Consider the following 57291-nt stretch of genomic DNA (forward strand, 5'->3'; position numbering starts at 1 on the left):
TCGCGGCGCAACTGAGCCAGTGCATCAGGATTGGTGCAGCGTTCGCGTTGCGGCAGCAGCGCGCGGATACGGCGGTTGAAGCTCAAGACGGTTTGGCGTTGCACTTCGGTCGGGTGCGCAGTCAAAACGGCGGTAACGACTGTATTGTCCAGTTGTTGTTGCAACGCTTTGCCGTTGACTTTTCCGGCCTTGAGTTTACGCACGGTTTCCGTCAGGCTGCCTTCGGCACTGTTGTGTCCGGCCTCTTCGTGGATTTGGCGGCGGCGTTCGTGGTGCACGTCTTCGGCGATGTTCAAAATCTGTGCGAACAGGCCGCAGGCCAGGGTTAAATCGTGGGTTTGTTGTTCATCTAATTGCGGCAACACCTTTTCAATCAAGGCAGCGCTGTCGTCTGAAGTCGATAATAACTTAACGGTTTCGACCACCAAAGGCGACGCTTCCTCATGCAGCAGATTGAAAAGAGACTGTTTTAAAAATTCCGCATCCGCCGCCAGAGCGGCATCTTTAGGATTGTTTAAGATATGCAGTTGCATGATTTTTCTCTTATTTAAATGTTAATTTGGGTTTGTCCCGAATCCATTGTATAGCAAATTTTTGTAAACTGCCAATGCTGCCGTCCGATACATTTCAAACCGGAAAACAGCCGTCCGTATCCGCCGCGTGGCCGGTGTCTGTAAAATGCCGTAAAATATTGGCTGTCAAAACAGAGGCGAGAAAACCATGATTGAATTTCCCAACCAGCCCGATTTTCCTGAACAACACACCGCCGTCGCCGTCGGCACCGTTAACATGAGCCAGCAGGCGATACGGGTGTTGATAGAGAATGCCACCGAAAAGGCAAGTATCCTGACCATCGCCCGCGTTGCCGCCATTCAAAACATCAAACAAAGCGGCAACCTGATTCCGCTGCACCTGCCCGGCCGCATCATCGGCGTGCAGGTTGATTTCGATATTAACGTCGAGCTGGCCTGCCTGAAAGCCACATTGACCGTCCAAGCGCACAGCAACGGCAGCATTGCCACCGAAGCCCTGACCGGCCTCAATTTGGCGCTCTTGAGCGTTTACGACATGATGAAAGACGTTGACCGCAATATGATGCTCAGCGGCATCCGCCTTGAATCCGAAACCAGCAGCGAAGGCCGTCCTTTCCTGTTTGACAACGCCTACGAAAATATTAATTTCTAAACCACTCAGGCCGTCTGAACGTTGGGTTTCAGACGGCCTTATTGTTATGATGAACGATCAACAACTCCTGCGGTTCAGCCGCCATATCCTGCTTGACGAAATCGGTATCGAAGGCCAAGAAAAACTTTTAGCCGCCCATGTGCTCGTTGTCGGTTGCGGCGGGTTGGGTGCGGCGGCCTTGCCGTATCTTGCCGCCGCCGGTATCGGCCGCCTGACGATTGCCGATGCCGATACCATCGACGAGACCAACCTTCAACGCCAAATCACGTTTACCGAAGCCGACATCGGCAAAAACAAGGCTTTGGTCATGCAAGGCCGTCTGAAACAGATCAACAGCCAAACACACATTACAGCCATTGCCGAATTTCTCGATGAAACCAGGCTTGTCGAATTGGCAAACGCCGCGGACATCATCCTCGATTGTTCCGACAATTATCCCACGCGCCAAGCGGTCAACCGCGCCGCCGTTGCCACGCGCACGCCTTTGGTTTCAGCTGCAGCCGTCGGCTTTGATGGACAAATTGCCGTGTACCGTCCCGATCTTCCCGATACGCCCTGCTATGCCTGCCTGTTTGACGGAGAACAAGCCAGCGACGGCACTTGTGCATTGTTTGGCGTTTTTTCGCCATTGGTCGGCATTATCGGAACGACCCAAGCCGCCGAAGCGCTCAAAGTGCTGACCGGTATCGGTACGCCGTCGCACGGCAAACTTTCTACCTATAACGCGTTGAGCGGAAAGTGGCAGCAATACGGGGTAAGACACAATCCCGAATGCCCGGTTTGCAGTGGCCGTTAAAGACAAAAAGCAGGGTAGGGGTTTCAACATTGCCTAAGCCAATCCGTTAGAGTAATCATGCTTATCTTTCATTAAACTTGAAGGAAGGCGTTTCTTCCCTTTTCAGACGGCCTGTGGCACGATATGATTCAATGATTAATAAATTTTTTGAGGCCGTCTGAAAAAGGATAAGGAGAAACCGGCTTAATGAATATTATTCGTGCCTTATTGGTGGTATTGGGTTGCTTGGCTTTGGGCGAGGCAACCGTTTGGATTTTGGGGTTGAAGCTGCCGGGCAGTATTGTCGGCATGGCTTTGCTGTTTGCCGCGCTTCAGGCAGGCTGGGTCAAATTGTCTTGGGTGGGGGAACTGGCGGACATTTTGATGGCAAACCTGACTTTGTTTTTGGTGCCGCCTTGCGTGGCCGTCATCAGCTATTTGGATGTGATTGCAAACGACTGGTTTTCGATTCTGACGGCCACAATCGGCAGTACGATCTGCGTATTGTTGGTGACCGGCAAAGTGCATGAGTGGGTCAGGAGGTGGATGTGATGAACATAGACGGGCTGTTGCGCATGCCCTCGGTCATGCTGTTCCTGACTTTGGCCGTATATGCTTTGGCAGTGCAGATTCGGGCGCGCACGGGGAATGTGCTGTGTAATCCGGTATTGATCAGTACGCTGGTGTTGATGGGGTATTTGAAGGTATTTGCCATCGATTACGAGCTGTATCACGACGCGGCGCAGTTTATCGATTTTTGGTTGAAACCGGCAGTCGTGTTGCTGGCCGTGCCGCTTTATCGAAATTGGGACCGTATCCGCAGCCAGTGGTTGCCGGTGGTGTTGTCGCAGTTGGCGGGCAGCGTGACGGGCATTGTTACAGGCGTGTATTTTGCCAAATGGCTGGGCGCTTCGCGCGAAGTGATTTTGTCGCTGGCTTCCAAATCCGTGACCAACCCGATTGCGATTGAAATCACGGCATCGGTCGGCGGTATTCCGGCGATTACGGCGGCAACGGTGATTATTGCCGGACTTTTTGGCCAGATGGCCGGATATAAAGTGTTGAAAGGGGCGTTGTATATGCCTTCTTCAGTGGGAATGTCTTTGGGTACGGCCTCGCATGCGATGGGTATTGCGGCGTCTTTGGAATACGGCCGCCGTATGGCCGCCTATGCCGGCTTGGGCTTGACGCTCAACGGCGTGTTGACGGCGGTATTGGTGCCTATCTTGATTCCCTTATTGGGCGTATAGCGTTTAGGCCGTCTGAAAATAGTGTAAACAGGAGAAAATGATATGGCTGTAAATTTGACTGAAAAACGTGCAGACGAATTGTTGGAAATCGACGGTATCCGTCTGTTTACAGGTCGTGCCGGCATCAAGCAACAAGACCGCGACGATTTGACGCTGATGGTGTTGGGCGGCGGACATACGGTGGGCGCGGTGTTTACGCAAAACCGGTTCTGCGCCGCACCGGTGCATATCGCCAAGTCGCATCTGTTTGACCAAGACGGCGTGTGTGCCTTAGTCATCAATACGGGCAATGCCAATGCGGGTACCGGCGCACAAGGCCGTCTGGACGCGATTAAAGTGTGCGCGGCGGTGGCAGAGCAGGTCGGCTGCCAATCCAATCAGATTATGCCGTTTTCGACCGGCGTGATTTTGGAGCCGCTGCCTGTGGATAAAATCGTGGCCGCTTTGCCGCAAGTGCGCCCTGCATTCTGGTCGGACGCGGCGCGTGCCATCATGACGACGGATACTGTGCCGAAAGCCGCTTCACGCACAGGCTTGGTCGGCGAAAAACACACAGTCCGCGCCACCGGCATCTCCAAAGGCTCGGGCATGATTCATCCGAATATGGCGACCATGTTGTCGTTTATCGCCACTGATGCCAAAGTGTCCCAACCGATTTTGCAGCTGATGACCCAAGAAATCGCAGACGAAAGTTTCAATACGATTACCGTGGACGGCGACACCAGCACCAACGACAGCTTCGTGATTATGGCGACAGGCCGTTGCGGTCAGAGCGAAATCGACAATACCGCCGATCCGCGCTATGCGCAGCTCAAAGCATTGCTCGGTTCGCTGGCTTTGGAATTGGCGCAGGCGATTGTCCGTGATGGCGAGGGCGCGACCAAGTTCATCACGGTTGAAGTACAAAACGCGAAAACCCGCGAAGAGGCGCGCAAAGTGGCTTATGCCGTCGCCCATTCGCCTTTGGTAAAAACTGCTTTCTTTGCCTCCGACCCGAATTTGGGCCGTCTGTTGGCAGCCGTCGGCTATGCCGGTATTGAAGACTTGGACGTCGATGCTTTGAAAATGTGGCTGGATGACGTGTTGGTGGCTGAAAACGGCGGCCGTGCGGAAAGCTATACCGAAGAAGCAGGACAAGCCGTGATGAATCGTCCGGAAATTACCGTCCGCATCGATTTGCAACGCGGCGATACGACGGCGGCCGTCTATACCTGCGATTTGTCGCACGAGTATGTGTCGATTAACGCGGATTACCGTTCTTAAAAACCTTTATCCTTGTTTTCAGACGGCCTTTGAGAAAAGTATCAAGGCCGTCTGAACACATTGACTGCGTGCCTATTATGAAATTTCCACAGACTTGGGCGGCGCGCCTCGCCCACAAAATCCGCCAAACCAAACGCCTGTCGAAAAAGAGCATTGCCTTTCTGTTTTTGCTGGCAGGATCGGCACTGGTTGCCCTGACGGCTTTGATGTTTGCGTACTTGGCGGATTTGGCTTTGGAATGGAACGCTTTGTTGGTGGGAAAATATCCATGGTTTGCGTGGGTGGCCTTGCCGCTGGGTTTGCCGCTTTTGGCGTGGTTTACGCGCAAATTTGCGCCGTACACTTCCGGCAGCGGTATTCCGCAAGTCATCGCTTCGTTGTCTTTGCCGTATGGCGCGCAGAAAACCCGTCTGATTCGTCTGGGCGAAACCTTTTTTAAAATTCCGCTGACGTTTTTGGGCATGATTTTGGGGGCATCGATCGGCAGGGAAGGGCCGTCTGTACAAGTGGGTGCGGCGGTCATGAACGCTTGGGGCGCCTGGTGTAAAAAGCACGGGCTGGCGTTTAGGGGCATGCAGGAAAACGATTTGATTGCCGCAGGTGCGGCCGGCGGTTTGGCAGCGGCGTTTAACGCACCTTTGGCCGGCGTGGTGTTTGCCATCGAAGAATTGGGGCGCGGCGTGATTTTGCGTTGGGAACGCCAAATCCTGATGGGCGTGTTGGCAGCCGGTTTCATTCAAGTGGCGATACAGGGCAACAACCCGTATTTTTCAGGGTTTCAAGGGCATGAGCTGCCAAACATGCTGATGTGGGCCGCGGTGTCGGGCATCGTCTGCGGCGTGGCTGGCGGATTGTTCGGCAGCTTTTTGTATCGCGGCGCGGCGGCATTCGCACCGGTACGCTGGCGCAGTTTCATCCGCCGTCATTTGTTGGTGGTCGCTTTTGTAATGGGTATCTTGTTGGCGTTGCTCGGTACGTTTTATCAAGGTAAAACCTATGGTACGGGTTATCACGAAGCCGCAGCCGCTCTTAAAGGCGCATATGAAGCGCCGTTCGGCTTGGCTGCCGCAAAATGGGCGGCGACCGTGTTCAGCTACTGGGCAGGCATTCCCGGCGGTATCTTCACGCCGTCTTTAACCATTGGTGCGATGATAGGCGAACACATGGCTTCTTTCGCGCAACTGGGCGACGCGTCCAATGTCGCGGTTTTGCTCTGCATGGCCGCGTTCCTTGCCGCCGCAACCCAATCGCCGTTGACCGCTGCCGTAGTGGTAATGGAAATGACGGGCGGACAGAATTTGTTGTTTTGGATGTTGCTGACTTGCATCTTCGCTTCGCAAGTCTCGCGCCAATTCTCGCCGCATCCGTTTTATCACGCCGCAGGTCTGCGCTTCAGACGGCATATCGAAGCCGAAAGCGGACATGTTCCGCATGAGAAAAAAGAATAGATAGGCATATAAAAGGCCGTCTGAAAACTAAATTTCAGACGGCCTTTTATATGCCGTTTAAAGCTGTATTACGGTTTACTTAAACAGCAAAATCAGTAGCAAAACAACCGCAATCACAGCCAACCACAGGCTTTGGCGTTGCTGTACTTTGACCAGATGCACATAGGCATCGCGCATTTCCTGTTGGCGGTTTTCATCAACCAACGCACTGATTTTGCGCGGCAGGGAAGGGATGATTTGCGCCCAGTCGGGAGCTTCGTTTTTGAGGTTGCGCCAAAGGGCTTTGGGGCCGACCTGTTCGTTCATCCAACGCACCAAAAACGGTTTGGCGGTTTTCCACAAGTCCAAATCGGGATCGAGTTGGCGGCCTAAGCCTTCGATGTTGAGCAGCGTTTTTTGCAGCAATACCAGCTGCGGTTGGATTTCGACATTGAAGCGACGGCTGACTTCAAACAGGCGCATCAGTACCAAGCCGAAGGAAATTTGCGAAATCGGTTTGTTGAACACCGGTTCGCACACGGCGCGGACAGCCGCTTCCAATTCTTCCGCGCGCGTGTCGGCAGGCACCCAGCCCGATTCGATGTGGGCGGTAGCGACGCGGTGGTAATCGCGGTTGAAGAATGCGAGGAAGTTGATGGCGAGATAGCGTTTGTCGTAGTCGGTCAGCGTGCCGACGATGCCGAAATCGAGGGCAATGTAGCGGTTGTCGGCGGCGACCAAAATATTGCCGGGGTGCATATCCGCATGGAAAAAGCCGTCGCGGAAAACTTGCGTGAAGAAGATTTCCACGCCGTAATCGGCAAGTTTGTGCAAATCAATGCCGTCGGCTTTGAGTTTGGCAATATCGGATACCGGAGTGCCGTCCATCCATTCGATGGTCAGCACGTCGCTGGTGCAGTAGTCGTAAAACACCTTCGGCACAATCAGCATATCGCTGTTTTGGAAATTGCGACCGAGCTGGCTGGCATTGGCGGCTTCGCGCATCAAGTCCAATTCGTCGTGCAGGTATTTGTCAAATTCGGCCACTACTTCGCGCGGCTTCAAACGCTTGCCGTCTGAAAACAAACGCTCCACCCAGCCTGCACCAAAGCGCATCAGCGACAAATCCTGTTCGATAACGGGCAAAAGGTTGGGGCGCAAGACTTTCACGGCGACCTGTTCGCCCGAATGCAGGTGGGCTTTGTGTACTTGGGCGATGGACGCGCTGGCGACAGGCTCTGTTTCAAATTCCGCGTATAAAGTGTCGATGGATTGTCCCAGTGATTTTTCGATTTGCGAGCGTGAAAGTTGCGCGTCAAACGGCGGCACTTTGTCTTGCAGCCTTGCCAGTTCGACCGCGTAATCGTGCGGAATCAAATCGGGACGCGTGGACAATACCTGCCCGAATTTGATGAAAATCGGCCCCAGGCTTTCCAACGCCAAACGCAGGCGCACGGCAGGCATTTCGTGTTTGAACTTGGACGACTGCGGCAGCATATTGAGGAAAGTCCGCGCCCAACCCGGACGGACCAGCGAGGCAATCAGCTCGGCAAGGCGGTAGCGGTAGAGCGTGCAGAGGATGGTTTTAATGCGTTTGAGGCGGTTCATGATGGACGCGGATAAATCGAAAAAACAGAATTATATAGGAAAAACGGGTAAGGGCTTCAGACGGCCTGAGACTTTTGCAAAAACATTTGCCGCATAGCTAACAATTTTATAAGGGCTCAGGTTTTGCCGCCCCAATAAAAAGACGGATATTCACATCATAAATATTCGTCGGCTACTTGCCCAAACTGCCGATTCAAGACATAATCGGGAAATGTGCAGGAGAGTGTTACACCCAACTACAATGTAACCACCGAAGGCGCAGACACCCTTAAATCGCTCAGGTATCAGGGACTGCACATTGAAACAAACAATCTGGAGAGCGGCGTTGGAATAACGTCCACCGAAGGGGAGAAGGCCGTCTGAACCACCATTCAGACAACCGCGCAAAGCAGTGAGCAGACTGGTTTGCCATCATGCGGATACAGCCGAAAATCTCAGGTTCAAGGACAGATAGGGTCATCCGCGCACAGGTGCGCGGGCGGCATCTGAACAAAAAATCCGGAGAAACTTGAGAATGACTGCTCTGAAAACCACCCCATTTCATCAAGCCCATCAAGATGCAGGCGCGAAGCTGGTAGATTTTGCCGGCTGGGAGCTGCCCATCCATTATGGTTCACAAATCGCCGAACACGAAGCCGTGCGCACCGACGCCGGTATGTTTGACGTATCCCATATGCTCGTTACCGACGTAGCAGGCGCAAATGCCAAAGCCTTTTTCCGCAAATTGATTGCCAACGATGTCGCCAAACTCGCTTTTGTCGGCAAAGCCCTTTATTCCGCTTTGCTCAACGACAACGGCGGCGTGATTGACGACTTGATCGTTTACCGCACCAACGAAGCCGAAACACAATACCGCATCGTGTCCAACGGCGCGACCCGTGAAAAAGACACGGCGCAATTCCACAAAGTCGGACAAGAGTTCGGCGTTGCCTTCAATCCTCGCTACGACCTCGGCATGCTCGCCGTACAAGGCCCGAAAGCCATCGAAAAACTCCTGACCGTCAAACCTGAATGGGCAGACGTTATTCACGGCCTCAAACCGTTCCAAGGTGCAGACTTGGGCAATGACTGGTTTGTCGCCCGCACCGGCTATACCGGCGAAGACGGCGTCGAAGTCATCCTGCCCGGCACTGAAGCCGTCGCATTCTTCAAAGCCCTGCAAGCAGCAGGCGTACAGCCTTGCGGCCTCGGCGCACGCGACACCCTGCGCATGGAAGCCGGTATGAACCTCTACGGCAACGATATGGACGACAATACCAGCCCGCTCGAAGCAGGCATGGGTTGGACCGTTGACTTAAAAGACGAAAGCCGCGACTTCGTCGGTAAAGCCGCCTTGCTGGCATTGAAAGAAAAAGGCGTTACCGTGAAACAGGTCGGCCTGTTGCTCGAAAAAGGCGGCATCCTGCGCGCGCATATGGAAGTGTTGACCGACAAAGGCAAAGGCGAAACCACCAGCGGCGTATTCTCGCCAAGCCTGAAGCAATCCATCGCCATCGCGCGCGTACCGAAAGACTTTGACGGCGATACTGCCAAAGTACTGATGCGCGGCAAAGAAGTGGATGTACGCGTATTGAAGCTGCCGTTTGTGCGTAATGGTCAAAAACAGTTTGATTAATATCGGTTCAGACGGCCTTATTTGTTAAGGGCCGTCTGAAAGCAGGTTTTAATTGTCGTCTAATACGGACGTTTGTAGAAAGCATTGAACAAGGCATCTGTGGATATTGATTCATGAAGATGCCGTCTGAAAATAACCCCCTATCAATGGAGTATCAAACCATGAGCAACATCCCAGCAGAACTGAAATACGTTGCCAGCCACGAATGGCTGCGCCTTGAAGAAGACGGTACCATCACTGTCGGCATTACCCATCACGCGCAAGAGCTGTTGGGCGACATCGTGTTTGTCGAGCTGCCTGAAGTCGGCGCAAACCTGGCTGCCGAAGAGCAAGCCGGTGTGGTTGAGTCTGTAAAAGCCGCGTCCGACGTGTACGCGCCGATTGCAGGCGAAGTCGTTGCCGTCAACGAAGATTTGCCAAGCGCTCCGGAAACTGCCAACAGCGATCCTTACGGCGCAGGCTGGTTCTTCAAAATCAAACCTGCCAACCCTGCCGATTACGACGGTCTGTTGACTGCCGAACAATACGCAGGCGAAGTAGCTTGATTTTTGCAAACATCCAAACAGGTTTTGTGCCTGTTTGATATTGCAGGTCTTAGGTCGTCTGAAAAATGCTTTCAGACGGCCTTTGTTTCAATTTTCCCTCAACAAACATGAATTACTGCGAATTTGTCGCCACTCTTCCCGACGATACGGACAACCCCAACCAACATTATCACGACACGCAATACGGTTTTCCGATTGAGGATGACAATGAATTGTTTGAGCGGCTGGTGTTGGAAATCAATCAGGCAGGATTGAGCTGGACGCTGATGCTGAAGAAGCAACGGGCATTTCAGACGGCATTTAAAGGTTTCGACATCGATACGGTCGCCGCATTTGACGAAGCCGAAATTGAGCGGCTGCTTGCCGATGCAGGCATCGTCCGCAACCGCCTGAAAATCAACGCAGCCATTTATAACGCGCGACAAATCAAGCAAATACGGCAAGAATACGGCTCATTCAAAAACTGGTTGGATACACACCATCCGCTCGACAAGGCTGAATGGGTGAAGCTGTTTAAAAAACATTTCAAATTTGTCGGCGGCGAAATCGTCGGCGAATTTCTGATGAGTACCGGCTACCTGCCCGGCGCGCATGTGGAAACCTGTCCGGTTTATAGGGAAATATTGGCATGTCGTCCAAAGTGGGCGGAGGCCGTCTGAAACAACATCTGCAAGAAAAAACAGTGTTGATATCGATAACACCGAAGGAGTAGAAATGAAACTATCTGAATTGTTCAACCCGAACGAATTTGCCGTGCGCCATTTGAGCTTTGGCGACGAGGCTGCGCTTTTGGAAGCGCTCGGCGAGAAGAGCATGGACGATTTTGTCGGCAATACCGTGCCGCAAAGCATCCGTATGCCGTCCGAACTCGATTTGCCCGAAGCTTTGACCGAGGCGGACGCGTTGGCGAAATTGAAAGGCATCGCGTCGAAAAACGTGATCAACAAATCCTATATCGGTTTGGGCTATTACCCGACCCGCGTGCCGAACGTGATTTTGCGCAACGTATTGGAAAATCCGGGTTGGTACACTGCCTACACCCCGTATCAAGCGGAAATTGCCCAAGGTCGTTTGGAAGCTTTGTTGAACTTCCAACAAGTGTGTATCGATTTGACCGGTTTCCCTGTGGCAGGCGCGTCTTTGCTGGACGAGGCAACTGCCGCTGCTGAAGCGATGGCGATGGCGCACCGCGTGGGCAAAGTGAAATCCGAGCGTTTCTTTGTGGATGCGCGCGTGTATCCGCAAACTTTGGACGTGATGAAAACCCGCGCCAAATATTTCGGTTTTGAACTGGTGGTTGGAGATTTTGCCCAAGCTGATGACGGCGAATACTTCGGCGCGCTGTTCCAATACGTCGGTAAAGACGGCGACGTACAAGATTTGCAGGATGTTATCGGTCGTCTGAAAGCAAAAGGCACAATCGTGGCCGTTGCCGCCGACATCATGAGCTTGGTTTTGCTGAAGTCTCCGGCTGAACTGGGCGCAGATATTGCTTTGGGCAACACCCAACGCTTCGGCGTGCCAATGGGCTTCGGTGGTCCGCACGCTGCTTATTTCGCGTTTAAAGACGAGTTCAAACGTTCCGCCCCAGGCCGCATCATCGGCGTATCCAAAGACGCATCAGGCAAACCCGCGCTGCGCATGGCGTTGTCCACCCGCGAGCAACATATCCGCCGCGAAAAAGCGACATCCAATATTTGTACCGCACAGGCATTGCTGGCGAACTTGGCCGGTATGTATGCCGTTTACCACGGCCCGGAAGGCGTGAAACGCATTGCCAACCGCATTCATGCGCTGGCTTCTGCCTTTGCCGATGCGCTGGTTTCAGACGGCCTGAATGTGGTTCACAAAGTCTTCTTCGATACCGTTACCGTTGATTTCGGCAGCAAAGAGAAAGCAGACCAAGTGTTTGCCGCTGCTTTGGAGTCGGGTTACAACCTGCGCCGCGTCAACGATACTCAAGTTGCGGCTGCATTCCATGAAACATCGGCATACGAAGATTTGGTTGATTTGTACCGCGCGTTTACCGGCAAGGATACGTTCGCATTTGCCGATGACGTCAAAGGCCGTCTGAATGCCGAATTGCTGCGTCAAGACGACATTCTGCAACATCCCGTATTCAACCGTTACCACACCGAACACGAAATGCTGCGCTATCTGAAGAAACTCGAAGACCGCGACTTGGCGATGAACCGCAGCATGATTTCGCTCGGTAGCTGCACCATGAAGCTCAATGCGACTGCGGAAATGTTGCCGATTACTTGGGCAGAGTTCACCGACATCCACCCCTATGCCCCCAAAGACCAAGCCACAGGCTACTACGCGCTTTTGACCGACATGGAAAACAGCCTGAAAGCCATCACCGGCTTTGACGCGATTTCCTTCCAGCCCAACTCCGGCGCGCAGGGCGAATACAGTGGCATGCTCTCCATCCGCCGCTATCAAGAAGCCAACGGCGAGGGACACCGCAACATCTGCCTGATTCCCAAATCCGCCCACGGCACCAACCCTGCGACTGCCGCTATGCTGGGTTTGAAAGTCGTCGTTGTCGATACCGACGAACACGGAAACGTCAACATCGACGATTTGAAAGCCAAAGCCGAGCAATACCGCGACGCTTTGTCCGCCATCATGATTACTTACCCGTCCACCCACGGCGTGTATGAAGAAGGCATCCGCGACATCTGCCGCATCATCCATGAAAACGGCGGACAGGTTTACATGGACGGCGCCAACCTCAACGCCCAAATCGGCATCATGCAGCCTGCCGAAGTCGGCGCGGACGTGTTGCACATGAACCTGCACAAAACCTTCTGTATCCCTCACGGCGGCGGCGGTCCGGGCGTCGGCCCTATCGGTTTGAAAGCCCACCTTGCCCCGTTTGCACCGGGACATGCTTTGACCGACATCCACAGCGCCAGTGCCGACCAAACCGCCGTTGCTGCTGCGGCCTTCGGTTCTGCGTCCATCCTGCCGATTACTTGGATGTACCTGACCATGATGGGCAAACAAGGCATGGAGCAGGCAACACGCTGGGCATTGCTCAACGCCAACTACGTTGCCAAACGTCTGAGCGAAGACTATCCGATTCTGTATACAGGCAAAAATGGCCGCGTCGCGCACGAATGTATCGTCGACTTGCGTCCGCTCAAAGCCGAAAGCGGCATCACCGAAACCGACATCGCCAAACGCCTGATGGACTACGGCTTCCACGCACCGACGGTTTCCTTCCCTGTTGCCGGTACGCTGATGATCGAGCCGACCGAGAGCGAAAGCAAAGCCGAACTCGACCGCTTCATCGCCGCCCTGAAACAAATCAAACAGGAAGTGCTGAAAGTCGAGCGCGGCGAATGGCCGAAAGAGGACAACCCGCTGGTCAACGCTCCGCATACCGCCGCAGATGTAACCGGCGAATGGGCGCATCCGTACTCCCGCGAAGAAGCCGTCTTCCCGCTGCCTTTCGTGCGCGAAAACAAATTCTGGCCGAGCGTCAAACGGGTAGATGAAGTGTATGGCGACCGCAATCTGGTTTGCTCCTGCTTGCCGATTGATGCATACGAAGATTAAGCCTGAATAGGTTTAAAATTGAACAGGCCGTCTGAAAATGAAAATAGTTTTCAGATGGCCTTTTGTTTGTTAAGATATTTCGCCCGAGAACATACATTTGTTTTTGGTAAAACAACAGATAAGGCATTCGGAAAAATAGACGGCGAATGCCTTTGTTTGCGGATAAAACCAAACTGCTCTCAACAACGATAAACACAAGGCCGTCTGAAAAACAGGAGGACACGATGGACGAACTTTTTATTCAAACGCTGACGATTGCCGGCTCAGATTCCGGAGGCGGCGCGGGCATACAGGCGGATTTGAAGACATTTCAGATGCGCGGCGTGTTCGGTACCAGTGTACTGACCGCGGTTACCGCACAAAATACTTTGGGCGTATCGGCAGTGCATTCGATACCGACCGACATGATTGCCGCGCAAATTGCTGCGATTCAGGAGGATTTCCAAATCCGCGCCTATAAAATCGGCATGCTGGGTACGGCGGAAATCATCGAATGCGTGGCGGAACAAACTGCCGAATGCGATTTCGGCAAACGCGTGTTGGATCCGGTTATGATTGCCAAAGGCGGTGCGCCGTTGTTGGAAAATTCAGCCGTCGAAGCCATGAAACGCCTGCTGCTGCCGCATACGGACGTATTGACCCCCAATCTGCCTGAAGCGCAGGCATTGACGGGTATTAATATTGAAAACCGTCAAGATGCGGAACGCGCCGCCAAAATTCTTCAGGATTGGGGTGTGAAAAATGTGGTGATTAAAGGCGGCCATCTTGCCGACAGCCAAAGCGAATATTGCACCGACTGGCTGTTTACGCCATACGAAACCATTGAGCTGAACAGCAAACGTTTCCCAACGCCGCATACGCATGGCACGGGCTGCACGTTTTCGGCCTGCATTACTGCCGAGTTGGCAAAAGGGTTTAGCGTGCCCGAGGCGGTTCAAACGGCAAAAAACTATATTGCCGCCGCCATTTCCCATCCTTTGGGCATCGGGGCAGGGCACGGGCCGGTCAATCATTGGGCGTATCGGGACGAATAATGCGTTTAGGCCAATTGTAATTGATTGTATTTTTCAGACGGCCTGACTAGGTTTATCACTTGAAATTGTTTACAATGTCAGATTAATGCTTTTACGGATAAAAAAGACACCATGCAAGTTACCTCAAAATGGATAGACGGAATGTGTTTCGTCGGTACAACGGCAAACGGACACAGCGTTGTGATGGAAGGCGCGGCGGCTGAAGGCGAAGTCAAACGCGGCCCCAGCCCGATGGAAATGCTGTTGTTGGGTGTAGCAGGCTGCTCCAGCATCGATGTCGTGATGATTGCCGAGAAACAACGTCAAAAAATTACCGACTGCCGTGCCGAAGTGACTGCCAAACGCGCCGACACCGCGCCGCGCGTGTTTACCGAAATCCATATCCACTTCAAAGTGTATGGTCGGGATTTGCAAGAAAGCGCGATTGAACGCGCCGTACAGATGTCTGCCGAAAAATATTGCTCCGCATCGATTATGCTGGGTAAAGCGGCAAAAATGAGCCACAGCTTCGAGATCGTCGAAACAGAATAGGGCGGTTTCAGGATGGGAGTGCCGGAGCGTGAACCGGCTACGCACAAAAAAAGCAGATATATTCACGCATTAACATGAATATATCTGCTTGCTTTTTATTCCTTTTTCTCTCTCTCTATCAGCCTTTATAACTTGGCTTGTTGATCTCATTGTGCAAGTTTCGTTTAACATTGTCAACAATTTTTAATTATATTTTAAACACCCCCGAAAGCTGCAGGTTTGTAAACGCTTGCGCCTTAATACGGATATTGGGGAAACATTATGGATTACGAAAATAATACCAACGTTGCGCCTGCAACTTCATCGCTTATTTTGGAAGAACGTCACGATTCGGAACTCTTCCGCGTGTACGCATTGATTTTGGACGGTATTACCGACCATCTGCTGCTGCCGGGCAAAAAACTGACCGAGTCCGAGCTTTGCCGACAAATGGTTTGCTCCCGCAATACCGTGCGTGGCGCATTATCGCTTTTGGCGCACGATAAAATCGTCGATTTGCAGCCCAACCGCGGCGCATTTGTCCATGTGCCGGACTTGAAAGAAATGAAAGACGTGTTCAACACGCGTATCGAAATGGAAAGCATGATTTTGAGCGTCCTTATCGATATGCCTGATTTGGAAACGCGTCTGCAACCGCTTTATGCCATGATTGAGCAAGAGGGCGCAGCCTCCGAAAGCGGCGACCGCGTGGGTTGGAACCGCCTGTCCAATGCCTTCCATGTCGAATTGGCGCGGCTGCTGGACAACGATGTCCTGTTTGAAATCATGAATACCTTGTGTGCACGTTCTTCATTGATTGTGGCTGTTTCCGATCCGCTTCGCAAAGAAAAGCGCAACATCGATTCCAATTCGCACCATGAACACCGTGAAATTCTCGATTTATTGGTGGCCGGCAAGCGCAACCGTGTGACCAAAGTCATACGCCGCCACTTGAGCGTGTGTATGGAACGCTTGGAACAAAAACTCGAGATGTAATCGGGTTGACAACAACAAGGCCGTCTGAAATATTCAGACGGCCATTGGTTTATCCCTACAAAACGAAACGCCATGAAACCCAAAATCCAAAGACACGAACATATCCTCAGCCTTGTCCGCGAACATAACTTTATGACGGTGGAAGAATTGGCGGCGAATTTGGATGTTACGCCGCAAACCATACGCCGCGATGTGCAGGAGTTGAGTGAAACCGGACAGCTCAAACGCTATCACGGCGGCGCATCTTTGGGCGACGTTTCAGTTGTAACGGCAGGGCAGGAGCGGCGCAACCATCAGCAGCAGGAAAAAAACGCCATTGCCCGATTGATCGCTTCCACCATTCCCGATAATGCCTCGCTATTTATCAGCATCGGCACCACCATGGAAGCCGTCGCCGCCGAGTTGGTCAGACAGCGTAAAAACCTGCGGATTATCACCAACAATATCTACGCCGCCTCCATCACTGCGGCGCGTACCGACTACACGGTCATCATCGCTTCCGGCGTGGTCCGCCCATTGGACGGCGGTATTACCGGCGTGGCGACTGTCGATTTCATCAACCAATTCAAAGTCGACTATGCCATCATGAGTACTCACGGCATAGAAAACGACGGCTCGCTTTTGGATGACGATTACAAGGAAGTCAGCGTCATGCAGGCGATGGTGAACAATGCCCGCGTGCGCTATCTTGGCGTCGACCACAGCAAGTTCAACAGCAATGCCTTGGTCAGACTGGGCGATATCGGCGCATTCGATAAGCTGTTTACCGACCGCACACCATCCGCCGCCATGCAGAAAACCCTAAACGAACGCGGCGTGGCGTGGCAGGTTGCCGACCCTGTATCAAAGTAGCCAAGTCGGGTACAATTGAGCCATCATTCCATTCCTTTCAGACGGCCTGATTGAATGCTCAGGCCGTCTGAAAACAGAAAATCATTTTCCCATCAAAGAAATATTATGTTGAATAAAGACCAATTCGCGGACAACCATTTCATCCGCACCATCATCGAAGAAGACCTCAAAAGCGGTAAACATACAGCCATCCAAACCCGCTTCCCGCCTGAGCCGAACGGTTACTTGCACATCGGCCACGCCAAATCCATCTGCTTGAACTTCGGTTTGGCTTATATTTACGACGGCTTGTGCAACCTGCGTTTCGACGACACCAACCCTGAAAAAGAAAACGAAGAATACGTCAATGCCATCAAAGAAGACGTCGAATGGTTGGGCTTCCATTGGGCGGGCGAGCCACGTTTCGCTTCCAACTATTTCGACCAGCTTTACGACTACGCTGTCGGTTTAATCAAAGACGGCAAAGCGTATGTCGATGATTTGACGCCCGAAGAAATGCGCGAATACCGCGGTACGCTGACCGAAGCAGGCAAAAACAGCCCTTACCGCGACCGCAGTATTGAAGAAAACCTCGACCTGTTCACACGCATGAAAAACGGCGAGTTCCCCGACGGCAGCAAAACCTTGCGCCTGAAAATCGATATGGCGGCAGGCAATATCAATATGCGCGACCCCGTCATCTACCGTATCCGCCGCGCCCATCACCACAACACCGGCGACAAATGGTGCATCTATCCGATGTACGACTACACGCACTGCATTTCCGATGCTATCGAAGGCATCACGCATTCCTTGTGTACACTCGAATTTGAAGCACACCGTCCGCTGTACGACTGGGTGTTGGACAACATTCCTGCGCCGCACGCCACACGTCCGCGCCAATACGAGTTTTCCCGTTTGGAGCTTCTGTATTCCATCACGTCCAAACGCAAGCTGAACCAACTGGTTTCAGACGGCCACGTTTCCGGCTGGGACGACCCACGTATGCCGACCATTTCCGGTATGCGCCGCCGCGGTTACACGCCCGAAGGCCTGCGCCTGTTTGCCAAACGCGCCGGTATTTCCAAATCTGAAAACATCGTCGACATGAGCGTGTTGGAAGGCGCGATTCGTGAAGAGTTGGAGAACTCTGCGCCACGCCTGATGGCGGTTTTGAATCCGCTCAAAGTGACCCTGACCAACTTTGAAGCCGGCAAAACCCAAAGCCGCCGTGCCGCGTTCCATCCGAACCACGAAGAAATGGGCGATCGCGAAGTACCTATTTCACAAACCATCTACATCGAAGCCGACGACTTTGCCGAAAATCCGCCCAAAGGCTTCAAACGCCTGGTTCCCGGCGGAGAAGTGCGTTTGCGCCACGGCTATGTGATTAAGTGTGATGAAGTAGTAAAAGACGAGGCAGGCAATGTGGTTGAACTCAAATGCAGCATCGACCACGATACCTTGGGCAAAAATCCCGAAGGCCGCAAAGTTAAAGGCGTGATTCATTGGGTTTCTGCCGAACACGCCGTCGAAATTAAAGTCCGCCTGTACGACCGCCTCTTTACCGTCGAGCGTCCTGATGCCGTGCGCGGCGAAGACGGCAACTATCTGCCGTTTACCGATTTCCTCAATCCAGAATCCATCAAGGAAATCACTGCCTACGCCGAACCTGTCGCAAAAGATCTGCCGGCAGAAAGCCGTTGGCAGTTTGAACGCATCGGCTACTTCGTAACCGACCGCAAAGACCACAGCAAAGACATGCCGGTGTTTAACCGCACGGTGACGCTGAAAGATTCTTGGCAGCCTAAGTAATCTGTTTGCAGTCGCTATATTGAAGGCCGTCTGAAAACTTGAAATCCGGTTTTCAGACGGCCTTTGTCGATAAAGGGATAAGATGGAACGTTATTCTGTACATTTGAAACTGCTGGGAATGGCGGTGTTGTGGGGTGCGTCTTGGCCGATGGGGCGGATGTTGGGGCAGTCGCTGCCGCCGCTGACGGGCGGGGCGGTTCGGTTTGTCTTGGCTTCGGTTTTGTTGTTGGGCTGGTTGTTTGCGCGCAGCAGGTTCGCGACTTTGGCGGCTTTGTCGGCGCGGCAATGGCTGGGTTTGACGGCAGCCGCTTCTGTTGGCGTGTGCGGTTATGCGGTGTTTTTTATGCTGGGTTTGCAGACTATGCCGGCAGGCAAGGCGGCGGTAGTCGTGGCGGTGAATCCGGTATTGACACTGCTGTTGGCAACTTGGTTTTTCGGCGAGCGTTTAAATGTGAAGATTTTGGCGGGTATGCTGCTGGCGGTCGGCGGTGCCATTATGGTGGTAACGCAAGGGCAGCCGTTGACAGTGTTATCGGGCGGCATCAAGGCAGGAGAGTGGCTGATTTTCGGTTGCGTGGTTTGTTGGGCGGCTTATACTTTAATTGGTCGCGCGGTTTTGCGTGGGATAGATGTGCTGACGGTAACGACGGCAACGTCGTTCATTGGTGCGTTGATGTTGTCGGTGGTGGCGTTGTGGACGGACGGAATGCCGTTTGAGGCGATAGCGGCAATGGATGGGCGAGGCTGGACAGCCTTGGCGTGGCTGGTCATCGGCGCGACGGTATTGGCCTACGCGTGGTATTTCGAAGGCGTGAAGACTTTGGGTGCAGGCAGCGCGGCGGCGTATATTACGCTCGTGCCGATTTTCGGTGTGCTGTCTTCGGCGTGGTTTTTGGGCGAACCGCTGCATATTTCGCTGGTTGCGGGCTGTGCGGCAGCGGTCGGCGGCATGACGCTGATGCGGTACGGGCAAAAGGCCGTCTGAAGTTGGGTAAATACTCGGATTTTGGTCGATAGGGTTGCGATTGCCAAGCTGTTGCCGGCCATAATCTTATTGCATGGTAAGATTATAGTCTCGGCTCAGTGTTCGATTTAAAAATTTGACACCCTGCCTCCAACTGCCTAAAATTCAACTTTCTCAAAAATCTACCGTATCCTGCGGCACGATTTCATACTTTCAGACGGCCTTTGTGCCATCTCTCTGATACTATTCAAAATATATCAATACTATGCACGTTTCAGAACTCCAAACCCTCCACATTTCCAAACTCTTGGAAATGGCAGAAGAACATGGCATTGAAAACGCCAACCGTTTCCGCAAACAAGACCTCGTTTTTGCCATCGTCCGCCAGATGATGAAGCAAAATGTCAGCTTTACCTGTTCCGGCACACTCGAAATCCTGCCCGACGGCTTCGGTTTCCTGCGCAGCGCAGATACTTCTTACCTTGCCGGTCCTGACGATATTTATGTTTCGCCCACGCAAATCCGCCGCTTCAATCTGCACACCGGTGACACCATCGAAGGCAGCGTGCGCGTACCTAAAGACAACGAACGCTATTTCGCACTTGTCCGCCTCGATACCATCAACGGCGATCAGCCTGAAGTCTGCAAACACAAAATCCTCTTTGAAAACCTCACGCCTTTATTCCCAACCGAACAATTCAAACTTGAGCGCGACATCAAAGCCGAAGAGAATCTGACCGGCCGCGCTATCGACTTGGTTTCCCCAATCGGTAAAGGCCAACGTGCATTGTTGGTGGCGCCGCCTAAAACCGGTAAGACCGTGATGTTGCAAAACATTGCCCACGCTATTACCGCCAATTATCCCGATGTCGAGCTGATTGTCCTGTTGATTGACGAGCGTCCGGAAGAAGTGACCGAAATGAGCCGTTCTGTACGCGGCGAAGTCGTTTCCTCTACGTTTGATGAACCGGCGCAACGCCATGTACAAGTGGCCGAGATGGTGATTGAAAAAGCCAAACGTATGGTTGAACACAAAAAAGACGTGGTCATCCTGCTGGATTCGATTACCCGTTTGGCGCGCGCCTACAATACCGTTGTGCCGACTTCGGGCAAAATCTTGACCGGCGGTGTCGATGCCAACGCCTTGCACCGTCCGAAACGCTTCTTCGGCGCAGCGCGTAATGTGGAAGAGGGCGGTTCGCTTACCATTATTGCGACAGCGCTTGTTGAAACCGGTAGCCGCATGGACGACGTGATTTACGAAGAGTTCAAAGGCACGGGCAATATGGAATTGCACCTTGACCGCCGTATGGCCGAAAAACGCCTGTTCCCGGCCATTAGTATCAATAAATCCGGTACGCGCCGCGAAGAATTGCTGGTGCCGAACGATCAGTTGCAACGCATGTGGCTCTTGCGCAAATTCCTGCATCCTATGGACGAAATCGAAGCGACCGAGTTTTTGGTGGGCAAACTCAAAGACTCTAAAAATAACGACGATTTCTTTGAATTGATGCGCGGTAAATAAGCATAAGGCCGTCTGAATATGTTTCAGACGGCCTTTACTTTGCTTGAGGAACCTTTATGACCATCCGAATGAATTGGCAAAACTTATTATCCACCCAACGCTTCCGTACTAAAAACGGCGAAATCGTGCCGACCGTTACCCCTTCGACTCAAGAAGGTGCCGATGCCTTGCGTACGGATTTTCACATCGACTACGACCGGGTTGTTTTTTCCGGAGCCTTCCGCCGCCTTGGCCGTAAAACACAGGTGCATCCGCTGGCGCAACATGACTTGACGCACAACCGCCTGACGCACAGCGTTGAAGTTGCCAGCGTGGGCAGGAGCTTGGGCAACCGCGTGGGCGTGATGTTGCATAACGGCGGTTTTCTGCCGCAGGGCAATACGCCCAGCGATATTGGTGCCGTGGTGCAGGTTGCCTGTTTGGCTCATGATTTGGGCAATCCGCCGTTTGGCCATACCGGCGAAGATGCTTTGCGTGATTGGTTCAGACGGCCTGAACATCAAATTTATCTGAACACATTAAACGAAGCGGAACGCAACGATATTCAAACCTATGAAGGCAATGCGCATAGCCTGCGTATCGTCGCCAGCCTTGAAATGTATCCGGAGGCAGGCGGAATGCGCCTGACTGCGGCAGCCATCGGCGCATTGCTGAAGTATCCGTGGACAACGCAACATCCAAACGGCAGAAAGAAATTCAATATTTATCAAACCGAGTTGCCGTTTATCCGTCAAGTTGCCGACGAATTGGGGCTGGTTTCCGCGGGAGTAGACAGCTGGGCGCGCCATCCTTTGTCTTATTTGATGGAGGCTGCCGACGATATTTGCTATGCCTTGCTGGATTTGGAAGATGCCGTCGAATTGGATTTGCTCACGGATACGGAAGTAGAAAGTATTTTGTCCGAGCTGACCTTCGCCGAAAGCGCATGGCACGCCAGCTCCAGCCGTCAGCGTTGCGCCATGTTGCGCGGCATTGCGATCGGCAAGGCGATTGATGATGTCGCGCAAACCTTTATGCTGCATCAGTCCGACTTGTTGGACGGAACATTCAAAGGCAAAGACCTGCTTGCTCTGTGCAGCCCGCAAGTGCAAAACACTTTGGCAAAAGCGAAAGAATTGGCACAAACACGGATTTTCCGCCATCACACCAAGCTCTTGACCGAGATTGCCACGTTCCCATGCTTAGGCTCCATCTTAGATTTGCTCGTCCCTGCCGCCTATGCCCTGATTGCAGAAAAACAGTTAGCAACGCGTCAGTCTTTGGCGTTGGAATTATTGAAAAAGCACAATCCGATTCTTCCTGAAGACAGTCTGTATCAGGCCTATATGAAGATTTTGGATTTTGTCGGCGGCATGACCGATAACTCCGCCGCTAAAATGGCGCAGGATTTGTCAGGAGTAGGGATTTTACGTTAATTTTATATTGTTTAACTTCAATTGGTTAAATAAAAATATAAAAAGTTTCTGTGAAAAGAGTAGACAGGCTTTAGTAAAGCCTATATCATTCGGTCTTCTTGATTCACAACGCACTTGCGAAGTGATGAGGATGCACCCGTAGCTCAGTTGGATAGAGTATCTGGCTACGAACCAGAGGGTCGGGCGTTCGAATCGCTCCGGGTGCGCCACAAGATTTATCCGCGCCCATCGTCTAGCGGTTAGGACATCGCCCTTTCACGGCGGTAACCGGGGTTCGATTCCCCGTGGGCGTGCCAGTTTTCAAAAAAAACGCAATCTGTTTCAGATTGCGTTTTTTTATTGTATTTGTTGTGTATGTTTTATGGCCGTCTGAAACGCTCAGCAAATCCAGAGGCAAATAAATTGCCCAGGCTTTTGTCATCTATATGCGCTTTTCAATCTCATTTTACCATTGCCAAAACCCAATTTATTGACAACAGTATTCATCTTAAGAGTTCCTAAACCTGAATTTACATGATTTCATATTTATAATTTCTTGATTTTAGAAAATAAAAATATTTATTTGAACTTTTCTTAAAAAATGCCGTCTGAGATAAAGACAAGACGGAATATCTCTGTTAATGTGTAAATGTCAGCCGGCGTTTGCCGGTTTTTTATTGAAACCATTTGGGAGTCAATTATGAATATGAATGTTAAATTAATCGTTCCTGCCGTTTTTGCGGCTGTTGCCCTGACTGCATGTAGCAGCGGTTCTAAAGCCAAACCTGAAGCTAAAGCTGCGCCTACTGCGCAACAACAAACTCAAGCTCAGGCTCAACAAGCTCAAGCTCCAGTACCTAATACTTTGAAAGTAGACTCTATCGACGGTACTAAAGAAGTTCACTACAAATGCGGTAAAGACGGCAAAGAGCCTCTGAGCGTAATGTACGGCTTCAAAGGCAACGAAGTTGTTGCTGCACAAGTAAAATACAAAGGCCAAGTAACTGAAAACCTGTTCCGTATTACTGACAGCAGCAAAGATGTAAACGCATTCTGGGGCGGCAATGTTGCTTGGATTGCTGAAGCAGCCACTGCAGCCAACGTGGACAAAGTTGATGGCAACATGCTGACTATCCGCGGTACTACCGAAGTAAATGGCAAACAAGAAGTGGTTGACCAAATCGCTACCCGTTTCTGCGCATTGGACAAAGGCGCGAAAGCTGCCGCTAAACCAGCTGCTAAAAAAGTGAAAAAATAATCTTTTACCGACAGCTTTAAACGCTGGGTAAAATAAAACAGGCCGTCTGAAAAGTTTTCAGACGGCCTGTTCTTTTGAGCAGTTTAACCCAAGAACCAGAATTTCAATGCCCACAACACGGCGACAATCCATACCATAGGCGGTACGTCTTGAGTGCGGTTGCACAAGAGTTTGATGAGTGCATAGCTGATAAAGCCAAACGCAATACCGTCGGCAATCGAGTAGGTAAACGGCATGAAGACGATGGTCAGGAATGCCGGTGCGGCTTCGGTCATGTCGTCCCAATCGATTTCACGCGCGCTGCGCAACATTTGCGCGCCAACATAGAGCAGGGCGGGTGCGGTAGCGAATGCAGGAATGCTTTGAACCAGCGGGGAGAAAATCAGACAGGCAAGCATCAGTACGCCGACGGTAACGGCAGTCAGGCCGGTACGGCCGCCGGCAGAAACGCCTGCCGCGCTTTCAACGTAAGGGGTGGTAGAAGAAGTACCCAAGGCGGCGCCTGCAACGATGGCGGTAGAGTCGGCAAGCAGGGCGCGTTTCAAACGCGGCAGTTTGCCGTCTTGCAACAGGCCTGCGCGGTGGGAAACGCCGACCAATGTGCCGGTAGAGTCAAACAGGTCAACCAGGAAGAATACAAAAATCACGCTGACCATGCTGACGGTGAATAAGCCTTTGAAGTCCATCTGCATGAATGTTGGTGCAATGCTCGGAACTTCGCCGACCACGCCTTTGAACTCGCTCAAGCCCAAGATGGTGGAGACGGCGGTCAGCGTTAGAATGGTAATGATGATAGAGCCTTTAACGCGGAAGTGGCCAAGTGCAACCACCATGACAAAGCCTGCCATCGCCAGCAGGGCGGTGGGCTGGTGGATGTCGCCCAAGCCGACCAATGTGGCAGGATTAGCCACAATCACGCCTGCGCCTTTGAGTGCAATCAATGCCAAGAAGAGGCCGATACCTGCGGCAATCGACATTTTCAAGCCCATAGGCAGGGCGTTGACCAGCATTTCGCGTACTTTAAAGAAGCTGAACAGGATGAAAATAATGCCTGAAATGAAAACGGCACCCAAAGCCACACGCCAGTCCACGCCCATGCCTTTGACGACGGCAAAGGTAAAGTAGGCGTTCAAACCCATGCCCGGAGCGAGGGCAATCGGGTAGTTGCCGACAAAGCCCATCACGAAACAGCCGATGGCGGAGGCGATACAGGTGGCCACAAATACTGCGCCCATATCCATGCCGGTTTCGCCCAAAATCAGGGGATTGACGATGATGATGTAGCACATGGCGAGGAAGGTTGTCACACCGGCCATAATTTCCGTGCGGACGTTGGTCTGATTGGCGTTGAGGTTGAATAATCTTTCCAAAACGCTTTGATTTGAAGAACTCATTTCGAGATATTCCTTTGGGGAAAGCCGTTTAAGGACGGTATCAGCGGGTTTAACTGCCGGAAGCTCGGATTTGCTCCTTAACTTCTCAACAGATAAGGGAATTTTCGGGCGGTATTATACTGAAAAGCCTTTTGTTCGGGTAATAAAAATACATGAATCAGATAATGCCGGGCCAAGCCAAGATAAAGGCCGTCTGAACAGTTTCAGACGGCCTTTGTTTGTGTGTGCTTATACCGGTTTGCCTTTCAGGGAGAAGGTGTAGGCTTCGGTGATTTCCAAATCGATCATTTGGTTGATCATGTCGGGTGTGCCGGTAAAGTTGACCACGCGGTTGTTGGCGGTACGGGCTTGCAGTTGGTCAGGGTCTTTTTTGGAGATACCTTCAACCAAGCAGCGTTGAACCGTGCCGATCATGGTTTGATTGATGCGCGCGGTTTCGGCTTCGATGACTTCGTTCAAAGCTTCGAGGCGGCGCACTTTTTCTTCGTGCGGCGTGTCGTCGTGCAGGTTGGCGGCAGGCGTACCTGGGCGCGGACTGTAAATAAAGACGAAGCTCAAGTCGAAGGCAATGTCTTTCACCAGTTTCAAGGTTTGCTCGAACTCGCGCTCGGTCTCGCCCGGGAAGCCGACGATAAAGTCGGAGCTGAGGCACAAATCAGGACGGATGGCGCGCAGTTTGCGGATGATGGATTTGTATTCCAAGGCGGTGTAGCCGCGTTTCATTGCGCTCAATACGCGGTCGGAACCGCTTTGAATCGGCAGGTGCAGGTGGGAAACCAGCTTCGGCAGGTCGCGGTAGCACTCGATAATCGCGTCGGTAAATTCGCGCGGATGGCTGGTGGTAAAGCGCAGGCGTTCGATGCCGGGGATTTCGTGGACGATGCGCAACAAAGTGGCAAAGTCGCAGATTTCGCCGTTTTCCATTTCGCCGCGATAGGCATTGACGTTTTGGCCTAAGAGGTTGATTTCTTTAACGCCTTGTTGCGCCAAACCGGCAATTTCGGTCAATACGTCGTTGAGCGGGCGGGAGAATTCTTCGCCGCGGGTATAAGGGACGACGCAGTAAGAGCAGTATTTGGAACAGCCTTCCATAATGGAAATGAATGCCGAACCGCCTTCTACGCGCGCAGGCGGCAGGTGGTCGAATTTCTCGATTTCGGGGAAGGAAATGTCGATTTGAGACAGACCGGTGGTTTCTTTATCGACGATGAGTTTGGGCAGGCGGTGCAGCGTTTGCGGGCCGAAAACCACGTCCACATACGGAGCGCGTTTGACGATGTTCTCACCTTCTTGAGAGGCAACGCAGCCGGCAACGCCGATGATGAGGTCGGGATTTTTTTCTTTGAGCGGACGTACGCGGCCTAAGTCGGAGAAGACTTTCTCTTGCGCTTTTTCACGCACGGAGCAGGTGTTGAACAAGATGATGTCGGCGTCGTCAGGTTGGGTAACCTGCTCGATGCCGCCGTGTTCTTCGGCGAGGACGGACAGCATTTTTTCGCTGTCGTACTCGTTCATTTGGCACCCGAAGGTGCGGATAAATACTTTTTTCATGGTTTGTTTTGATTGACTTGCTTGTTGTAAAAGGGTTCAGACGGCCTGTGCAATACTCTGGTCGTCTGAAAAATTATTCTTCCGCCTTTTTCTGCTTTTTGGCGTGTTCGATGAACCTGTCGGCCTCGGCGTCGGTCAAAATCCAGATTTCGCGGACGAGGCGGCTTTCTTCGTTGTATTTGAACGCAACGGCTTTGCCGGTTTGATTCAGCAGGCGGCCCATGGGGATGAAACGGTCGTTTTCATCGTGGATTTTGGTGAAGCGGGTGATTTGCAGTTTGGCTGCGTTGCCGTCCACAATGCCCAAGGTCAGCAGGCGCGTCCAAGAAAAACCGCCTTTGCTGACTTTCAGATAAGGCAGATCGACGGTTTTTAAAACGGCCACATCCATATCGTCAGGCAGGCTGCGTTGTGCATGGACGAGGGAGGACGCCAAAAGGGCGAGGCTGAGTATGAATCCGCGTAACATGATGCTTTTCTTTTATTGTTTCAATAGGTCGCGGATTATAGCACAAGCAGGAAAAATATGGATAGAGTGTTTGTTTTTAAAGAATAATTTTGATTTTGCGCCCGATTCTTATTTTGAAGCCTGGGCCGTCTGAAAAGGATTTGGTGTTAAAATGGCATCGATTTGATTTTCAGACGACCTCTTACGAAAGAATTGACCATGAACCGTAATGAAAGCTTGTTCAACCGCGCCAAAGCCATTATTCCCGGCGGCGTGAACTCTCCTGTGCGCGCATTCGGCAGCGTCGGCGGCGTACCGCGCTTTATCAAAAAGGCAGAAGGCGCGTATGTTTGGGACGAAAACGGCACGCGTTATACCGACTATGTCGGCTCTTGGGGCCCTGCGATTGTCGGCCATGCCCATCCCGAAGTCATTGAAGCCGTGCGCGAAGCAGCATTGGGCGGTTTGTCGTTTGGTGCGCCGACTGAAGGCGAAATTGTCATTGCCGAAGAAATCGCTAAAATCATGCCGTCCGTCGAGCAGCTGCGCCTTGTCAGCTCCGGCACGGAAGCAACGATGACCGCCATCCGTCTGGCACGCGGTTTTACCGGACGCGACAAAATCATCAAGTTTGAAGGCTGCTACCACGGCCATTCCGACAGCCTGTTGGTGAAAGCAGGCAGCGGTCTGCTGACGTTTGGCAACCCTTCTTCCGCCGGTGTGCCTGCCGACTTTACCAAACACACTTTGGTACTCGAATACAACAATATCGCCCAACTGGAAGAAGCCTTTGCCCAAAGCGGCAATGACATTGCCTGTGTGATTTTGGAGCCTTTTGTCGGCAATATGAATCTGGTTAGGCCGTCTGAAGCCTTTGTCAAAGCCTTGCGCGAATTGACTGAAAAACACGGTGCCGTGTTGATTTACGACGAAGTGATGACCGGTTTCCGCGTGGCGCTGGGCGGTGCGCAATCTTTGCACGGCATCAAGCCTGATTTGACCACCATGGGAAAAGTGATCGGCGGCGGTATGCCTTTGGCGGCGTTCGGTGGCCGTAAAGACATTATGGAATGTATTTCCCCGTTGGGCGGCGTGTATCAGGCAGGCACATTGTCCGGTAATCCGATTGCGGTTGCGGCCGGTTTGAAAACGCTGGAAATCATTCAGCGCGAAGGCTTCTATGAAAACCTGACTGCCCTGACCCAACGCCTCGCCAACGGTATTGCCGACGCGGCTAAAGCGCATGGCGTTGAATTTACGGCGGACAGTGTGGGCGGTATGTTTGGTTTGTATTTTGCCAGCCATACGCCGCAAAACTATGCCGACATGGCGCGTTCCAATATCGACGGTTTCAAACATTTCTTCCACGGTATGCTCGACCGCAATGTCGCATTCGGCCCGTCAGCTTACGAAGCCGGTTTTGTTTCCGCCGCGCATACGCCTGAGCTGATTGACGAAACCATTGCTGTGGCACACGAAGTGTTCAAAGAAATGGCAAAATAAAAGCTGAAGTTGTCATGTGAAAATGAAAAAAGGCCGTCTGAAAAATATTCAGACGGCCTTTCGCTATTTTAAATAAATGCTTGATTATGCTTCTTCAGCTTTGCTGCGGATAATCAGCAGAGGCAGGTGGCTTTGACGCATTACGGTCTCGGCGAAGCTGCCCATCAGCAGGTGCATCAGGCCGGTGCGGCCGTGTGTGCCGAGTACCAACAGGTCTGCGCCGTTGTTGTCGGCGTAGTCAACCAAGTCTTGCGCCATTTCGCGCGCGCCTTTGTTGGCAACCAACAGGTGTTTCACGATGTTTTCAACGCCGCTTTCACGCGCTGTTTTTTCTGCGAAATCCAAAACTTCGTTACCTTGAGCCACTGCGGCGGCTTCGTAGCTTTCGTGTTGCAGGAATTCAGGAGCCAAAGCCATGTATTCTGCAGGGTTGGCAACGTGAACCAAAGTCAGTTGGGCTTTGTTGAGGCTTGCCAGTTCGGCGGCATGTTTCAATGCATTGAGGGAGGTCTCGCTACCGTCAACGGCTACAACCAGATGTTTGTACATATTCATTCTCCTTTTGCGCCGAGTAGCGGCACTTTCGTTTAATATGAAATCAGAACTTGTCTGAATGTGAAACGATTATAAACTCTTTCGGGCAGGTACAACAGCCCATCTGCTTTCAAGTATAATGTCTGTCCGAATCGCCTGTCGCGTTTTTCATTAATTTATTGATATATCACAAGGTTGCTTATGCAGGACGCTGCTTTTCTTTCTTCGCGCCGCTTTGGCGGTATTGCCAGACTTTACGGAGACGAAGCGCTGGCGCGCTTTTCGCGTGCGCATGTGTGCGTGGTCGGCGTCGGCGGCGTCGGCTCGTGGGCGGTGGAGGCGTTGGCGAGGAGCGGCATCGGTCGTTTAACGCTGATTGATTTGGACAATGTTGCCGAATCCAATGTCAACCGCCAGTTGCACGCTTTGACCGATGATTTCGGTAAGGCAAAAGTTACCGCTTTGCGCGAACGCATTGCCCAAATCAATCCGCAATGCGAAGTGACGGAAATCGAAGATTTTGTGACGGAAGATAATCTGGACGAGCTTTTCAGACGGCCTTTTGACTTCGTCATCGACGCCATCGACCAAATCCGTGTCAAAGCGGCGATGGCGGCGTATTTCGTGCAACATAAACAACCGTTTATTATCAGCGGCGGCGCGGGCGGACAGAAGAATCCGGCGTTGATTCAAACCGCCGATTTGAGCCGCGTTACCCACGATCCGCTGCTTTCCAACTTGCGCTACACCTTGCGCAAACGCTACGGCTTCAGCCGCGATACCAAAGAAAAAATGCGCGTGCCTTGCGTTTATTCAACCGAGAATATTACGCCGCCGCAATCCGGCGAAGCGTGTTCGACCGATGCCGCGCCGCAAGGTTTGTCCTGCGCGGGCTATGGCGCGAGTATGCTGGTGACGGCTTCGTTTGGGTTGTATTGTGCGCAGGCGGCGGTGGAGCATATCGCAGGGCGGAAGTGAGGGGTAGGAAATGGGTAAGAGCCGATTTTTTAAAGCCTACTTTATTGCCAGTCTGATTTATGCGGTATGGTTCGGCGTATTGATGTATGCCGTCGATCCGATGTTTCTCGATGTGATGGAATGCAATACGTTGCCCGGCGATTATTTGTGTGTGCAAAGCGGTTATACCCGTCCATTCACCACTTTTCTTTATCCGTGTCTGTCCGTCGTGATATTCAGCTTTTTGCACGCCGGTATCATGAAATGGCGCAAACGCCGTTCGGTTAAAATGATTTGGCTTTTGGTCGGCTGCGAAAGTTTGCTGCTGTTGGCTTTGATGGTGGCGATGCTTGCGAGGGATGGTTTTGTGTTGTCCCGAGATATCGGTTCGGTACTGACGGGTTCAGTTTTCGCCAGCCTGCCGCTGTTGGGTATGGCCTTGGCGCAGACCTTTGCCGTCGCCATTGTTTCTTTGCAAATCAATCGTAAAAACCGCTGATTTTTATATTAAAAACGGCTTGTCCTTGTTTCAGACGGCCTTTTATTGATGAAACTTCTTACTAAACTTAAAAAGAAAAAGACCCTTTAACCATGTCTTCAGAACACCTTATTTCTTCTACTGCTGCAACGCCGTCTGAACATACCGTTGCGTGGGTGTTCGGTCAGCCTGTTACCGATGTGCCGCAGGATTTGTTTATTCCGCCTGATGCGTTGAAGGTGGTATTGAGCAGCTTCCAAGGGCCGTTGGATTTGCTGCTGTACCTTATTCGCAAGCAAAATATCGATGTCCTCGATATTCCTATGGTGAAGATTACCGAGCAGTATCTGCACTATATTGCCCAAATGGAAGCATATCAGTTTGATTTGGCAGCGGAATACCTGCTGATGGCGGCGATGCTGATTGAAATTAAATCGCGCCTGCTTCTGCCGCGTCCTGAAGAAGTTGAGGATGAAGAGGCGGATCCGCGTGCCGAATTGGTGCGCCGTCTGTTGGCTTACGAACAGATGAAGCTGGCGGCTCAGGGCTTGGACGCGTTGCCGCGTGCCGGACGTGATTTTGCTTGGGCGTATTTGCCGCTGGAAATTGCGGTCGAAGCGAAGTTGCCGGAAGTGTACGTTGCCGATTTGACGCAGGCTTGGTTGGGTATTTTGTCGCGTGCCAAGCATACGCGCAGTCATGAAGTGGTGCGGGAAACCATTTCCGTGCGCGCGCAGATGACGGCAATTTTGCGCCGTTTGAATGAAAGCGGTATCAGCAAGTTCAGCGATTTGTTTAAGCCGGAGCAGGGCGCGACATATGTGGTAGTCAATTTTATTGCATTGCTGGAATTGGCTAAAGAAGGCTTGGTGCGTATCGTGCAGCCTGAAAATTATGGTGAAATCGAAATCAGCCTGAAAGACGGTTTGGAAACAAACGAAGCTGAAATGCTTTCAGACGGCCTTGAAGCCGATGAAACCGATAATGAGAATTTGAAAAAAGAGAACTAAAATGGATTCGACGACAAGTCACAACAAAGCTTCTTTATGGGCAGTGGGCTTAATGTTGTTTGCCCTGTTTTTTGGGGCGGGGAATCTGATTTTTCCTGCTTTTTTAGGGCAGCAGGCCGGTGAAAACTGGCTTTCGGCCATGTTTGGCTTTTTGCTGACGGGCGCAGGTTTGCCATTATTGGGCGTGATTGCCGTCGGCTATTCCGGCTCGCGCGATGTGGAGGCATTGGCTTCCCGTGTTGCGCCTTGGCACGGCGTGACTTTTGCCACCGCGCTCTATCTGGCAATCGGCCCTCTGTTTGCCATGCCGCGTACGGCGACAGTGTCTTTTGAAACCGCGATTTCCCCTTTCATTGATGAATCTTGGAAAAACATCGCATTGGCCGTGTTCAGCCTGGTGTTTTTCGGCATGACTTATTGGCTGTCGATTTCCCCGGGGAAGCTGGTTGACCGTATCGGTAAAATCCTCACGCCTGTTTTGTTGCTGTCAATTGCGATATTGGTCGGCTATGCCGCCATTAATCCAATGGGCGTGCCGCAGGCGGCGCAAGGCGATTTTGCCACTCATCCGTTGGTTAAAGGCATTTTGGAAGGCTATGGCACCATGGACGCGCTAGCTTCGCTGGTGTTTGCCATTATCGTCATCGATGCCGTTCGCGCCATGGGCGTGGACAACCGTGCGGACTTGCTGAAGACCACGACGATTTCCGGTGTGTTGGCGGCTTCTTGTTTGGCAGTGGTTTACCTGTTTATCGGCTATATGGGTGCGACAGGTGTGGCCGGTATCGGTTTGCAGGAAAACGGCGCGTCGGTTTTGTCTAAAACCGCACAGCACTATTTCGGTACGGCCGGTATTGTGTTGCTTGGTGTCATGGTGCTGCTTGCCTGTCTGAGTACGGCGGTTGGCTTGATTACTTCATGCGCCGAATATTTCAACCGTCTTTGCCCGGGTATTTCTTATAAAGTTTTTGTGATACTGAATACAGTGGTGTCTATCCTGTTGGCCAACAAAGGCCTGTCAGCGATTTTGCAGTTTTCCATCCCTATGTTGATGCTGTTGTATCCGCTGACTATCGTCATCATTTTGCTGGCTTTGACAGATAAACTGTTTGGCGGCGGCCGTATTGTCTATTTCTGTACCATGATGGCGGCCCTTATGGTCGGCTTGCTCGATGCCTATAAGGCCGCGTTTGGATTTGATGCCGATACCGCAGCTGCCATCGAGCGCGCATTGCCGTTTTACAATATCGGTTTAGGGTGGGTTGTTCCCTCTTTAGCCTGCTTTATACTCGGCTGTATTTTGAATGCGGCGTTGAAGAAAAAAGCATGATGATAAACAGGCCGTCTGAAATGTTCAGACGGCCTGTTTATTTCGCCGACCACGCAAACGACAGATGATTTTTTTAAAGAAATCCGTTATAATTGAAAAGTTAAGGCTTTGCGGAATACCGTTTCGCAGATGCAACATATTGAGAAGATTTATTTCCACAAATCCCGTTTTTTCAGCAAACGACTTGAACTGAAGGCGGATTTCGTGGTATAAATCGCGTTTTACTATTTTAGAAGTTTGGAGACTAACCATGGCACGAGTTTGCAAAGTGACCGGTAAGCGCCCGATGTCTGGCAATAACGTATCACACGCCAACAACAAAACCAAACGTCGTTTTTTGCCTAACTTGCAATCACGTCGTTTCTGGGTAGAAAGTGAAAACCGCTGGGTTCGCCTGCGCGTTTCTAACGCTGCATTGCGCACCATCGATAAAGTAGGCATTGATGTCGTATTGGCTGATTTGCGTGCTCGCGGCGAAGCTTAATTTAAACACCATTAATTAAGGATTACTGCAATGCGCGATAAAATCAAACTGGAGTCCAGTGCTGGTACTGGTCACTTCTACACAACTACTAAAAACAAACGTACGATGCCTGGCAAACTGGAAATCAAAAAATTTGACCCAGTAGCCCGTAAACACGTTATTTACAAAGAAACTAAATTGAAATAATCCGGTTTCTTCCAAGAAAAAGCTCCTGTTTTTCAGGAGCTTTTCTTTTTTCTCGATTGGTTTGGAGTGTTTTGTTTTAAACGGGTGTGCAAGATGGTTGGATTGCTTTGGAAGAGGCAAAATAAAAGAGCGTGTATCCATTGGGATTACGCTCTTTTATTTTTCAGACGGCCTGATAGGGGATAAGCATCCTTACATCACTAATAAACATTCAACAACGACTTAATGATCGACCTTGATGCCTTGGTTGTCGGAATGTTGTTTTTTATCCAGCTCTTTTTGCAAGGTATCGCATGGCGTGTCGCAATCACACATTTTCTTCATGCCGAGAGAGGAAATGCCGCCGCAGCTGCCTTTAATGGTGCGTTTGGAGAAGATATAGCCGACTGCCATACCGAGGATGACAATGATAAAAATGCCGAAAGTAAGGAGGAGGGTTTTCATGTGTGTATTCCTGAAGATTAGTTTAATAATTTCTTGAATGCGCTAGACATTTTAGTATGGTAGCCGCCTTGCGGGGTCCGGATGATAAGGAAAACGGCGAGATTTTCTTGCTCGGCAAGTTTAAGTGCTTCAGTTTCTCCGAGAACGAACAATCCGGTGGAAAGGCCGTCTGCAAGTGTGGCGTTTTCTGCTACTACGCTGATGGAAGCAAGGTTGTGGCTGATGGGTTGTTTGGTTTTAGGGTTGATGATATGGGAAAGGCGGCGGCCTGACTTATCGACATGGAAAATGCGGTAGTCGCCGGATGTGGCCAGTGATTTATTGTCCAATGGAATGGTGATTTGTGTGGCGCCGCCTTGAACGATATTGGGCTGCTCGATGCCGATACGCCAAGGGTTGCCTTGCGCATTGTGGCCTTTGCCATGTAACTCGCCTCCGATTTCTACCAAATAATTGCCGATATTGAGTTTTTCAAGTTCGGCGGCAGTTTTATCCACGCCAAAGCCTTTGGCGATGGAGGATAGGTCTAAATAGACTTCGGGATGGGTTTTCGCCAGTGTAGGCTGCTGTCCGTTTTGGGAAAGTTTGAGTTTGTCCGTACCGACCATTTCTGAAGCATGTTGGATTTCTTGTGCAGTCGGTTCGTGTGTAATTTCTTTTTGCGGGCCGAATCCCCAAAGGTTGACCAAAGGACCGACGGTTACGTCCAGTGCGCCGTGCGTCAGTTTGTTTAAACGCAAGGCTTCGCCGGTTACATAGGCAAAGTCTTGGGAAATGGGCATGGCCTGATTGACGGTACGCAGCTGGTTGAATTGGCTGATTTCGGAATCAGTCTGGTAAGTAGACATTTGCCGATTGACTTCTTTAAGCGCGTCATCAATGCGTTTTTGTATTTCGGCAGGGGAGGGGAGTTTGTCTTGGCCGTCTGAAAGATATTTGACGGTATAGGTCGTGCCCATGGTCTCGCCTTGCAGGGTGATGGTTTGTTGTTTTTCAGGTTGGCAGGCAGAGAGCGTGAGTGCGGAAACGATGGCAACGGTACAACCGATTATCGGACGGTAAAACGAATTGGAAAGAAACAGCATAAGGGATTTGCGGATTATTTTTTGAAGCCTTTATTGTATCGTAAAAGAAAGGTTCAGGCCGTCTGAAAGTATGGTTTTCAGACGGCCTGGCAATAAAAAAGGAAGAAACCGAAGTTTCTTCCTTTTTGTCTGTTAACCACCGAAATCGTCCAAGAGGATGTTTTCGTCTTCCACGCCCAAATCTTTGAGCATTTTGATCACGGACTGGTTCATGATCGGAGGGCCGCACATGTAGAATTCGCAGTCTTCAGGTGCTTCATGGTTTTTCAGGTGGTTTTCGTAAACCACGTTGTGAATGAAGCCTGTGTAACCGTCCCAGTTGTCTTCAGGCAATGGGTCGGACAGGGCGACGTGCCATGTGAAGTTCGGGAATTCTGCTGCGAGTTGGTCGAAGTCTTCAACATAGAACATCTCGCGTTTAGAACGTGCACCATACCAGAAGGTAATCTTACGTTTGGAGTTCAAACGTTTCAGCTGGTCGAAAATGTGGGAACGCATCGGAGCCATACCCGCACCACCGCCGATAAATACCATTTCGGCATCGGTGTCTTTGGCGAAGAATTCGCCAAACGGGCCGGAGATGGTTACTTTGTCGCCGGGTTTAAGCGACCAGATGTAGGACGACATTTGTCCCGGAGGCGCATCGGGTACGCGCGGAGGCGGCGTGGCGATACGCACGTTCAGCATGATGATGCCTTTTTCTTCTGGATATGAAGCCATGGAGTAAGCGCGCAAAATCGGCTCGTCCACTTTGGAAACATATTGCCACAGATTGTATTTGTCCCAGTCTTCGTGGTATTCCTTAGGAATGTCGAAGTCTTTGTAGGCGACAGTATGAGGAGGAGCTTCAATTTGGATGTAGCCGCCGGCGCGGAAAGGAACTTCTTCACCTTCAGGAATGGCAAGCTTGAGTTCTTTAATGAACGTTGCTTTGTTGTCATTGGAGATGACGGTGCATTCCCATTTTTTCACACCGAACACTTCTTCCGGTACTTCGATGTCCATGTCGGTTTTAACGTTGACCTGACAAGACAGGCGGCAGCCTTCGCGCGCTTCGCGTTTGCTGATGTGGGACAACTCAGTTGGCAGAATGTCGCCACCGCCGCTTTTCACGACAACGCGGCACTGACCGCATGAGCCGCCGCCACCGCAGGCGGAAGGAACGAAGATGCCTTGGCTGGCAAGCGCACCCAGCAGTTTGCCGCCGGCAGGCATCGTCAGCTCTTTTTCGTTATTGACTTTGATGGTGATGTCGCCTTCGCTCACCAACTTGGATTTGGCAAACAGAATCATCAGTGCCAACACCAAGACGATGAGGGTGAACATCACGATACCTAAAATAATCTCCATGCCGATTCCTTTCTTATAACTGGATGCCGGAGAACGACATAAACGCCATTGCCATCAGGCCAGCAGCGATAAAGGTAATGCCCAAGCCTTTGAGGCCTTTAGGGACATCCGAATATTTCATTTTTTCGGTAATGCCCGCCAAAGCGACAATAGCCAAAAGCCAGCCCAGACCTGCACCGAAACCATATACAACGGACTCGCCGAAGTTGTATTCGCGTTGCGCCATAAATGATACGGCACCGAAAATCGCGCAGTTTACGGTAATCAGAGGCAGGTAGATACCCAATGCGTTGTAGAGGGCAGGGACGAATTTATCCAAGAACATTTCCAAAATCTGCACCAAAGCAGCAATCACGCCGATGAAGGTGATGAATTTCAGGAAGGTCAGGTCTACGCCTTCAACCAGCGCACCGTCTTTCAACAGCGAGTAAACAAGTTGGTTGGCTGGGACGGACAGGCCGAGTACGAAAGTTACGGCAACGCCCAAACCGAATGCAGTGGATACTTTTTTAGATACCGCCAAAAACGTACACATCCCCAAGAAGAAGGAAAGTGCCATGTTTTCCAGAAAGACGGATTTTACAAAGAGGCTTAAGTAATGTTCCATGTGTTATTTCTCCGCCTGTTCAGGTTTCCAAGTGCGCAGACCCCATACCAAGAAGCCGATGATGAAGAACGCGCTAGGGGCGAGCAGGAACAAGCCGTTGGTTTGATACCAGCCGCCATCTTGTACGGTTTGGAAAATGGTGTAGCCAAAGAGCTTGCCAGAGCCGATCAGTTCGCGGATGGTTGCGATGATGATCAACATCATGCCGTAACCTGCGCCGTTGCCGATACCGTCAACCAAGCTTTCCAGCGGCGGCTCTTTCATTGCGAATGCTTCGGCACGGCCCATTACGATACAGTTGGTAATAATTAGGCCGACGAATACGGACAGCTGTTTGGACAGCTCATAAGCAAAGGCTTGGAGCAGTTGGTCAACCAGCGTTACCAAGGAAGCAACAATCGCCATTTGCACAATAATACGGATGCTGTTAGGGATGTAGTTGCGTACCAAAGAAATGAAGAAGCTGGAAAAACCGGTTACCAAAGCTACGGAAATACCCATTACGATGGCCGTCTGAAGTTTGGTGGTAACCGCCAAAGCCGAACAAATACCCAAAACCTGCAAGGCAATCGGGTTGTTGTCGATAAAGGGTGAAAACATCAAATATTTCAAGCGTTTCATGTCAGCCATTATTGTGCTCCTGCTGATTTCAATTTGTTCAGGTAGGGGATATAGCCGTTTTCGCCGAACCAGTAGTCGAACGAACCTTGCACACCTTTAGACGTCAGCGATGCGCCGGAGAGGGCATCTACGCCGTGTTCTTTGTCTGAGCTTGCGCCTTTGCCGACGTGCAGGGCAAGTTTGCCTTGTTCGTCAAACAGTTTTTTGCCGACGAATTTTTGTTGCCACAGAGGATTGCCGATTTCGCCGCCCAAGCCCGGGGTTTCACCTTGGTCGTAGTAGGTGATGCCGTTGATGGTGTTGCCGTCGGGTTGAATGGCGACAAAACCGTACATGACAGACCACAAGCCGTTACCGTGCATAGGCAGGATGATTTGGCTGACTTTGCCGTCTTCGCCTTTTACCAAGTAAACCTCAGTGTATTTGGCACGGCTTTTGATGCCGGCCAAATCGTCTTCGGGTTTGATTTGGATGCTTTGGGCAGGGTCTTTGCCTGCGATGCGCGCGCTGAAGTCTTTCGGCGCGTCTTTCACGTATTCGCCTGTTGCCAAATCGACAACGCGTTGCTCAATACGCTCGGCAAAGGTTTTGCTGATGTCGGTGTTTTTATCCATCAAACCGGCTACGCTCAAGATATAGCCTTGTTTGTCTTGGAGTTTTTGTTTCTCTTGGATTGGTTTCAAGCCAACGACCGCACCAGCAACGATGATGGAACAAATCAGGCTGACAACCAATACCACAATCAGCGTGCCGCTGAAGCTGTCTTTATCGAATTTCTTAGCCATTGCTGCGCGCCTTTCTGCGTTTGATGTTCGCTTGTGCGACGAAATAGTCGAAAATCGGGGCAAACAGGTTGGCAAACAGAATCGCCAACATCATGCCTTCGGGGTAAGCAGGGTTGACCACGCGGATCAATACGCACATTACACCGATAAGCGCGCCGTACCACCATTTGCCGACATTGGTAAAGGAAGCGGAAACAGGGTCGGTCGCCATAAACAGCATACCGATGGCGAAGCCGCCGACTACCAAGTGCCAGTACCAAGGCATGGAGAACATGGCGTTGGTGTCAGAACCGATGAAGTTAAACAGTGAAGACATGGCAATCATACCGATCATCACGCCGGCGATAATGCGCCAAGAGGCAATGCGGGCGAACGCGATAAACGCGCCGCCGATTAAGAGCGCCAAAGTGGATACTTCGCCGATTGAGCCGGGTACGTTACCAATAAATGCGTCCATCCAAGAAATGTTTTGACCGGTTACAGCGTTTTTCAGGCCGTCTACACCGTGTGCCGCCCATTGCGCCAAAGCAGTGGCACCTGAATAGCCGTCAACCGCAGTCCAAATGGTATCGCCGGTAATGTTGGCAGGGTAGGCGAAGAACAGGAACGCACGGCCTGCCAGAGCAGGGTTCATGAAGTTTTTACCTGTACCGCCGAATACTTCTTTCGCAACCACAACGCCGAAAGAAATACCTAAAGCCGCTTGCCACAAAGGCAGGGTAGGAGGAACGATCAAAGCAAACAGAATCGAAGTCACGAAGAAACCTTCGTTGATTTCGTGTTTGCGTACGGATGCGAACAAAACTTCCCAGAAGCCGCCCACAACAAATACAGTCGCGTAAATCGGCAGGAAGAAAATCGCGCCGAACAGCATTTTGCCCAACACGCCCGCTTCAGACGACATATTGATGCCCAAAGCGTTGGCAAGGGCGTAATGCCAGTCGTTGGCGATATTTTGTTGCAGCAAATCAGGCGTTAACGCACCGAATGCCTGTACGCCGACGTTGTACATACCGTAGAACATGGCGGGGAACAAAGCCAGCCACACCAAAATCATCATGCGCTTGGAGTCGAGCGCATCGCGGACGTGGGCCGCTTTGCGCGTTACCGCGCCGGATGTATAGAAAATCGTCGCCGCAGCTTCGTAGAGGGCATACCATTTTTCATGTTTGCCGCCCGGCAGGAAGTGCGGTTCGATTTTTTCAAGAAAATGTTTCAAGCCCATAATCAGCCTTCCTTCTCAATGGTTTCCAGCACCTTGCGCAACAGCGGGCCGTATTCGTATTTACCCGGGCAGACGAAGCTGCACAAAGCGAGGTCTTCTTCGTCCAATTCCAAGCAACCCAATGCCTGAGCGCTGTCGGTATCGCCGACGATTAAATCGCGCAAGAGCAGGGTAGGCAGGATATCCAAGGGCATCACGCGCTCGTAAGTGCCGATCGGTACCATGGCGCGGTCGCCGCCGTTGACGGCTGTGTTGAACTTGAAGAGTTTGTTTTTCAGGAAATGGCCGAGGGTTGTGCGCGTGATGGAGTATTTGTCCGGTTGTGGCGCAACCCAGCCGAACAGCTCTTTGCTGCGGCCTTCTTCGATAACGGAAATCTGATTGTGGTAGCGGCCGAGGTAATCGTGCGCGCCTTGTGCGATCGCGCCGTTTAATACTGAGCCGGAAATCACGCGGTTGTCTGCGTCAACCAATTCGCCCGTAGTAATTTGCGATACTTTCGCACCCAAAACGGTACGCAAGAGGCGCGGTTTGTTGACTTGAGAGCCGCCCAAGGCAATTACGCGCTCGGTGTTCAGACGGCCTGTTGTAAACAAACGGCCAATGGCAATCACATCTTGATAATTGATGGTCCAAACGGTTTTGTTCGCACCAACTGGCTCGATGAAATGAATGTGCGTGCCACTCAAACCGGCAGGGTGCGGACCGCCAAATTCATGTGTTTCGATGTTGGCAGCGTTTTCAGACGGCACATCTGCGCCGGCTGCTTTACACACATGGATTTTACGCTCGGTCAGGCGGCTTAATACCAATAGGCCGCGTTTGAAGTCCTCGGCGGCTTCTTTGATAATGACCGTAGGGTCGGCAGCCAGCGGATTGGTGTCCATCGCATTGACGAAGATGGCGAACGGCTCGGCATCGACGGCAGGGATTTTGCTGAACGGACGGGTGCGCAGCGCAGTCCACAAACCGGATTGAATCAGGTTGCGGCGCACTTCTTCGCTGCTCAATTTTGCCAGCGCTTCAGGTGCGTAGCGTTCGAACTCGATTTCGTCGTTGCCTTCAACGGCAATCACGACTGACTGAAGTACGCGCTTTTCGCCACGGTGAATCGCGGCGATTTTGCCTGAAGCCGGAGCAGTAAATACTACGCCCGGATTCTTTTTGTCTTCAAACAGCACTTGGCCTTTTTTGACGGCTTCGCCTTCCTTGATTTTCATCGAGGGGCGCATGCCGACATATTCTTCGCCAAGCAACGCGACTTCGGTAATGGCCGGGCCGTCATAAATGACTTGCTCCGGTCTGCCTGCGATAGGTAGGTCTAAGCCTTTTTTTATCTTAATCATAAGGATGCGTTACTTTTTGGTGGGTTGAGATTCGGATGTCGGATTGTTTTTTCAGACGGCATGTAATGCTTTGAAACAAAGGATGGGCCGTCTGAAAAAAGCAGAGGTTTGCTATAAAAACAACGAATAAACACAAACAACAAAGCTTTAGATTTTATCAGGTATAGGCTGTTTTATGTCAGTTTTACGCTTATTTTTACGGGAAAAGTGGGAAAAAAGTAGGAATATGTAATCGAGTGTTAAGAGAAATAATTTTTAACTGATTGATATTTAAACGCTATGTTTGATGATGTAGCTGAAAATAAAAGGCCGTCTGAATTTCAGACGGCCTCTAAGTTTAAAAGAGCTGCCAAACGAAGAAAATCATCGTATGCAGGGCAAACAGCGGTACCAATACAATCACCGACCATGCCATGTAGCCGAAGAAGGAAGGCATCGGTACTCCGCGTTGTTCGGCAATGGCTTTGACCATGAAGTTCGGCGCATTACCGATATAAGTGAGCGCACCCATAAATACGGAACCCATGGATACTGCCAGCAGCGAATGGAACAGATGGCCTGTCATCAAGGCTTGGGCATCGCCACCGGCCATATTGAAGAACACCAAATAAGTCGGCGCGTTATCCAAGAATGCCGACAAAATGCCGCTCATCCAGAAATACATCACATTAATCGGATTGCCTGCCGAGTCGTGAACCAGAGAAACAACGGAAGCCAATGCACCTGTTTCGCCGGCTTTCAAAATTGCCAAGACGGGGGAAATGGTAATGAAAATACCCAAAAACAGTTTGCCCACTTCGGCAATCGGCTCGAAGTTGAACTCATTGCCTGCGCGTACCTGTTTGGGCGTGATAATCCAAGATACGGCGGTCAAAGCCAGCAAAATGCCATCGCGCATCAGGTTTTGCAAAGCGTAATGGCTGCCCAAGATTTCAAAGCCCGGATGATTTGGTTTCCACAAACCGGACAGCAAAACCGCACCGACTACGCCGGCCAGTAACAGGAAATTCCATTTGCCGTAAATTTTGATTTTTTCTTCTTTATCGGAAGGAGCGGGAGCAAGGTGCTCGCTTTGTTCACGGTTGAAGTGTTGGCTGTCGATGATGTAGAAAACGGCTAGCAAAATCACAGAACTGATTAATACAGGCATCAGCATGTGTTTGACCGTCCACATGAAATCTACGCCTTTCAGGAATCCTAAGAACAGCGGAGGATCACCTAAAGGAGTCAGACCGCCGCCGATATTTGCTACCAAGAAAATGAAGAAAATCACGATGTGAACGCGGTAGTGGCGTTTATGGTTGGCTTTCAAAAGCGGACGAATCATCAACATCGCCGCGCCTGTTGTCCCCATGATGGAAGACAAAGCCGTGCCGACTGCCAACAGGGTTGTATTCAATTTAGGTGAGCCGTGCAAATCGCCGCTGACAAAAATACCGCCTGAAATGGTATAGAGCGCTAAAAGCAGCAGGATAAAGGGGATATATTCTTCAACCAACGCATGGGCAACGGTATGTACGCCGGCTCCGAAACCAAAGGTGATGATAAACGGCGTTAAAAACAGCAGCGTCCAAAACGCTGTAATTTTGCCGAAGTGGTGGTGCCAAATATGGGAGAAAAACAGAGGTCCGAGTGCAATGGACAAGAGAATCAGTGCAAACGGCAGACCCCAAAGCAGGCTTGCGGATGAGCCGTCAAAATCGGATGCCGCAGCAGGAAAGGCGGCAAGAAGCAGTAAAAATGAGAGAGAGCGCATAGTATTTCCTTTTTATTCTGTTGCACCGTGAGGAACTTCGTTGAGAAAGCACGGCGGTGAAATATTCAGGCCGTCTGAAAATATCCAGACGAACTGCGCGGTTGTGTCAGGGGAAAGTATAACGCAAAGCAAGTGTTAAGGGACGGTTTAGAGTGTTGGAATCAAAAGAAATGTTGATACAAATAAAGGAATCAAAATGAGTAGAATAGTTGGAGGTAGTAAAAAAATGGTTTTGAAACAGGAGTTTGAAATATCGGAAATAATGCTATCGAAAAAATACTTTGAATTAATTTTAGCTAAAATTTACATTTAATTGAATAAATGGAGGCCGTCTGAAAAATGAGGGTCGAATAGGGTGTTTTGGTTCTTACTGATTGTTTTGATGGATAAATTGGGTATGAAAATAAAAAACAGGTAAGCGAAAATGCCCACCTGTTTTATTTTATGCCTCCGGCCGTAACCACATCCACACTGCCACGCAGCTACAGAAGATTGATGAAACGGCACCAATCCACCAGCGTTCTGGAAATTGCCAAAACATAAAAAGGCAAGAAATGGCCATCATGCCGATAGCGAAGAACTTTGCCTTGCGTGGCACAGCGCCGTTGTTTTCCCAGTTTTGTATGATCGGACCAAAGTGGCGGTGATGATACAGCCAATTGTGAAAGCGCGGAGAAGCTTTTGCCCAGCAGGCGGCGGTCAATAAAATGAAAGGCGTAGTCGGCAGTAATGGCAGGAAAATGCCGATAATGCCCAAGACGAGCGACAATGCGCCGCAAAAAATCAATAAATAGCGAACCATCTTCCCATCACCAATTATTTGTTTTCAGATGGCTTGTGATGTGGAAATGGACAACGTGGAATGTCTAACTTATCCCAGCCCTCATGCCCCATTTTTTCCAGCAGTGCGATATTGCGGTCGAAAATTGCCGAGGCATCGGGAAATGCTTCAGCCGCTTTGGCAATACTGTCTTCACGAATCAAGTGCAAAGTCGGATAGGGTGAGCGATTGGTGTAGTTGCTGATGTCGTCGGCTTCAGTGCCTTCAAATTGGAAATCGGGATGGAACGGTGCAATTTGGACAATGCCTTCCAATTCGTTTTCTACAACGGCATCGTCGGCAATTTCCAGCATTTGGTTGAAGGTTTCAAAATCAGGGAATAGCGTTGGATGAACCAGTAAAGTGGTTTCCAATTCTGAAGCGGGTGTATTGCCCAGAAGCTGCAATTCACGATCCAAGTCCTCAAGGAAACCGTCTAAATGACGGGCTTCGCTGACAACGATGCGAACCAGGTTTTTAACGTGCGGCGCTTTGGCAAACGGGCAGAGATTCAGCCCGATAACGGCTTTTTCCAGCCATTGTTTGGTATGTTCTGAAACAGTATCGATATCGAGATGGGTGGTGTTAGTCATAGTAAAAGCTTATGTGAATTATTCTTAAAAAGAATACAAGTGTATGGATGTGAAAGCAAACCATTGGAATTTAAAAGGCCGTCTGAACAACAGACGGCCTTTATCAGTTTCAAATCATCAATCCTGAACCAAATGAACCAAAGGCAGAGCGGTCGTGTTTTTAATTTCTTTCAACACAAAACTCGATTGCGCATCTTGCACGCCGTGGTGTGAAAGCAGCGTGTCCAAAACAAAATGGGAAAATGCGTTCATATCGGTAAAAAAGGCATGGAGCAGATAGTCGGTTTCACCCGTTAAAGCAAAGCAGCTCAATACTTCAGGCCAAGCGCGGACAGATTCGGAAAAATCCTCGCGCGCATCTTTTGCCTTGCTAATCGATACACGGATAAAAGCCTGCAAACCCAAGCCCAAAGATACGGGAGAAAGCTGGGCGGCGTATTTTTGAATGATGCCCGCATCTTCAAGCTGTTTGAGACGGCGCAGGCAGGGAGAAGGGGAGAGCGCCACTTTTTCAGAAAGCTCAACATTGCTCAACCGCCCATTTTCCTGCAAAACCTGCAGAATCTTTAAATCCGTTTTATCCAAGTTTAGATGAGGCATGATGGTTCTCCCAATGTAGACAATGTATGTTTTGAAAATGAAAAATGCTTAAAAATAAAGACTTGTATGGTTAAATTATATATTGAGTTCAGATGTGCGACAAATTGTCTTATAAGGAGTGTTGCGAATTTGTTTTATGTAGTTGTGAAAAGATGAAGGCCGTCTGAAACTAATCAAGATTAAAGTTTTATGTCATATTAGGATTAGATATAAAGAGGCCGTCTGAAAATGATTTCAGACGGCATTTATTTTCGTAATGTGATGATTCAGGCTCTTAATGACCTTGTTTTGGAGAGTTTTGTTCTTTTGCTTTGATTCGTTTTCCGCGTTTGTATTTGGCTTTGTTTGGGGTGTTTTCTTCGCAATGTATTTTTGTGTTTTTCTTAAGGTATATGCTTGGTCGTTATCCGTTTGAGTTGTCTCGGCACATGGCGGGAATCATCATCGGATCCAGTGTTCCGCCGCATTGCCAGTTAAACAACCAAGTCGAGTCATTGTTAATTCGATAAGGAGTCAGGGTCAGGACTTTGCCTTTGTTCTGCCCTTTATCGAAAGGAATGCTGATTTTGCCTGTATCTGCTTCTACAGTTACGCCACCGTTTTGGATGTATGTACCGCCGATGCGTTGAGCGGTAACGCCGATTGAGCCTTGTTTACTGACATCCTCTGCATTGGGCAGGCGATTATTTACCGCTGAGGCAATGCTGATTTCGGTTTTCAGGTCGTCGGCAAGGTATAGTGCTTCGGAGGCTTGCGCCCTACCGATATAGTTTTGGTAAGTGGGTATGGCGACAACAACCAGAATACCGAGGATGGCGATCACTATCATCAGCTCAATCAGGGTAAAACCTTTTTGGGCTTGAAATGGGGTATTCATTTGAGTGTATCGTTTTCAGGTTTTTTTATTTTTATAAAGCAAATCCCATAATTGCCTTATGGGATTTGCTTTTATTTAGACTGCAATACCAATATTAGCGGCAGTTAGCAGGAACGTGTTTAGGTTCGCCACCAGTAAATTTACAACTCCAACTCAAAGGAGCTTCTGAATCTGAGGTACCTGCTGTGGCACCATTTTGACTTGGGGTCAATGTGAATACTGGATTTTCTGTTGCACCAGTGGCTTGGGTGGTAACTGTAATTACCCCACCATTTGCAATGTCAATACTCTTAACATATTTAGTTGGTACAAATTTGTAGCCTGTATTACCCATTTTGGCTTTATCAGTTGTACCAGTAGTATAGGCTGTAACACTACTTAAGCCATCAAGAGCAGCAGCTGTTTCGGCTACAGCTAATTTAGCAGGTTCAGCTAATCCCAAGCCTTCAGATACTTTGGCGCGGATAGTGTAGTCTTGGTACGCAGGCAGAGCGATTACGGCCAAGATGCCCAAGATGGCGATAACGATCATCAATTCGATCAGGGTGAAACCTTTTTGGATTGCTTTCATTGATTAAAACTCCAGTTTGAAAGTGTGAATAATTATGTTTAAGTAAAAAGTCCGTAATGTGCTTGGCACTATGTATTATGAGTAAACCATAAAGTAAGAAGGAATATACAGCTTCCGTCGGGCTTGCTGCTTTGAGGCTTGGGCCTTATCGGACGTGTTGTTTCAAGCAGTCGGTGTGCCAAGTGCGCAAAACTGATTAAAAAAATTATTTTTTATTTTTTGTTTATTGTTTTTATTGGAATTATTTTTTGATTTTTAAGTTTTGTGTGGTTTTGTTTGAAAGTTTCAGAATTTTAGGGAAATTGGGTGGTTGACGTTTTTTGTCAGTTTTGTGTTTTTTGTGACAGGGAAGGGAGACAAGTTTGGGTGTGTGACGTTTTGTCAGAATTTAGTTTGATTTAATAATATGTTAATTGATTTAGATGGGCGGTATTTTTATGGATTAATCGGTAAGTTTAATATTTTGTGATTTTATTTTTTTGTTTTTTATAGGTTTTATTTTGTATGCGTATTTTGTTTGAATATGAATGGGGAAAAGATTTGGAAGGAAGGATTTTTAAAGAGGGTTTGGTGTAATAGGTGAATGAAATTTTGTTGTTGGAATTATATTCATATGGGTTATGATTTTAGAATGTAGTTTTATGTCATAGTAAAGGTCTGATTTTGAATTTTAAGGCTTTGGATTTCTTGAGTGTTTGAGAAGGGTATATTTAGGATGTTTATATATTTGGATGTGATTAGGGTGAGCAAAAAATGCTCACCCTATGTTTTTAAGATGTTCAGACGGCCTTTATGGGGTCAAGACTTCGATCAATGCTTGTTTTAGGGTGTTTTGGGTTTGCGGGTCTTGCAGGGATGGGCTGTAGGTAATGAAGCTGTCCTCAATGCGCTGATCCAAGGTGGTGATTTTGGCGTAGCGCAGGCTGATGTTGTGTGCGAAGAAGGTCTCGGCGATGTCGGCGAGGAGGTGGGGGCGGTTGACGGCGGTGATGTCTATGGTGTGCCAGCCGGGATAATCTTCTTCGGGGGTGATGATTACGGTAGGCGGAATGGGGATGTGGCGGATGCGGCGGCTGATGTGTGGGCGGCCGCTTTGTTTTTGGACGGTGGTATTGCCGTGGATGAAGCTGTTGAGTTCGGCTTCGAGTGCGCTTTGGCGGTCGGGATATTCTTCGGGCGGGAGATTGTCGGGAAGTTGCAGGATAAAGGTGTCGAGGATGTAGTCGTGTTCGGTAATGAAGGCGCGGGCGGCTTGGATGTCGAAGCGGTGGCTGCTGAAGATGCGGCAGAGGCGTGCGAAGAGGCGGTCGCCATTGGGCATGAACACCATGACTTGAAGGCTGTTGCTTTGGGGAAGGATGCGGCTGCGGACGGCAGGACTTTGGGTGTCGTAGGCGAGGTTTGCGGTGTGCCAGAGGATTTCCCGTGTCTGATGGCGGACGTAGTATGCGCTGCCGAGGATGCGGCGGAGTTTTTGTTGGTTTTTGAGGGGAACGGCTGCGCGCGTGAGCTGGTCGGTCGAGGCTTGTTCGCGTCGGTTGGGGAGGCGTTCGGGATCGTGGTTTTTGCTGTTTAAAACGGCAGCGGTGCTGTGGTAGAGAGTTTGGAGCAGGCTGGCGCGCCATGTGTTCCAAAGTTTGGGGTTGGTGCCGCGGATGTCGGCAATGGTAAGCAGGTAGAGTGCATCGAGGTATTCGCGTGTGGGAATACGGCGGCAGAAGGCTTGAAGGACATGGGGATCTTGGATGTCTTCTTTTTGGGCAACGGTGGACATGAGCAGGTGGTTTTCAACCAGCCATGCGAGTAGGTGGCTTTCTTCTTCGGTGTAGTAGTGGTTGGCGGCGAATTGTTGTGCGTCTTTGATGCCTTCTTTTGCGTGATCGCCGCCACGGCCTTTAGCGATGTCGTGCAGCAGGGCGGCGGTGTAGAGGACATATGGTCGTGGATAGGCCTGCATGATGGCGCTGGCTTCGGGCATTTCGTGGCTGTGGGTTTCGATGGCGAGACGGCGCATATTGCGGACGACGGTCAGGATGTGGTCGTCTACGGGGTAAATATGGAAGAGGTCGTGTTGGAGCAGGCCGGTGATTTTCTCCCATGCGGGGAGATAGCGGCCAAGTACGCCGTAGAGGTTGAGAAAACGGAGGGTTTGGGTGAGGCCGGTACCGTGTTTGAAGAATTGGATAAAGCGGCGGCGGTTTTCTGGATTTTGGGTGAAACGGGTGTTGATTTTTCGTGTGGCCGCCCACCATGCGCGCAGGGTTTGCGGCTCGATGGTGGTGATGCTTTGCTCCTGCATGGTTTGGATGATGGTGAAGATGTGTTCGGGGTTGTGTTCAAACAGGGCAAGGTCGTTGGCGGCGATTTGGTGGCCGATGCGTTTGTAGCGGCTGTCGATGGGGTGGATATGTTGGGGGCGGCTGGAGGTTTGATGGTTTTTGAGAACCGGAATGAGGATGCCGTTGAGTTGTTTGATGGCTTTGGTGGCGCGGTAGAAGGTGTGCATCAGAGCTTCGCTTCTGCCGCGGATGTCGGGTTGGGTATAGCCTAAGCTTTCGGCAACTTGGGACTGGTAGTCGAAAAGCAGCCTGTCTTCGGGGCGGTCGGCGGTAAGGTGGAGATGAATGCGGATGTTGGCGAGGCGGCGGTAGCCATGAGCCAGCATGCCGGCTTCGGTGCGTGTGAGGACACCGGCGGTAACGAGGGCGGTGGGGTTGCTGTCTATGCCTTGTGCTTTGGCTGTCCAGATAAGGGTGTGGATGTCGCGCAGGCCGCCGGGGCAAGTTTTGATGTTGGGTTCGAGTTGTGCGCCTGTGCCTTGGGATTTTGTATGGCGTTGCTCCATTTCGAGGAGTTTGGCTTCGATAAAGGCGGCTGTGTCGCGACGTGTGTTGAGTTTGTTTAGAAGTTGGGCGGTAAGTTTGGCATCGCCTTGTAGGTGGCGTGCTTCAAGAAAGGCGGTTTCGCCGGTAATGTCGTTTTGGGTACTTTGGAGGATTTCTTCTATGCTGCCGCTTTTGATGGCCGGATTGAGGCGTGCGTCCCAAAGGGTTTGGATAAATTGGGCGGTTTGTTGTTGCAGGCCGTCTGAAAATGGGGCCGAGGAAATAATCGCTAAGTCCCAGTCAGAATGGGGGTAGAGTTCACAACGTCCGAAGCCGCCGATGGCAATCAGACTGATGTCGTTGCTGTCGGGAAAGTGGATTTGCCAGAGGGTTTGCAGTAGGGTTTCAGCAGCGGCGATATGGTCGCGGAAGTAAGCGGTAGGGCGGTTGTTTTGGCGGTAGGCAGTTTCTGCTGCGGCTTTTTGCTGCTGGTAGATTTGGATGGCTTGTTGGGCGGCGGGCATGATGGTGTCTGGCTGTGAATTAGGCTTGGGTATCGGTAGGCTCGGTCATTTGGCGGAGCATTTCTTGCGGCGGAAGGAGGAGTTTGTAAGGGGCGATTTTAAGCGCGGATGCGATTTTTTCGATGTTGGAAAGGGCGATGTTCCAGCGTTTGCGTTCGACGGCGGAAACGTAGGTGCGGTCAAGTCCGCATTGGCGTGCCAGTTCTTCTTGCGACCAGCCGTGATTAACGCGGTAGAGGCGCATGTTGTAAGCGATAATGGCGCGGAGGTCTTGCGGATCGGGCAGGCTTGGAGGGGGAGTGAGTTTGTTGACCATGGTGTTTTGAGTTTGTGGTTTGAACGATAAGGGGATTTTATACTATTTTTGTGAGAGGAAAGGAAAGGCCGTCTGAAAGTTTTCAGACGGCCTGAAAGGGGGTAGGTATAAAAAAAAAGGGGGTGGCTTTCGGCCACACCCAAACACACACACATCAAGAGGAAAGAAAAATCATTTAATAAGAGAGCTGGCTCTTATCGAGGAAACTGGAGGATTCGGGCTTGGCCCTGAATCATTGAAAGGCATTATAAATGAAAATAGGGTCAGGGTATTGATACAGGTCAATTCGGGCTTGATTTAGAAAATATATTTTTAGGATAGTGGAAATAAATTAAAAATAAGCTAAGGCAATCAGGCCGTCTGAATAATCGGTTTCAGACGGCCTGATTGGTTTGAAGGCTACTACTTATATATAAATAAAGTATTAAGCCAAACCTTTATCTTTGGCTTCTTGCAGGCGGGTTTCAAAGTTGCTGAGGTTGACGCCAGCCTGTTCGGCTGCGGCAACTACTTCGGCTACGGATGCGCCGTGTTGCACTTGATGATAACCCCAAAGCAGGGAGCAGCGAGTACCGGTGCGGCAGAAAGCAAGAATAGGAGCCGGAGATTGTTGCAACAGATTTTGGAAGGCTGCGACATCGGCTGCGTTGATTTGAGGCGCGACAACGGGCTGGGATGAGAATTGGTTGATGCCAGCCTCTTTAAACCAGTTTTGCACTTCGGCAAAAGCCGGTTGGTTTTCTTCTTCACCGTCCGGGCGGTTGCAGATGATGGTTTTGATGCCGAGACGTACGGCTTCTTGGACATCTGCTTCGGTCAGTTGGGGGGCGATATAGAGGGTGTCGGTCAGTTTACGGATGGGCATAGTTTTTCCTTTCTTTATATTAAATGGATATGTTGATTTCAGACGGCCTAGGAAGTGGCAGGCCGTTTGAAGTTTTATTTAATGATTGTACAACCAGTTTTCGAGTTTTTGGCGATCGGTAATGTGCAGCAGGGCAGTATTGGCTTCTGCCGCTTGAACTGTGATGCTGGTTTCACGCAATAGGCCTTGACGGAAGAAATGGATGGTGGTGCGCGTGCCGATAGGCAGTTTGCTCCACTGTGCCGCAAGGTCGTTGCAGGCATAGCCGCCTAGGGCGATGATTTTGTCTTGCGGGCAGAGTCCGGCATTTTCTGCACTGCCGCCATTAAATACATGAGTCAGGACGGCATGATCGCTGCTTTGTTTGAAACGTGCGCCCAAATCGTTGGCGGGGGCAACCGATTGGGGTTCGCTTGCAAATGCTCCGCCATGTTGGCGAGGTAGGGGAATAAAGTCGAGTTTGACACCTACGCTTTGTAGGCATTCTGCGAGCGGAAGGTCTTCGGTGCTGTATAAGGCCGTCTGAAAGAAGGTTTCTAAATCTAAACTGGTCATTTCTTGGCAACGGATTTGCCAGTGTTTTTCGGGTATGCCTTGATGGGTGTTGCACCAGTCGCGATAGTGTTGCTGCATCACACTGTCGATGGTGTATTTGCCTTGGCTTTTTTCACGGATGATAAGGTCGAGGCAAAGTGCGGCCAGTGCGCCTTTTTGATAGTAGCTGACGATGGCGTTTGGGCTGTTTTCGTCTTGTTTGTAGAACTTGTCCCACGCGCTGAAACTGGATTGGGCAAGTGTTTGTTTCAGGCGGCCTTGTGTCTGCTGTACACGTGTGATGCTTTGTGCAAGCAGGGTAAGGTAGGCTTCGGGGCTGATGGTTTTGCTTCGGGCTAGAAAGAGGTCGTCGTAGTAGGAAGTAATGCCTTCGAATGCCCAAAGTTGCTCGGTATAGTTTTCTTGGTCGAGGTTGTAAGGTGCGAATACGGCCGGTTTGATGGATTTGACGTTCCATGCGTGGAAGTATTCATGGGAGAAGAGGCCGAGCAGTTCGGTATAGGCTTTGTCGGCTTCACCCATATCGTAAGATGGCAGACTGTGGCGGTCGGCGAGTAGGGCGGTGCTGCTGATGTGTTCCAGTCCGCCATAAAGGTTGTCGCCCAGATGTAATAGGAAAAGGTATTCGGAAAACGGGGCAGGGGAGGGGAACATCGCTAACTCGGTTTCGCAGATTTTTTGAATATCGGCGAGGAAGCGGGTGCGGTCGAAATCAGGATAGATGCCGCTTAATGCAATACGGTGGGGGATGCCTTGTGCTTCAAAGTCGAGGAATTCGATGATGCCTGTTTCAACAGGATGATCAATAAGCTCGGCATATGAGGCCGTCTGAAAAGTGGTCGCCGAAATTTGGGGTAGGGTGGTGGCTATCTGCCATGTGTGTGGCAGGGTAGGAAATTCGACTTGGTGTGGTTGTTCCTCTTGTCCGTGCACTTTTAAGAATAGGCACGCGCCATCAAAAAAGCCGCGCTCGGTACTGAGGAATGAGCCGCGAACAGACAAGTCGAATGCGTAGACGGTGTAGTAAATTTCCCACGCTCCATTGAGGGCAGGGGTTTGCCAATAGTTTTTGCTGGTTTGTGTCAGTGGCTGGGCTTTGCCGTTGCAGCACGCGTTGATGTGTGTGATGTGGCGGGCAAAGTCACGGATGAGATAGCTGCCGGGAACCCAGTTTGGCAGGCTGATTTCTGTTTCAGAATCATCAGTTTGAGTGAATGATAAGGTGATGTGCCATTCATGAGACAGAAAGTTGGGGGTAATTTTGTAATTAATCATGGCTATTGGTTAATTTGCTAAAGTTTATTAAGAGGAAGGGGTTTTAAAGGGTAGGCTTAATCTATATCAATAAAACTGTACGAAAAAGGGGGCTTGAAAAAATGCTGTGTCCGATTTATTGAACATGTTTAAATAATTTATTGATTATAAAAGAAATGAGATTATGTCTCACTAAAGTTTTTATGCAATATGGAATGTAATTTTGCTTGGCATGTTGTGGTGTCTATGTTAAATTTAGAAAAATTTGAGCCTTGGCCGTATTGCGCTTTTCGTAAATGCAGGGGCTGGGGTGAGATAAAAATTTTTTATACCCATAATTTATGGAGACTTCCATGGACACACAAACTTATAACTACAAAGTGGTGCGCCAGTTCGCCATCATGACTGTAGTTTGGGGTATTGTGGGCATGTTGGTTGGCGTTATCGTCGCTGCCCAGCTTTTTGCTCCGGCCCTAGATTTATCCAATATCGGACCTTGGTTCCACTTTGGCCGCCTGCGTCCTCTGCACACCAATGCGGTTATTTTTGCATTCGGTGGTTGTGGTTTGATCGGTACATCATACTACGTTGTTCAACGTACATGTAATACCCGTCTGTTTGGCGGTTGGCTGCCTGCATTTACCTTCTGGGGTTGGCAGGCCGTTATCGTGGCTGCTGCCATCAGCTTGCCTATGGGTTACACCCAAGGTAAAGAATACGCCGAGTTGGAATGGCCTATCGACATTTTGATTACGCTGGTGTGGGTTGCCTACGCTATCGTATTCTTCGGTACGATTGCCAAACGTAAAATCAAACATATTTACGTTGCCAACTGGTTCTACGGCGGCTTTATCTTGGCCGTTGCACTGTTGCACATCGTCAACAATATCAGCATCCCTGCCGGTTTGATGAAATCTTATCCGGTTTACGCAGGTGCGATTGATGCGATGGTTCAATGGTGGTATGGCCACAATGCGGTGGGCTTTTTCCTGACAGCCGGCTTCTTGGGTATGATGTACTATTTCGTACCTAAACAAGCGGGCCGTCCGATTTACTCTTACCGCTTGTCCGTCGTTCACTTCTGGGCTTTGATTTTCACTTATATGTGGGCTGGTTCACACCACTTGCACTACACCGCATTGCCTGACTGGACTCAATCTTTGGGTATGGTATTGTCTTTGATCCTGTTTGCGCCTTCTTGGGGCGGTATGATCAACGGTATCATGACTCTGTCCGGCGCATGGGACAAACTGCGTACCGACCCGATTTTGAAATTCTTGATCGTTTCTCTGTCTTTCTACGGTATGTCTACCTTCGAAGGCCCGATGATGTCTATCAAAACCGTTAACGCTCTGAGCCACTACACCGACTGGACTGTTGCACACGTTCACGCCGGCGCATTGGGCTGGGTGGGCTTTGTAACCATCGGTTCCGTTTACTATATGATTCCCCGCTTGTTCGGCAAAAATGAAATGTACAGCACCAAATTGGTTGAGGCGCATTTCTGGATCGCGACCATCGGCGTGGTTCTGTATATCGCTGCAATGTGGATTGCCGGCGTAATGCAAGGTCTGATGTGGGGTTCTTTGAATGACGACGGCACGCTGACTTATTCCTTCGTTGAATCCGTAAAACGTACCATGCCTTACTACATGATTCGTTTCACCGGCGGTCTTCTGTACCTGAGCGGTATGTGCATCATGGCATATAACGTTTACCGTACTGCTATCAGTGGTAAAGCAGTTGATGCTGAGATTCCTGCGGTTTCTCAAACTCAACACCACTAATGACAAGAAAGATAGGCTACCAAAATGAAATTACAACAATTAGCTGAAGAAAAAGTCGGTGTACTGATTGTATTCACCCTGCTTGTAGTCAGCGTCGGCCTTCTGATTGAGGCTGTTCCGCTGTTCTTCACCAAGGCAGTTACCGAACCTGCGCCCGGCGTGAAACCATATAACGCTCTGCAAGTGGCCGGTCGCGATATTTATGTGCGCGAAGGCTGCTACAACTGCCACTCTCAAATGATTCGTCCATTCCGTGCAGAAACTGAACGTTACGGTCATTATTCCGTTGCCGGTGAGTCTGTTTATGACCATCCGTTCCAATGGGGTTCTAAACGTACCGGTCCGGATTTGGCTCGTGTCGGCGGCCGTTATTCCGATGAATGGCACCGCATCCACCTGCTGAACCCGCGCGACGTTGTGCCGGAGTCCAATATGCCTGCATTCCCATGGCTCGCACGCAATAAAGTCGATGCCGAGGCAACTGTGGCGCATATGAAAGCCCTGCGTAAAGTGGGTACACCTTACAGCGATGAAGAAATTGCCAAAGCACCTGAAATGCTGGCTAACAAATCAGAGCTGGACGCTGTTATCGCCTATCTGCAAGGCTTGGGCTTGGCATTGAAAAACGTAAGGTAACATCATGGACGCTAACTGGGCTCGCTCGCTCTTTACTGTTTGGGTATTTATCAGCTTTATTTTAGTCCTCTATATTGTGTTCAATAGACGCAATAAGAAAAACTATGACGATGCTGCCAGCAGTATTTTCGATAATGACGAACAAAGGCCGTCTGAAAAGGACGATCAAGCTCAGTCAGTCCGTGATCACGGAGCAAAATAATGAACACAACATCCCAATTTACCAGTAGTTTCTGGAGTATATATATTGCCGTTATCGTCGTGCTCAGCTTCATCGGCCTGGCTTGGCTTCTGCTTTCGCAAAACGTTGTGAAACGCCCTAAAAAAGGCGAAGAAGTAAAAACCACAGGTCATGAGTGGGACGGCATTTCGGAGTACAACAACCCTCTGCCACGTTGGTGGTTTTGGCTTTATGTCTGCACATGGCTGTTTGGCGTCGGCTACCTGATTATGTATCCAGGTATTGGCGATTACAAAGGCCTGTGGGGCTGGAGCAGCCATGGTCAATATGAAGAAGAAGTTGCCAAAGCCAATCAGCAATACGGTAAAGTGTATGCTAAATTTTCCAATATGCCGATTGAGAAAGTGGCTAAAGACCCTGAAGCCCGTGCTATTGCACAAAACCTTTTCAATACCTACTGTATCCAATGTCACGGCTCAGATGCCAAAGGCTCCAAAGGCTTCCCGAATTTGACCGACGACGACTGGTTGTGGGGTGGCGAACCTGAAAAAATTCAGGAAACCATTGAAAAAGGCCGTACTGCCTCTATGCCGGCATGGGGGCCTGCTTTGGGTGAAGAAGGAGTGAAAAACGTAACACAGTATGTTATGTCTCTTTCTAAACCTAAAGGTCAATACGACGAAGAACGTGCAGAACGCGGTAAAGCCCTGTTTAGCGGCCCACCTGCCAACTGTTTCACTTGTCACGGCGACAAAGGTCAAGGTATCCAAGGCCTCGGCCCGAATCTGACCGACGATGTATGGTTGTGGGGCGGTACTCAAAAAGCGATTACCGAAACCATTACCAACGGCCGCAGCAGCCAAATGCCTGCTTGGGGTCACTTCCTTGACAAAGACAAGCTGCACATCATGACCGCTTATGTTTGGGGTTTGTCCAACAAAGACGGTAAAAAAGCTCCTGCTAAAAAAGCCGAGCCTGCTCCGGTAGCTCAACCTGCCGATGTTTCTGCTCCGGCGGCTGCTTCTGCTCCTGCTGCCGATAAAGCTGCTTCAGATGCTAAAGCTGCTCCGGCTGCTGAAGCCAAACCTGCTGAAAAAGCAGAAGCAGCTCCGGTTAAGGTAGACGGCAAAGCTGTTTTTGAAGCCAACTGTAAAACATGTCATGGCGGTATGATTCCGGGCGCACCTGTTGTCGGTAAAAAAGACGACTGGGCTCCTCGAATTAAGCAAGGTAAAGATACTTTGCACAAACACGCGCTTGAAGGTTTTAATTCAATGCCTGCCAAAGGCGGCAACAGCAGCTTGAGTGACGATGAGGTTAAAGCGGCTGTAGACTTTATGGCAAATGAGTCCGGTGCAAAATTCTAATTTTGAGTCGGATTGAAAAAAGCGTACCTAACAAGGTACGCTTTTTTATATTTGATAAAACCAATAAGAGAAGACATATCAAAGAGGTGAAATATATAAGGCCGTCTGAAACATTCAGACGGCCTTTGTTCTTGGTTCAACCAAAATTAATCAATCCAAAGTGGACGTGCTGCGTTTCAGGAACCATTCGCTGAAAGGCCACTCAACACTGTCGAGTAAGTTTTTGGTAATTAGCCCCAGTTCCGTATCGCCTTCGATTTGCAATTTACGGTTGAAAAATAAGGTATCGGGATCTTCCTCGCGCATCATCATGCGCATGAAGTCTATACCGTTGGCCGCCAGCCTCAGATCGGGGACGCCACTGAAGTTGTCGTCCAGGAATTTTTCCGTATTGGCACTAAACCGCACTTTGATACCGGCATCCAAAACTTCGATTTCGAATTTTCTTCCGGCAAAAAGTTCCATATCGGCAGGCAGTAAACCTTTTCTCAGCATGGTATTCAATACGGAGACCAAAACAAAGCGTGGAGGTTTGCCGGGAAGTTTGGTACCGATTTTTGTCATCCATTTGGGTAATATGATTTCAGGCAGCGCCATAATATGCCTCCTTCACGGTTTCAATACCGGGCTGACCGCGCCAATAGCCGTCAACCAGTGTTCCGGTAGTCAATCGTTCCAACTCAGGGTGGACATCTTCCCATGTGGCTTTTCCGTCCAATACATCGCGGTGAATTTGGATAATTTCAGCCATGCTGTGCATTTGTGGCGACAGTCTGAGCATATTCACGCCGATTTTATTCAAGTCTTCATGGTGGGGCAGTAGGTTTTGGCAGCCGTAAGACATGGTTTGGATGCCGTTGATGG

The 57291-nt window shown here is 50.3% G+C and carries 56 protein-coding genes, 2 tRNA genes and 1 riboswitch (2 of these 59 only partly in view); of the genes, 32 read left to right on the forward strand and 26 right to left on the reverse strand.

The annotated features are described in order from the left end of the window. Positions 1–533 carry the start of a phosphoenolpyruvate carboxylase gene (ppc, locus tag ACTHSA_RS02705; RefSeq protein ID WP_440367954.1) on the reverse strand. Its footprint begins 2170 nt before the window's first position, so 533 of the gene's 2703 nt are visible here — the first part of the coding sequence; the start codon lies at positions 531–533; its stop codon lies off the left edge, out of view. Between the two features lie 187 nt (positions 534–720). On the opposite strand from ppc, the gene ACTHSA_RS02710 reads away from it, so the two are divergent. The 6 genes from ACTHSA_RS02710 to ACTHSA_RS02735 all read left to right on the forward strand — a co-directional run bounded on the left by ACTHSA_RS02710 (position 721) and on the right by ACTHSA_RS02735 (position 5921). Beyond that, complete coding sequence (locus ACTHSA_RS02710) at positions 721–1185, forward strand: cyclic pyranopterin monophosphate synthase MoaC (RefSeq protein WP_070625157.1); 465 nt, start codon at positions 721–723, stop codon at positions 1183–1185. A gap of 49 nt (positions 1186–1234) precedes the next feature. Continuing rightward, positions 1235–1981 carry a HesA/MoeB/ThiF family protein gene (locus ACTHSA_RS02715; protein ID WP_440368174.1) on the forward strand — a complete coding sequence of 249 codons (747 nt, stop codon included), beginning with the start codon at positions 1235–1237 and terminating at the stop codon, positions 1979–1981. Positions 1982–2167: 186 nt separating this feature from the next. Then, complete coding sequence (locus ACTHSA_RS02720; protein WP_049343552.1) at positions 2168–2512, forward strand: CidA/LrgA family protein; 345 nt, start codon at positions 2168–2170, stop codon at positions 2510–2512. Then, entirely contained in the window at positions 2512–3210 is a 699-nt protein-coding gene (locus ACTHSA_RS02725) for an LrgB family protein (RefSeq protein WP_063068450.1), read from the forward strand. The genes ACTHSA_RS02720 and ACTHSA_RS02725 overlap by 1 nt, the downstream gene beginning before the upstream one ends. Positions 3211–3252: 42 nt before the next feature. Continuing rightward, on the forward strand, positions 3253–4473 hold the full coding sequence (gene argJ, locus ACTHSA_RS02730) for a bifunctional glutamate N-acetyltransferase/amino-acid acetyltransferase ArgJ (RefSeq protein WP_004519540.1): 1221 nt from the start codon (positions 3253–3255) through the stop codon (positions 4471–4473). 77 nt (positions 4474–4550) lie between these two features. Continuing rightward, the gene (locus ACTHSA_RS02735) at positions 4551–5921 is read left to right on the forward strand and encodes a chloride channel protein (RefSeq protein ID WP_004519541.1); all 1371 of its coding nucleotides are present in this window, start codon (positions 4551–4553) and stop codon (positions 5919–5921) included. A gap of 75 nt (positions 5922–5996) precedes the next feature. Here the strand turns inward: ACTHSA_RS02735 and ubiB are convergent, their stop codons facing one another. Then, the gene (ubiB, locus tag ACTHSA_RS02740; protein ID WP_004519542.1) at positions 5997–7508 is read right to left on the reverse strand and encodes a ubiquinone biosynthesis regulatory protein kinase UbiB; all 1512 of its coding nucleotides are present in this window, start codon (positions 7506–7508) and stop codon (positions 5997–5999) included. Between the two features lie 206 nt (positions 7509–7714). Continuing rightward, positions 7715–7812: riboswitch (glycine riboswitch) on the forward strand. A gap of 210 nt (positions 7813–8022) precedes the next feature. Between ubiB and gcvT the strand changes: the two genes are divergently transcribed. The 15 genes from gcvT (at position 8023) to ACTHSA_RS02815 (ending at position 23562) form a co-directional block, all read left to right on the forward strand. Further along, positions 8023–9123 (forward strand): glycine cleavage system aminomethyltransferase GcvT, encoded by a 1101-nt coding sequence (gene gcvT / locus ACTHSA_RS02745; RefSeq protein ID WP_004519543.1) that lies wholly within the window; start codon positions 8023–8025, stop codon positions 9121–9123. A gap of 146 nt (positions 9124–9269) precedes the next feature. Then, the gene (gene gcvH / locus ACTHSA_RS02750; protein WP_036492952.1) at positions 9270–9668 is read left to right on the forward strand and encodes a glycine cleavage system protein GcvH; all 399 of its coding nucleotides are present in this window, start codon (positions 9270–9272) and stop codon (positions 9666–9668) included. Between the two features lie 107 nt (positions 9669–9775). After that, on the forward strand, positions 9776–10327 hold the full coding sequence (locus ACTHSA_RS02755; RefSeq protein WP_049336411.1) for a DNA-3-methyladenine glycosylase I: 552 nt from the start codon (positions 9776–9778) through the stop codon (positions 10325–10327). Between the two features lie 55 nt (positions 10328–10382). Then, positions 10383–13235 (forward strand): aminomethyl-transferring glycine dehydrogenase, encoded by a 2853-nt coding sequence (gene gcvP, locus ACTHSA_RS02760; RefSeq protein ID WP_004519547.1) that lies wholly within the window; start codon positions 10383–10385, stop codon positions 13233–13235. A gap of 224 nt (positions 13236–13459) precedes the next feature. After that, positions 13460–14269, forward strand: a complete 810-nt coding sequence (gene thiD, locus ACTHSA_RS02765; protein WP_039862072.1) for a bifunctional hydroxymethylpyrimidine kinase/phosphomethylpyrimidine kinase — start codon at positions 13460–13462, stop codon at positions 14267–14269. 111 nt (positions 14270–14380) lie between these two features. Continuing rightward, positions 14381–14800, forward strand: coding sequence for an OsmC family protein (locus tag ACTHSA_RS02770; protein ID WP_003679886.1), 420 nt, complete (start codon positions 14381–14383; stop codon positions 14798–14800). 261 nt (positions 14801–15061) lie between these two features. Further along, the gene (locus ACTHSA_RS02775; RefSeq protein ID WP_070584800.1) at positions 15062–15775 is read left to right on the forward strand and encodes a GntR family transcriptional regulator; all 714 of its coding nucleotides are present in this window, start codon (positions 15062–15064) and stop codon (positions 15773–15775) included. 72 nt (positions 15776–15847) lie between these two features. Further along, a complete protein-coding gene (locus ACTHSA_RS02780; RefSeq protein WP_049332174.1) occupies positions 15848–16627 on the forward strand; it encodes a DeoR/GlpR family DNA-binding transcription regulator in 780 nt (259 codons plus the stop codon). Positions 16628–16732: 105 nt separating this feature from the next. Further along, positions 16733–18421, forward strand: a complete 1689-nt coding sequence (locus ACTHSA_RS02785; protein WP_440378796.1) for a glutamine--tRNA ligase/YqeY domain fusion protein — start codon at positions 16733–16735, stop codon at positions 18419–18421. Between the two features lie 82 nt (positions 18422–18503). Then, on the forward strand, positions 18504–19406 hold the full coding sequence (locus ACTHSA_RS02790) for a DMT family transporter (RefSeq protein ID WP_004519553.1): 903 nt from the start codon (positions 18504–18506) through the stop codon (positions 19404–19406). 244 nt (positions 19407–19650) lie between these two features. Then, complete coding sequence (rho, locus tag ACTHSA_RS02795; protein WP_003680905.1) at positions 19651–20910, forward strand: transcription termination factor Rho; 1260 nt, start codon at positions 19651–19653, stop codon at positions 20908–20910. A gap of 56 nt (positions 20911–20966) precedes the next feature. Continuing rightward, entirely contained in the window at positions 20967–22325 is a 1359-nt protein-coding gene (locus ACTHSA_RS02800; protein ID WP_049336415.1) for a deoxyguanosinetriphosphate triphosphohydrolase, read from the forward strand. 132 nt (positions 22326–22457) lie between these two features. Then, a tRNA-Arg gene (locus ACTHSA_RS02805) sits at positions 22458–22534 on the forward strand. Positions 22535–22546: 12 nt separating this feature from the next. Continuing rightward, a tRNA-Glu gene (locus ACTHSA_RS02810) sits at positions 22547–22621 on the forward strand. A 383-nt stretch (positions 22622–23004) separates the two neighbouring features. Continuing rightward, positions 23005–23562, forward strand: coding sequence for a hypothetical protein (locus ACTHSA_RS02815; RefSeq protein ID WP_440367380.1), 558 nt, complete (start codon positions 23005–23007; stop codon positions 23560–23562). Positions 23563–23645: 83 nt separating this feature from the next. Here the strand turns inward: ACTHSA_RS02815 and ACTHSA_RS02820 are convergent, their stop codons facing one another. The 3 genes from ACTHSA_RS02820 to ACTHSA_RS02830 form a co-directional block, all read right to left on the reverse strand. After that, positions 23646–24956, reverse strand: coding sequence for an NCS2 family permease (locus ACTHSA_RS02820; RefSeq protein WP_004519556.1), 1311 nt, complete (start codon positions 24954–24956; stop codon positions 23646–23648). Between the two features lie 228 nt (positions 24957–25184). Continuing rightward, positions 25185–26507: a tRNA (N6-isopentenyl adenosine(37)-C2)-methylthiotransferase MiaB gene (miaB, locus tag ACTHSA_RS02825; RefSeq protein ID WP_003684389.1), complete on the reverse strand. Its 1323-nt coding sequence runs from the start codon at positions 26505–26507 to the stop codon at positions 25185–25187. A gap of 73 nt (positions 26508–26580) precedes the next feature. After that, positions 26581–26976: a hypothetical protein gene (locus tag ACTHSA_RS02830; RefSeq protein ID WP_049333912.1), complete on the reverse strand. Its 396-nt coding sequence runs from the start codon at positions 26974–26976 to the stop codon at positions 26581–26583. 198 nt (positions 26977–27174) lie between these two features. On the opposite strand from ACTHSA_RS02830, the gene hemL reads away from it, so the two are divergent. After that, positions 27175–28458: a glutamate-1-semialdehyde 2,1-aminomutase gene (hemL, locus tag ACTHSA_RS02835; protein ID WP_049336068.1), complete on the forward strand. Its 1284-nt coding sequence runs from the start codon at positions 27175–27177 to the stop codon at positions 28456–28458. 84 nt (positions 28459–28542) lie between these two features. On the opposite strand, the gene ACTHSA_RS02840 is transcribed toward hemL, so the two are convergent. Continuing rightward, the gene (locus tag ACTHSA_RS02840) at positions 28543–29007 is read right to left on the reverse strand and encodes a universal stress protein (RefSeq protein WP_003680896.1); all 465 of its coding nucleotides are present in this window, start codon (positions 29005–29007) and stop codon (positions 28543–28545) included. Between the two features lie 186 nt (positions 29008–29193). Here ACTHSA_RS02840 and ACTHSA_RS02845 point away from each other — a divergent pair, with 186 nt between their 5' ends. From ACTHSA_RS02845 to rpmG, 6 genes are all read left to right on the forward strand, one after another. Further along, complete coding sequence (locus ACTHSA_RS02845) at positions 29194–29970, forward strand: tRNA threonylcarbamoyladenosine dehydratase (RefSeq protein ID WP_003748819.1); 777 nt, start codon at positions 29194–29196, stop codon at positions 29968–29970. Positions 29971–29980: 10 nt separating this feature from the next. Continuing rightward, a complete protein-coding gene (locus ACTHSA_RS02850) occupies positions 29981–30448 on the forward strand; it encodes a hypothetical protein (protein ID WP_070625150.1) in 468 nt (155 codons plus the stop codon). A gap of 92 nt (positions 30449–30540) precedes the next feature. Further along, a complete protein-coding gene (locus ACTHSA_RS02855) occupies positions 30541–31437 on the forward strand; it encodes a segregation and condensation protein A (RefSeq protein ID WP_070625148.1) in 897 nt (298 codons plus the stop codon). A gap of 1 nt (position 31438) precedes the next feature. Then, positions 31439–32767: a branched-chain amino acid transport system II carrier protein gene (brnQ, locus tag ACTHSA_RS02860; protein WP_083307456.1), complete on the forward strand. Its 1329-nt coding sequence runs from the start codon at positions 31439–31441 to the stop codon at positions 32765–32767. Positions 32768–33017: 250 nt separating this feature from the next. After that, complete coding sequence (gene rpmB / locus ACTHSA_RS02865; protein ID WP_002216391.1) at positions 33018–33251, forward strand: 50S ribosomal protein L28; 234 nt, start codon at positions 33018–33020, stop codon at positions 33249–33251. A gap of 30 nt (positions 33252–33281) precedes the next feature. Then, on the forward strand, positions 33282–33437 hold the full coding sequence (rpmG, locus tag ACTHSA_RS02870; protein WP_003684373.1) for a 50S ribosomal protein L33: 156 nt from the start codon (positions 33282–33284) through the stop codon (positions 33435–33437). 222 nt (positions 33438–33659) lie between these two features. On the opposite strand, the gene nqrM is transcribed toward rpmG, so the two are convergent. The 18 genes from nqrM to ACTHSA_RS02960 form a co-directional block, all read right to left on the reverse strand. After that, positions 33660–33881, reverse strand: a complete 222-nt coding sequence (gene nqrM / locus ACTHSA_RS02875; RefSeq protein WP_003680888.1) for a (Na+)-NQR maturation NqrM — start codon at positions 33879–33881, stop codon at positions 33660–33662. Positions 33882–33898: 17 nt separating this feature from the next. Next, positions 33899–34966 carry an FAD:protein FMN transferase gene (locus ACTHSA_RS02880; RefSeq protein WP_004519568.1) on the reverse strand — a complete coding sequence of 356 codons (1068 nt, stop codon included), beginning with the start codon at positions 34964–34966 and terminating at the stop codon, positions 33899–33901. A gap of 132 nt (positions 34967–35098) precedes the next feature. Beyond that, positions 35099–36316 (reverse strand): NADH:ubiquinone reductase (Na(+)-transporting) subunit F, encoded by a 1218-nt coding sequence (gene nqrF, locus ACTHSA_RS02885; protein ID WP_004519569.1) that lies wholly within the window; start codon positions 36314–36316, stop codon positions 35099–35101. Between the two features lie 13 nt (positions 36317–36329). Next, on the reverse strand, positions 36330–36923 hold the full coding sequence (gene nqrE, locus ACTHSA_RS02890) for an NADH:ubiquinone reductase (Na(+)-transporting) subunit E (protein WP_003684365.1): 594 nt from the start codon (positions 36921–36923) through the stop codon (positions 36330–36332). A gap of 3 nt (positions 36924–36926) precedes the next feature. Then, positions 36927–37553 (reverse strand): NADH:ubiquinone reductase (Na(+)-transporting) subunit D, encoded by a 627-nt coding sequence (locus ACTHSA_RS02895; RefSeq protein WP_003684313.1) that lies wholly within the window; start codon positions 37551–37553, stop codon positions 36927–36929. Then, positions 37553–38329, reverse strand: a complete 777-nt coding sequence (locus tag ACTHSA_RS02900) for a Na(+)-translocating NADH-quinone reductase subunit C (RefSeq protein WP_440367293.1) — start codon at positions 38327–38329, stop codon at positions 37553–37555. Before ACTHSA_RS02900 ends, ACTHSA_RS02895 begins: the two co-directional genes overlap by 1 nt. Further along, positions 38322–39554, reverse strand: coding sequence for an NADH:ubiquinone reductase (Na(+)-transporting) subunit B (locus ACTHSA_RS02905; RefSeq protein ID WP_440367295.1), 1233 nt, complete (start codon positions 39552–39554; stop codon positions 38322–38324). The genes ACTHSA_RS02900 and ACTHSA_RS02905 overlap by 8 nt, the downstream gene beginning before the upstream one ends. Positions 39555–39556: 2 nt before the next feature. Beyond that, positions 39557–40900 carry a Na(+)-translocating NADH-quinone reductase subunit A gene (locus ACTHSA_RS02910; protein WP_440367296.1) on the reverse strand — a complete coding sequence of 448 codons (1344 nt, stop codon included), beginning with the start codon at positions 40898–40900 and terminating at the stop codon, positions 39557–39559. A 337-nt stretch (positions 40901–41237) separates the two neighbouring features. Continuing rightward, positions 41238–42656 carry a sodium:proton antiporter gene (locus tag ACTHSA_RS02915; protein WP_070625144.1) on the reverse strand — a complete coding sequence of 473 codons (1419 nt, stop codon included), beginning with the start codon at positions 42654–42656 and terminating at the stop codon, positions 41238–41240. Between the two features lie 442 nt (positions 42657–43098). Continuing rightward, a complete protein-coding gene (locus tag ACTHSA_RS02920; RefSeq protein ID WP_049336046.1) occupies positions 43099–43458 on the reverse strand; it encodes a YbaN family protein in 360 nt (119 codons plus the stop codon). A gap of 14 nt (positions 43459–43472) precedes the next feature. Beyond that, positions 43473–44069, reverse strand: a complete 597-nt coding sequence (locus ACTHSA_RS02925; protein ID WP_070503738.1) for a DUF1415 domain-containing protein — start codon at positions 44067–44069, stop codon at positions 43473–43475. Positions 44070–44186: 117 nt separating this feature from the next. Beyond that, the gene (locus ACTHSA_RS02930) at positions 44187–44669 is read right to left on the reverse strand and encodes an Lrp/AsnC family transcriptional regulator (RefSeq protein WP_003684427.1); all 483 of its coding nucleotides are present in this window, start codon (positions 44667–44669) and stop codon (positions 44187–44189) included. 403 nt (positions 44670–45072) lie between these two features. Further along, positions 45073–45546, reverse strand: a complete 474-nt coding sequence (locus ACTHSA_RS02935; RefSeq protein WP_070695441.1) for a pilin — start codon at positions 45544–45546, stop codon at positions 45073–45075. A 94-nt stretch (positions 45547–45640) separates the two neighbouring features. Continuing rightward, the gene (locus ACTHSA_RS02940) at positions 45641–46117 is read right to left on the reverse strand and encodes a pilin (RefSeq protein WP_070695439.1); all 477 of its coding nucleotides are present in this window, start codon (positions 46115–46117) and stop codon (positions 45641–45643) included. 790 nt (positions 46118–46907) lie between these two features. Continuing rightward, positions 46908–49466 carry a [protein-PII] uridylyltransferase gene (glnD, locus tag ACTHSA_RS02945; RefSeq protein ID WP_070695437.1) on the reverse strand — a complete coding sequence of 853 codons (2559 nt, stop codon included), beginning with the start codon at positions 49464–49466 and terminating at the stop codon, positions 46908–46910. 19 nt (positions 49467–49485) lie between these two features. After that, positions 49486–49782, reverse strand: coding sequence for a helix-turn-helix domain-containing protein (locus ACTHSA_RS02950; protein WP_004519584.1), 297 nt, complete (start codon positions 49780–49782; stop codon positions 49486–49488). Positions 49783–50206: 424 nt separating this feature from the next. Continuing rightward, entirely contained in the window at positions 50207–50647 is a 441-nt protein-coding gene (locus ACTHSA_RS02955; RefSeq protein WP_049336036.1) for a TIGR01244 family sulfur transferase, read from the reverse strand. A gap of 78 nt (positions 50648–50725) precedes the next feature. Continuing rightward, a complete protein-coding gene (locus ACTHSA_RS02960) occupies positions 50726–52477 on the reverse strand; it encodes a M61 family metallopeptidase (protein ID WP_049336034.1) in 1752 nt (583 codons plus the stop codon). 332 nt (positions 52478–52809) lie between these two features. Here ACTHSA_RS02960 and ccoN point away from each other — a divergent pair, with 332 nt between their 5' ends. Genes ccoN through ccoP form a run of 4 tightly spaced genes read left to right on the forward strand, consistent with a single transcriptional unit; the run spans position 52810 to position 56427 of the window. After that, complete coding sequence (gene ccoN / locus ACTHSA_RS02965; RefSeq protein WP_003748780.1) at positions 52810–54243, forward strand: cytochrome-c oxidase, cbb3-type subunit I; 1434 nt, start codon at positions 52810–52812, stop codon at positions 54241–54243. Between the two features lie 24 nt (positions 54244–54267). Further along, positions 54268–54879: a cytochrome-c oxidase, cbb3-type subunit II gene (ccoO, locus tag ACTHSA_RS02970; RefSeq protein WP_003748778.1), complete on the forward strand. Its 612-nt coding sequence runs from the start codon at positions 54268–54270 to the stop codon at positions 54877–54879. Between the two features lie 4 nt (positions 54880–54883). Beyond that, positions 54884–55081: a cbb3-type cytochrome oxidase subunit 3 gene (locus ACTHSA_RS02975; RefSeq protein WP_003748776.1), complete on the forward strand. Its 198-nt coding sequence runs from the start codon at positions 54884–54886 to the stop codon at positions 55079–55081. Beyond that, positions 55081–56427, forward strand: coding sequence for a cytochrome-c oxidase, cbb3-type subunit III (gene ccoP, locus ACTHSA_RS02980; RefSeq protein WP_004519589.1), 1347 nt, complete (start codon positions 55081–55083; stop codon positions 56425–56427). The genes ACTHSA_RS02975 and ccoP overlap by 1 nt, the downstream gene beginning before the upstream one ends. A 150-nt stretch (positions 56428–56577) precedes the next feature. Here the strand turns inward: ccoP and ubiT are convergent, their stop codons facing one another. Further along, positions 56578–57024: a ubiquinone anaerobic biosynthesis accessory factor UbiT gene (gene ubiT, locus ACTHSA_RS02985; protein ID WP_004519590.1), complete on the reverse strand. Its 447-nt coding sequence runs from the start codon at positions 57022–57024 to the stop codon at positions 56578–56580. After that, positions 57011–57291, reverse strand: the 3' end of a protein-coding gene (locus ACTHSA_RS02990; RefSeq protein ID WP_004519591.1) for a U32 family peptidase. 637 nt of this gene lie beyond the right edge of the window; the window shows 281 of its 918 coding nt (coding positions 638–918); its start codon lies off the right edge, out of view; it ends in the stop codon at positions 57011–57013. The genes ubiT and ACTHSA_RS02990 overlap by 14 nt, the downstream gene beginning before the upstream one ends.

Source organism: Neisseria sp. P0008.S002, assembly GCF_051962805.1.
GTDB lineage: Bacteria > Pseudomonadota > Gammaproteobacteria > Burkholderiales > Neisseriaceae > Neisseria > Neisseria perflava.

Bases quoted from the DNA above. Each gene is read 5' to 3' on its own strand.
- ACTHSA_RS02710 (WP_070625157.1), top strand. From the start codon at position 721: ATGATTGAATTTCCCAACCAGCCCGATTTTCCTGAACAACACACCGCC.
- ACTHSA_RS02715 (WP_440368174.1), top strand. From the start codon at position 1,235: ATGAACGATCAACAACTCCTGCGGTTCAGCCGCCATATCCTGCTTGAC.
- ACTHSA_RS02720 (WP_049343552.1), top strand. From the start codon at position 2,168: ATGAATATTATTCGTGCCTTATTGGTGGTATTGGGTTGCTTGGCTTTG.
- ACTHSA_RS02725 (WP_063068450.1), top strand. From the start codon at position 2,512: ATGAACATAGACGGGCTGTTGCGCATGCCCTCGGTCATGCTGTTCCTG.
- argJ (WP_004519540.1), top strand. From the start codon at position 3,253: ATGGCTGTAAATTTGACTGAAAAACGTGCAGACGAATTGTTGGAAATC.
- ACTHSA_RS02735 (WP_004519541.1), top strand. From the start codon at position 4,551: ATGAAATTTCCACAGACTTGGGCGGCGCGCCTCGCCCACAAAATCCGC.
- ubiB (WP_004519542.1), bottom strand. From the start codon at position 7,508: ATGAACCGCCTCAAACGCATTAAAACCATCCTCTGCACGCTCTACCGC.
- gcvT (WP_004519543.1), top strand. From the start codon at position 8,023: ATGACTGCTCTGAAAACCACCCCATTTCATCAAGCCCATCAAGATGCA.
- gcvH (WP_036492952.1), top strand. From the start codon at position 9,270: ATGGAGTATCAAACCATGAGCAACATCCCAGCAGAACTGAAATACGTT.
- ACTHSA_RS02755 (WP_049336411.1), top strand. From the start codon at position 9,776: ATGAATTACTGCGAATTTGTCGCCACTCTTCCCGACGATACGGACAAC.
- gcvP (WP_004519547.1), top strand. From the start codon at position 10,383: ATGAAACTATCTGAATTGTTCAACCCGAACGAATTTGCCGTGCGCCAT.
- thiD (WP_039862072.1), top strand. From the start codon at position 13,460: ATGGACGAACTTTTTATTCAAACGCTGACGATTGCCGGCTCAGATTCC.
- ACTHSA_RS02770 (WP_003679886.1), top strand. From the start codon at position 14,381: ATGCAAGTTACCTCAAAATGGATAGACGGAATGTGTTTCGTCGGTACA.
- ACTHSA_RS02775 (WP_070584800.1), top strand. From the start codon at position 15,062: ATGGATTACGAAAATAATACCAACGTTGCGCCTGCAACTTCATCGCTT.
- ACTHSA_RS02780 (WP_049332174.1), top strand. From the start codon at position 15,848: ATGAAACCCAAAATCCAAAGACACGAACATATCCTCAGCCTTGTCCGC.
- ACTHSA_RS02785 (WP_440378796.1), top strand. From the start codon at position 16,733: ATGTTGAATAAAGACCAATTCGCGGACAACCATTTCATCCGCACCATC.
- ACTHSA_RS02790 (WP_004519553.1), top strand. From the start codon at position 18,504: ATGGAACGTTATTCTGTACATTTGAAACTGCTGGGAATGGCGGTGTTG.
- rho (WP_003680905.1), top strand. From the start codon at position 19,651: ATGCACGTTTCAGAACTCCAAACCCTCCACATTTCCAAACTCTTGGAA.
- ACTHSA_RS02800 (WP_049336415.1), top strand. From the start codon at position 20,967: ATGACCATCCGAATGAATTGGCAAAACTTATTATCCACCCAACGCTTC.
- ACTHSA_RS02815 (WP_440367380.1), top strand. From the start codon at position 23,005: ATGAATATGAATGTTAAATTAATCGTTCCTGCCGTTTTTGCGGCTGTT.
- ACTHSA_RS02820 (WP_004519556.1), bottom strand. From the start codon at position 24,956: ATGAGTTCTTCAAATCAAAGCGTTTTGGAAAGATTATTCAACCTCAAC.
- miaB (WP_003684389.1), bottom strand. From the start codon at position 26,507: ATGAAAAAAGTATTTATCCGCACCTTCGGGTGCCAAATGAACGAGTAC.
- ACTHSA_RS02830 (WP_049333912.1), bottom strand. From the start codon at position 26,976: ATGTTACGCGGATTCATACTCAGCCTCGCCCTTTTGGCGTCCTCCCTC.
- hemL (WP_049336068.1), top strand. From the start codon at position 27,175: ATGAACCGTAATGAAAGCTTGTTCAACCGCGCCAAAGCCATTATTCCC.
- ACTHSA_RS02840 (WP_003680896.1), bottom strand. From the start codon at position 29,007: ATGTACAAACATCTGGTTGTAGCCGTTGACGGTAGCGAGACCTCCCTC.
- ACTHSA_RS02845 (WP_003748819.1), top strand. From the start codon at position 29,194: ATGCAGGACGCTGCTTTTCTTTCTTCGCGCCGCTTTGGCGGTATTGCC.
- ACTHSA_RS02850 (WP_070625150.1), top strand. From the start codon at position 29,981: ATGGGTAAGAGCCGATTTTTTAAAGCCTACTTTATTGCCAGTCTGATT.
- ACTHSA_RS02855 (WP_070625148.1), top strand. From the start codon at position 30,541: ATGTCTTCAGAACACCTTATTTCTTCTACTGCTGCAACGCCGTCTGAA.
- brnQ (WP_083307456.1), top strand. From the start codon at position 31,439: ATGGATTCGACGACAAGTCACAACAAAGCTTCTTTATGGGCAGTGGGC.
- rpmB (WP_002216391.1), top strand. From the start codon at position 33,018: ATGGCACGAGTTTGCAAAGTGACCGGTAAGCGCCCGATGTCTGGCAAT.
- rpmG (WP_003684373.1), top strand. From the start codon at position 33,282: ATGCGCGATAAAATCAAACTGGAGTCCAGTGCTGGTACTGGTCACTTC.
- nqrM (WP_003680888.1), bottom strand. From the start codon at position 33,881: ATGAAAACCCTCCTCCTTACTTTCGGCATTTTTATCATTGTCATCCTC.
- ACTHSA_RS02880 (WP_004519568.1), bottom strand. From the start codon at position 34,966: ATGCTGTTTCTTTCCAATTCGTTTTACCGTCCGATAATCGGTTGTACC.
- nqrF (WP_004519569.1), bottom strand. From the start codon at position 36,316: ATGGAGATTATTTTAGGTATCGTGATGTTCACCCTCATCGTCTTGGTG.
- nqrE (WP_003684365.1), bottom strand. From the start codon at position 36,923: ATGGAACATTACTTAAGCCTCTTTGTAAAATCCGTCTTTCTGGAAAAC.
- ACTHSA_RS02895 (WP_003684313.1), bottom strand. From the start codon at position 37,553: ATGGCTGACATGAAACGCTTGAAATATTTGATGTTTTCACCCTTTATC.
- ACTHSA_RS02900 (WP_440367293.1), bottom strand. From the start codon at position 38,329: ATGGCTAAGAAATTCGATAAAGACAGCTTCAGCGGCACGCTGATTGTG.
- ACTHSA_RS02905 (WP_440367295.1), bottom strand. From the start codon at position 39,554: ATGGGCTTGAAACATTTTCTTGAAAAAATCGAACCGCACTTCCTGCCG.
- ACTHSA_RS02910 (WP_440367296.1), bottom strand. From the start codon at position 40,900: ATGATTAAGATAAAAAAAGGCTTAGACCTACCTATCGCAGGCAGACCG.
- ACTHSA_RS02915 (WP_070625144.1), bottom strand. From the start codon at position 42,656: ATGCGCTCTCTCTCATTTTTACTGCTTCTTGCCGCCTTTCCTGCTGCG.
- ACTHSA_RS02920 (WP_049336046.1), bottom strand. From the start codon at position 43,458: ATGGTTCGCTATTTATTGATTTTTTGCGGCGCATTGTCGCTCGTCTTG.
- ACTHSA_RS02925 (WP_070503738.1), bottom strand. From the start codon at position 44,069: ATGACTAACACCACCCATCTCGATATCGATACTGTTTCAGAACATACC.
- ACTHSA_RS02930 (WP_003684427.1), bottom strand. From the start codon at position 44,669: ATGCCTCATCTAAACTTGGATAAAACGGATTTAAAGATTCTGCAGGTT.
- ACTHSA_RS02935 (WP_070695441.1), bottom strand. From the start codon at position 45,546: ATGAATACCCCATTTCAAGCCCAAAAAGGTTTTACCCTGATTGAGCTG.
- ACTHSA_RS02940 (WP_070695439.1), bottom strand. From the start codon at position 46,117: ATGAAAGCAATCCAAAAAGGTTTCACCCTGATCGAATTGATGATCGTT.
- glnD (WP_070695437.1), bottom strand. From the start codon at position 49,466: ATGCCCGCCGCCCAACAAGCCATCCAAATCTACCAGCAGCAAAAAGCC.
- ACTHSA_RS02950 (WP_004519584.1), bottom strand. From the start codon at position 49,782: ATGGTCAACAAACTCACTCCCCCTCCAAGCCTGCCCGATCCGCAAGAC.
- ACTHSA_RS02955 (WP_049336036.1), bottom strand. From the start codon at position 50,647: ATGCCCATCCGTAAACTGACCGACACCCTCTATATCGCCCCCCAACTG.
- ACTHSA_RS02960 (WP_049336034.1), bottom strand. From the start codon at position 52,477: ATGATTAATTACAAAATTACCCCCAACTTTCTGTCTCATGAATGGCAC.
- ccoN (WP_003748780.1), top strand. From the start codon at position 52,810: ATGGACACACAAACTTATAACTACAAAGTGGTGCGCCAGTTCGCCATC.
- ccoO (WP_003748778.1), top strand. From the start codon at position 54,268: ATGAAATTACAACAATTAGCTGAAGAAAAAGTCGGTGTACTGATTGTA.
- ACTHSA_RS02975 (WP_003748776.1), top strand. From the start codon at position 54,884: ATGGACGCTAACTGGGCTCGCTCGCTCTTTACTGTTTGGGTATTTATC.
- ccoP (WP_004519589.1), top strand. From the start codon at position 55,081: ATGAACACAACATCCCAATTTACCAGTAGTTTCTGGAGTATATATATT.
- ubiT (WP_004519590.1), bottom strand. From the start codon at position 57,024: ATGGCGCTGCCTGAAATCATATTACCCAAATGGATGACAAAAATCGGT.